Origin of the sequence: Sphingobacterium thalpophilum (genome assembly GCF_901482695.1) — a bacterium.
Lineage (GTDB): Bacteria > Bacteroidota > Bacteroidia > Sphingobacteriales > Sphingobacteriaceae > Sphingobacterium > Sphingobacterium thalpophilum.
This window is the reverse complement of sequence record NZ_LR590484.1, coordinates 1728059-1785729: the sequence shown is the minus strand read 5'-3', so window position 1 is coordinate 1785729 and position 57671 is coordinate 1728059. Positions and strand designations below refer to the sequence as shown.

Sequence of the window (57671 nt, the reverse complement as noted above, 5' to 3'; positions counted from 1 at the left end):
ACATTTTGATTAAATTTAATTAGGGTGATATAACGTGAGTATTTTAGCTACAGAACAAGTAAGCCATTCCTTTCATGACAGATGGCTTTTTAAGGATCTACATTTCGGATTGCAAAAAGGGGAACGGGTCGCCTTAGTCGGAATAAATGGAACAGGTAAGTCGACATTATTATCTATTCTGGCAGGTCAGACAATTCCAACGTCGGGAAAAGTTGTCAAAGAGAAAGGTATAAAAATAGGCTATCTAGAACAGGATCCCGATTTCACGGGCCTTCAATCAATCAATGATTTTATTTATAGTGCAGATAATGATCAGCAGCGGCTCATTAGAGATTATGAAGAACTGTTAGCTTTCGAGCACATCGATCAGTCTAAACTGGAAGATCTCACTGAAAAGATAAGTTCTTTGAATGCATGGGAATATGAACATAATATTAAAACGATTTTGAATCGTCTGAACATTATGGATTTTCAGCAAAATATTCATAGTCTCTCGGGTGGGCAGCGAAAGCGGCTGGCGCTGGCAAAACTCTTGATTGATGAACCAGATGTATATATTCTGGATGAGCCTACCAACCATCTTGACATCGAAACAATTGAATGGTTGGAAAAGTTACTTACCACAGGAAATAAAACAGTCCTACTGGTCACACATGATCGTTATTTTTTAGATAATATCTGTACAGAAATTCGTGAACTTGACCGTGGAAATTTATATACATATAAGGGAAACTACGCGTATTTTTTAGAGAAGAAATCGGAGCGAGAGTCCATCGATGCGGTCATGGTCGAAAAAAGCAGAAACTTGTTACGTCGTGAATTGGAATGGATGCGGCGCCAGCCGCAAGCACGAGGGACTAAGTCTAAATCACGAATTGATGCGTATTATGAACTAGAGGAAAAGTCCAAGGCCATAAAAGGAAATGATACAGTACAATTGAGTGTCAAAGTAAGTAGGCAAGGGTCTAAAATCCTAGAACTCGATCACATCACCAAACACTACGGAAAAAAGATCATTATAAAGAACTTTTCCTATACATTCAAAAGAGGAGACCGAATAGGTTTAGCAGGAAAGAACGGAACAGGTAAATCGACATTTTTAAATCTGATTACGCAGGAGGAATTAGCGGATGCTGGCAACATTAGCGTCGGTGAAACCACCGTATACGGATATTATAAGCAAGGTGGTCTAGCAGTAAATGAAAATGACAGGGTGCTCGACGTGGTAAAAAATATTGCCGATTATATTGAGATGGCAAACGGCGAAGTAATTACGGCTTCACAGCTATTAACGCATTTTTTATTTCCACCCGAGAAACAATTTGGTTTAGTGAACAAACTCAGTGGTGGTGAGCGGAAACGGCTTCAGCTCATGCGCGTCTTGATGAAAAATCCAAACTTTCTCATATTGGATGAGCCCTCAAATGATCTTGATATTGATACCTTAAATGTACTCGAGGATTTTCTACATAATTATAAAGGTGTATTAATTTTAGTTTCACACGACCGCTATTTACTGGACAAATTAACAGATCAATTATTCATCTTCGAGGGAGATGGAATCATCCGTATTTACAATGGTAACTACGCTGACTTTAAGCTGGAGCAGGAAGCACATCAGAAATCTGAAAAGGAAAAACAAAAAAAGAGTATACAACAAACGGACCTACCTAAGATAAAGGAGGAAAAGAAAAAATTATCATATAAAGAGCAGCTGGAATATAACAAACTTGCAAGTGAGATCGACGAACTCGAACAGGTATTAAAAGCTAAAGTCATTCAATTAAACACATTGACTAACCACACCGAGTTAGCGACAGTAGCGGAAGAAATTCAAAACCTACAAAATTTGATTGACAGTAAATCGGAGAGATGGATGACTCTTGCTGAATTTATGTAAAATTTTTCCTGCGTTTCACGTGGAACACCGGGAAAGACTAAATTTGTAAAATAAATAAAAACGCCACGTTTCACGTGGAACCAGAATAAGAAGATGTTTAAAAAATATAATGTAATAGTTGTCGGTGCAGGTCATGCAGGCTGTGAAGCAGCCGCGGCTGCCGCAAACCTTGGTTCATCAACATTGCTCATCACGATGAATATGGGAGTGATCGCACAAATGAGCTGTAATCCTGCTATAGGTGGCGTAGCGAAAGGGCAAATTGTCAGAGAAATTGATGCCATGGGAGGGTATACAGGAATTATAGCAGATAAGTCAACAATTCAATTCAGGATGCTTAACCTGTCAAAAGGTCCAGCCATGTGGAGTCCAAGAACTCAGAATGACCGTATGCGTTTCGCAGAAGAGTGGCGCTTACAACTGGAATCTCTTCCGAACTTAGACATGTGGCAAGACACTGTTAAGGAAGTGATCGTCAAAAACGGTAAAGCATGTGGCGTCATTACCTCGATGGGAATAGAAATAGAATCGGATGCAGTCGTACTCACAAATGGAACATTTCTGAACGGCGTTATCCATATCGGAGATAAAAAATTTGGAGGAGGCCGAACCGGCGAAAAAGCAGCGACAGGACTTACTGAGCAACTGGTATCTTTGGGTTTCGAATCTGGTCGTATGAAGACCGGAACACCTCCAAGAATAGACGGTCGCAGCCTTAACTATAAGCTGATGGAAGAGCAATGGGGCGATGAAAAAAGAGGAAGGTTTTCATACAGCAACGTGGAAGTACCGAAAGAACAACGTTGCTGTTGGATCACTTATACAAATGAGAAAGTCCATGAAATGCTCAGAACAGGATTTGAAAAATCACCTATGTTTACAGGCCGTATCAAGGGTCTCGGTCCGCGTTACTGTCCATCCATAGAGGATAAGATAAATCGCTTCGCCGAGCGTGATAGACATCAAATTTTTGTCGAGCCCGAAGGCTTTAAAACAGTAGAAATCTATGTAAATGGTTTTTCCACTTCTTTACCCGAAGACGTCCAGTTAAAAGCACTTCAACTTATTCCAGGATTTGAAAATGCCAAAATGTACCGCCCAGGATATGCAATCGAATATGATTATTTTCCACCCATGCAACTCGATCTGACTTTAGAGACTCAACTGGTAAAACACTTATTTTTTGCTGGGCAGATTAATGGAACGACAGGATATGAAGAGGCTGCTGCACAAGGTTTCCTAGCAGGAATTAATGCTCATCAGCGCATCAACGACGACAAGGAAGTTATCCTGAAAAGATCCGAATCGTATATCGGAGTACTTGTTGACGACTTGGTCACCAAAGGAACGGAAGAGCCATACCGTATGTTTACATCGAGAGCCGAGCACCGTTTGTTACTACGTCAAGACAACGCAGACATTCGGCTAACACCGCTAGCCCATAGCCTTGGCTTGGTATCTGAGCAAAGACTTAAAAAAGTCCAAGAAAAAATAAACAACTCAAATGCTATCATCAATTACCTCAAACAGCATTCAACAAATTTAGATAAGATGAATGCGGTACTTGCGGAAGTAGGATCATCTGCGCTCGTTCAGAAAACAAAATTAAGTAATGTACTGGCTAGGCCTCAAGTCAATATACAGGATATCATAAAAGGCGATAATGAGTTTGCACAATTCGTCGCAAGCTTTGATGAAGAAACAATAGAGCAAGCGGAGATCAATCTGAAATATGAAAGCTACTTTGAGAAAGAAGTTGAAATTGTCAATCGAATGAAAAAAATGGAGGATAGGGAGATAAATCCGAATTTTGATTATACGCAGCTAACTTCTCTTTCAATAGAAGCAAGACAGAAATTGGCAAAAGTTAAACCCCGAACACTAGGCCAAGCCTCAAGAATATCGGGGGTCTCACCATCGGACATTAGCGTACTAATGGTACACATGAGTTAATATACTGAAAATCAACAACTTAAAATAATAAACATACAAGCTTAAAATAAGCTATTTAAGACGATATTTTATTTTTCATGACAACTTATTCAAAAAATAATAAAAGTAGCTCAGAAAGGCTTAAAAGCAGCTTAAAAGCAAGAATGCTTATTTTAAGCCTGTTTCTAATGCTAATTGGCCTATCCATACAGTGTGCCAGCATACAACAGCCTACAGGAGGCCCCAAGGATTCCATTCCGCCCAAAATTCTCCAGGAAAATCCTACGAACTTTTCGAAGAACTTCCACGCAAAAAAAATTATCATAACGTTCGATGAATATATCAAACTTGCCAATCAGCAGAAAGAATTCAGCGTCACCCCAGAGATGGAAAGCGCTCCTCAGTTCAAGGTCAGAAAAAAGAATCTGGAAATTACTTTACCTGATTCCCTTGAGAAGAATACAACTTACAGTATATACTTTGGAAAAGGTCTCGTCGACTATAACGCGGGGAATGCATTGGTAAACTATGCCTATGTGTTCGCTACAGGAGATAAAATCGATTCGCTAAGCATATCGGGCAATGTGAAAAGCGCCACCACAAAGGAAGTTGTCAAGGAGGTAAAAGTACTTCTCATCCCAACAAGCCAGGATTCAATCTTTGGAAAAAAGAAAGCCAACATCTTCACCACGACTGACACAGCAGGCAATTATAAACTCAACAATCTACGCGAGGGAACATACAGGATATATGCGCTACAGGAAAAAAATAACGACCGTATATATAATGCTGCCGATGAGGAAATCGGCTTTTTAAAGGACTCTATCGTGCTCGATCGCGATTTAAGCAATATAAATCTTGAAATATTCAAGGGAATTCCAAAAAAATTCAGAACCCAAGAGAAGAAATTTGAAAAAAATGGTAGTGTTTTGCTGGTATTCAACAGAAGGGTTGACCAACCAAAACTGGAAATTCTCAACGATGAAGTCAACAACAAAGATAAAATTGTCCGATTCTCAAAAACCTCAGACTCTGCCAGTATCTTTCTTCCCAATTTGAAAATAGACTCGCTAAAGCTTATTCTCAGTGAAAACGATGCTCCCCTGGATACCATACTGGTGCGCAAAGGAAATGTAAAAATAGATCAAACAATTGAACCTATCTTTTCCCCAAATAATGGCAAAGTAGACCGAATAACACACTTACAGGTATCAGCAATTACGCCTATAAAAAGCATCGATAAAACGAAGGTAAAATTTAAGGAAGACTCTCTTTTACGTACAAACTACCAGCTAGCAGTGGATAGTGCAAACAGCAATATATACCATATTCGTTATAATTGGCGGAAAGAAAAAAAGTACCAGATTGAGTTTACCGAAGGTGCAATTAACGGATACTTTGGAGAGACAAATAAAGATAAGAAAATTGAATTAGTCTACGATGACAGTGAAAACTACGGCGATCTTACCTTTGATTTTACAGATCTGGACAGCAATACCACTTACTTGGTTGAACTAATCAACGAAAAGAAAGACAGGGTATACCGTGTAGATAGAATCGATGCCGATACTCCGAAGGTATTGTATAAACAGTATCCGGGTGGTAAATACACGATTCGGGTCATTCGAGATGATAACAACAATGGCATTTGGGACACAGGAGACGTTGAACAACGCACCTTCCCAGAGCCTGTGGTCTACCTAAACAAAGTATTTACCATACGCGCAAACTGGGAGCAAAAAGATAGCTTTTCACTAAATGGCCTCAAAAAAGAGTAATTGAGGCCATTTACAATTAATCTATGCTAATTCGTTTAAGCTAAAACCAAGAACTATATAAAACGTAATTATTCGGTAATTGCTGAAGCAATGCTCTCTGGTCTTCCGTTAACGGTTTTATTTTTTTAGCTGGTACACCAGCGTAAAGGAAGCCGGATTCACAACGGGTGTTTTCCAAAACCACAGCTCCGGCCGCCACGATCACATTGGACTCAACTATTGCATTATCCATTACTATAGCCCCCATGCCGATCAGAACATGGTCGTTAATAATACAACCATGTATCATCGCCTGGTGGCCAATATTAACATAATTTCCTATAGTGGTACCGCATTTTTTATAGGTACAGTGTATGACTGCAGCATCTTGAATATTCGTATAATTACCAATGCGAATATAGTTTACATCTCCACGTATTACAGCGTTAAACCAGACGGAACAATGATGTCCAAGCGCCACATCGCCGACAATCGTCGCGTTCGGCGCCAGGAAGCATTCTTCAGCAATCAGTGGAGTCTTGTCCAGAACAGATAAAATAAGTGCCATAAGATTAGAATATCGTATCCTGCAGCACTTCCGCATGCTTCGGATAATCTGTTGTATAATGCAAGCCCCTGCTTTCCTTTCTCAACATAGCGGATTTAGTGACAATGTAGGCGACCTGAATAACATTCCGTAACTCACATAACTTCACGGAAAGGCGCGTGTTGCGATAAAAGTCTTCTGTTTCCTCATACAATAGGTGTAAGCGTTTAAGCGCTCTCTGCAACCTAAAATCAGAGCGGACAATCCCTACATAATCGCTCATTATTTTCTGACATTCGCGCAAGTTGTGGCTTACAAGAATATCTTCGTTGGAAAGTGAGGTTTTGGAGTCGTCCCAATCCGGCACATTATCTACATGCGATATCGAAGCGATAGATTGACTAGCATCTAAAAATATACGATGCGCATATACGAGCGCCTCCAACAAGGAATTTGAAGCCAAGCGGTTTGCCCCGTGTAGTCCCGTGGAAGAACACTCGCCACAAGCATAAAGATTACTGATACTACTCCTTCCAAAGTCGTCCACATATATACCGCCACAAAGATAATGTGCGGCTGGGGTGACCGGTACATAATCTTTTGCCATATCGAGTCCTATAGATAGACATTTCTCATAAATATTTGGAAAGTGTTTAATGATATCGTTTTTGTCCCGATGCGTAATATCTAGGTAGACATAATCAATCCCTGATTTCTTCATTTCAGCATCTATCGCCCTGGCAACAATATCGCGAGGTGCCAATGATGCCCTTTCATCATATTCCTCCATAAAAGACTCCCCGTTCACACGCCTTAGAATTCCACCAAATCCGCGAACAGCCTCAGATACTAAAAATGCTGGCGACTCCTTTGGATTATAGAGAGATGTCGGATGAAACTGCATAAATTCCATATTCCGAACTCTGCCTTTAGCGCGATATACCATCGCAATACCATCACCCGTAGCGATCGTCGGGTTAGTTGTACTCGAGTAAACATGCCCAGCACCCCCGGAAGCCATAACAGTTATTTTGCTCAAAATCTTATCCACTAGATGGGATGACGTATTAAAAGCATAAATACCATAGCATGTAATGTCTTCGCGATTCTTGTCAACGTACTCGCCGAGATGGTGCTGTGTAATCAAGTCAATGGCAAAGTAGTGTGTTACGATCTCAATATTTGGATCACTATGCGCCTGTACCAACAAGGCCCGCTCGATCTCATAACCGGTAATATCTTTATAATGTAAGATGCGATGTGCCGAATGACCTCCCTCCTTTGCCAAATCATATACGCCCGATTCTTCCTTATCAAAAGACGTCCCATAGGAAATAAGTTCAGCAATCCGATCCGGCGCCTCTCTAACTACGTTTTCCACAATTTCAACATCACACAATCCATCCCCAGCTATCTGTGTATCAATAATATGCTGTTCGAAGCTATCCGATTTATCCACAACAGCAGCCACTCCACCTTGCGCATATTTCGTATTGGATTCATCTTCGTTTGACTTGGTGACTATCAACACTTTACCGAATTTGGACACCTTTAACGCAAAGCTTAAACCCGCTATGCCCGATCCAATGACCAAAAAATCTACTTTTCTATCTGCCATAAACTTTAAAATTCACAAACTTTGCCCAAAAGCGCTGGATCAAATTAACGAAAAATGTGGAAAACGTGTAAATAAAAGGTTAAATAAAAATGAAAAGTATTTGACATTCCACAAATCCCCTATTTCCTACCTTAATTTTTGAATTTTATCCGCAAAAATATTCCTAGATTTCCACATTCTGTGAACACAAACTATTCAACAAAAAATTATGGAAAATAAAAAATGTGAAATTTTATACTTTTAAAAATCAGCCTATTAATCGGTATAGTCTGTTGAAAAATTGTTGAAAACTCTATGAAAAACAAAATTCAAAATCATGAGACAGCAAATTATCCCAGTTTTCCACAGCCTAATAAACAATAAGAGATCCTCTATTTAAAAAAATTAGTATTTATTGAAAAAGAAGATTGTGGATTACATTCAAAAATCTTTGTTTAGTTTTGTCAACATCGAATAAACCCTCTGAGATTTGGATATCTGAGAATCTATTGGCTCCCCTATTCAAATAGCGAATTGTCATTGGGTTTATTTTCGAAATGTAAAATTCTAGCCGGCATATAAAGCCTTTTAGAAGTGGATATTTATTACATAATTTTTTAAATAGATTTTTATGACATTTTAGACGGGTTTAGTTTCCTTTTTGTAGATCTTGAAGTATTTTAAGGCTTGTATTGTTATCAATCGATAGAAACGAAAAATTTGTTTGGAATTTTTTCTTTCAAAGCACTTTAGAGCCGGATATTTAATTATTTAAAAACTTCAGTCAATTTCTTGCACTTCTTAGGCTATTTGAGTAGACTTTTTAGAACAATTGACCAAAATTAAAGGGATATTTCTTATAAAATAAAGCGAATATGCTTGCAATATTTTGGTGATACTTCTTTTTAGAAGCTTATATGCGCCACTAATCGCCTTAGAATAATAAACGCGATCACATTTCGATGGTTTTGAAATGTTTGGCTTCGGAAATTTTTAAGCGATTCAGAGTGCCTCAACTTACTATAGCGAGAAACAGTTACCTATTGAAAATGTCTGTGGACGGAATTGTATTTAGGGGATGTTAGTTAAAATGAATCAATTTACTATATTTGCTCGGTCACTTTACGTATACTGGGAAAACGAAATAAAGCCTCTCAGATTGTGCTATACAATATTGAATACGATTTCTATTTTTATATGGAAAGCTCAGAGGCTTTGTCTTACAAAATGAATCGCTTTTGCGCGCCGTAGATTTTTGATAACGGAAATTTATCGGAAATAGCTTATTCTGAATCCATCAGTCTGCGACATTAAATGATTTATATATATAATAAATTTCTTATATTATTAGTTTTTTTATTTTAATTTAAATTTTTCTTCCCTTTATAGTGTAGAAGTTTAATATACCTATTTTGATCTTGTAATATATTTATTTTAAGTATATTATGATCGTGTTGCTACAAATATTGCAAACGCATATGATTGGTGCTATCAATTTAGAATGCTATAATTGTAAGTGTGTTTTTAGAAACTTCAAACATTCGATCCTAATAGGTTTTCTATAGTAGACTCAACTTCACAGAACGCGTTTTGGACAGAACAACAACGGCGGTAGCAATCAAATGCGCTGAGATTTTAATAATTCCGATTTAAAAGTAGTTAGATAGGTTTATTCGATTGTTGGGAGCTTTGCTGTTCAACTGATCACATCTAACTACATACTTAACTTTCCACATATACTATGCTGAAGGCCATTCAGAATTAAACAAAAAATAGATTGGCCAAACATGTACGCAAATAACTGAATCTGGGCGCGCTTAGGATGAGCCGCTAAGCGCCACAAACCCTTTTACATTCGCATATATATATATTATTTTTCCGAGAGTACAAATAAATCACTCCTAAAGCCTTTACTTAATTATCTAAGACCACAGTTTCCTGATCTATGCATATGTCGAGCAGGATTGTTATTTTCCAAATCTGTCGGCTTCGAGTTGTGACTTCTTATTGGTGTTGGTAATTAAACTTCGGTTTGTCCATTATTTTTCCTTGTTTTGTATTATCCCTAAGAATGTGCGGAGAAATGTGCTAGGTAAGAATTGAAGAAAGTGATTTTCAGTGGGCGAAAGATATCAAAACAAACCCGTTCAGGATGCTATAGAACCATTGATAATGGATATGCTGCCGAATATTACATTCTAGGAGCCTTTGCAGCGGTGTAAAAGTATGTGTATTTATTTTAAATTAATTAATTTATTTATATTTACTATTATTGTATTATATTAGTTCCAAACTGTAATCTGTTAATTTGTTTTTTTATTGACTTTTATATATATAACAATGCTTATTTTTGTTGTTCATAACTGTTGAATGTATTCACATGGAAATTGTAAATTATGAGCTTCAAGCAAAAGGTTATATTGATGCTCCCATTGACCCTTCGTTGGACTTAGTTGTTGAGATTCAGCGACTGAAGAAGGAGAAAAATGCTGTAATTCTGGCTCATTATTATCAGGAGTCTGAAATTCAGGATATTGCAGATTATATAGGTGACAGCCTCGGCTTGTCGCAAGAGGCTGCCAAAACGGATGCAGATTTAATTGTATTTGCCGGAGTACATTTTATGGCTGAAACGGCTAAAATTTTATCCCCGGAAAAAAAGGTTATCCTACCCGACGCTAAAGCGGGCTGTTCGTTGTCGGATTCCTGCCCACCACATCTTTTTGCGAAGTTTAAGGAGCAATACCCCGATCATTTGGTCATCACATACGTCAATTGTACTGCCGAGTTAAAGGCGCTTTCTGACATCGTATGCACATCAAGCAATGCGGTGCAGATTGTAGAAAGCCTACCTCCTGAACAGAAAATTATTTTTGGTCCCGACCGTAATCTCGGTGCCTATGTTAAGAAGAAAACTGGGCGTGATCTGGTTTTGTGGAATGGGGCCTGTATGGTACACGAGATATTTTCCCAAGATAAAATCGATCGCCTGAAGCGTGAACATCCTGACGCAAAATTCATCGCACATCCGGAGTGTGAAGACCACATTCTGGCCAAGGCAGATTATATTGGTTCTACGGCAGGTATGCTTAAGTTTACCCAGACAGATAGTGCAAAATCCTATATTGTTGCTACCGAATCTGGCATACTTTATCAGATGCAAAAGGCGAGCCCGGATAAAACATTTATTCCTGCACCTCCTAACAATGCTTGCGCATGTAATGACTGCCCACATATGAAGTTGAACACACTGGAGAAATTATACAATTGTCTGAAGTATGAGTCTCCGGAAATTCTCTTACCGGAAGATGTCATTCTACGAGCGCAACGTCCGATCGAACGGATGTTGGAGATATCTGCCCGGTTGGGATTGTAATTTGGGGATCTGGGGACCGATCTGCTGACTTTCCATCGCACTAGTTTCCATTGAGAACTGGCGTGTCAACTGGATCTTCACCAAGCCTGACAGCACTGACAACGCATTGCCAACGTGCTATAGGCTCTTGGACAAATATTAGGATAAAGTATTAAAATAATTAGCATGTTTGATTTTGACAATACAGAGCGGACCAATCTTGAAGAGATCGGTGAATTTGGCTTGATAGATTATATAAGTAAAGCTGTAGAGCTTAATGAAAAGTCGACGATAAAGGGTATCGGTGATGACGCAGCGGTATTGGATTTTGAAGGAAAAAGAACTTTAGTTTCTACCGACCTGCTTCTGGAGGGAATTCATTTTGACTTGAGATACGTTCCATTGAAGCATCTGGGATATAAGGCTGTACAAGTCAATTTGAGTGATATTTATGCAATGAATGGGATCGCTTCTCAAATCACATTTTCGATTGGTCTATCTTCCAGGTTTCCTTTGGAGGCTGTTGAGGAAATCTACCAGGGAGCGCTTATCGCTTGTAAAAAATACCATGTTGATTTGGTTGGTGGAGATACCTCGGCATCAGCACAGGGGCTGGTTATCTCGGTGACAAGCATAGGTTATGCAGATGCCGATACTATTGTTTACCGGAACGGAGCACAAGAGGGGGATTTGTTATGTGTTTCCGGAGATCTGGGCGCTGCTTACATGGGATTGCAGCTTCTGGAACGCGAAAAGAAGATCTATCTGGAAAATCCGAGTGTGCAGCCAGACCTGGAAGGGAAAGATTATATTGTGGAGCGCCAGTTGAAACCAGAAGCACGGAAGGATATTATTGAATTATTTGCGAAATTGGCAGTTAAGCCGACCGCCATGATGGATGTTTCCGACGGATTAGCCTCCGAGATCCTGCATATTTGTAAACAGTCTGATAAAGGTTGTCGGCTATATGAGGAGAAGATACCTTTAGACCAAATGACTTACGATACTGGCCGCGAGTTTGGTATAGATCCTACAGTAGCAGCGCTCAATGGTGGTGAAGATTACGAATTGTTATTTACCGTTGCTCAGTCTGACCACGATAAAATTAAGAATCAGCCTGATATCAGTATTATCGGTTATATAACGCCCGCATCTGAAGGCTGCGAAATGATATCAAAATCTGGCAATGTGTACCCGATTACCGCGCAGGGCTGGAATGCTTTTAAGAAAAAAAATTAATGTTATGGCTAACTGAATAATTAGCAGTACTAAGGGTAAAATTGCGATAGATTTTACCCTTTTTATATTTTCTACTGGTCAAGCTCTTCTTCAACAAGCAGCTCTTCTTGATGAGGAGCCCTTTCCTGTACGTTGAAATTGTTATATCCCAATCCCACTTCAATCTGCAGCAGACGTTGCTGGAGCATTTCAAGAATGGCCAGAAAATTGTATACAAACTGAATCTTGTTTTCAGAGTTTTTAAGTATCTGCTGAAAGTCCAGCTTCTTGTTTATTTCGATGAGTTCAGCGATCGCTTTTTTCTGCTGCTCAATGGTATAGGGATACTTGATGACGGTATGCGTCACTTCTGGTGGCCTATTCCGGTACTGATACATCATTTGCTCGTAGATCATCATCAGCCCGTAAAGATCAAAGCTGTCTAAGTTTTCGCCTGTAGCATCCAGTTGAAGCATTTGTCGTATATCATAGTGTATATTGCCGCGTCTATAGCACTTCAGACGGCTTTCTTCCATTGACCTTAGATCCTCACAGGCTTCTTTAAACTGTTTGTAGAGAATAAGCTTCTGAACAAGGTCCTCGCGCAAGTCGACTTCGTTTTCATTTTCGTCCATTTCGGGGCGGGGCAGAAGCATTTTAGCTTTAATGCGCATCAACGTAGAGGCTACAAAAATAAATTCGCTGGCCATCTCCATATTCAACGCGTGCATCTGACTTAGGTAAGACAAAAAATCGTCGGTTATTCTCGAAATAGGGATATCATGAATATTCAATTCATCCCGCTCGATAAAAAATAGTAATAAATCAAAAGGTCCCTCGAATTGAGGAAGCCTGATTTCGTAACCTTCTTCTACTTGCATATCTTATACAAATTTACATAATAAAATGGTTCGCAATTGGGCATAGCCAAACTATTCCTGTATTTATTTGTTGTAGTTCAATATGTGATTGCGATTTGTTTTAAAGATTAAATAAAATTGTCGTTACTTTGTGTGAACATTTAATGTAATTAGCAGGACTATGCAATTTGAGGCTGGAGAATTATTAAGTAAAATAAACGATCCCTCTGATCTTAAAACGCTAAAGGAAGACCAATTGGAACAACTCAGCCAGGAATTACGTCAATTTATCATTGATCAGGTTTCGGTAAATGGAGGTCACTTTGCAGCAAGTTTGGGAGTCGTAGAGTTAACAGTGGCATTACACTATGTGATGAATACGCCTTATGATCAGTTGATTTGGGATGTTGGTCACCAGGCGTATGGTCATAAAATACTGACCGGACGTCGGGAAGTATTCCATACAAATCGCATAGAAAATGGAATTTCCGGTTTTCCTAACCGTTCTGAATCCGAATATGATGCATTTGGTGTTGGTCACTCTTCCACATCAGTTTCTGCGGCTCTAGGTATGGCTGTAGCTTCGCAGATAAAAGGTGAGAAAGACCGTCAGCATATAGCGGTCATCGGTGACGGAGCATTGACAGGTGGAATGTCCTTCGAAGCACTGAACCATGCCGGTATTTCCAAATCTAACCTATTGGTGATTTTGAATGACAATTGCATGTCTATAGATCCCAATGTGGGAGCACTTAAAGAGTATTTGACTAGTATTACCACGTCAAAACGCTATAATAGATTTCGGGATGATATCGCAGCTGTGCTGACCAAAATTTCGGAAGTGGGACCTAATGCGCTCGGTATTGTTAAAAAATTGGAGAAAAGCATCAAGGGAACCTTGTTAAAGAATGCCAATCTCTTTGAGTCCTTGAATTTTAGATATTTTGGACCAGTTGATGGGCATGATGTAAAAAAGCTTGCAAAGACGCTCGAAGACCTCAAACATATTCCCGGGCCGAAATTATTGCATGTTGTTACCATCAAGGGAAAGGGGTTTGCTCTGGCTGAAAAAGATCAGACCAAATGGCATGCACCCGGCTTATTTGATAAGATTACAGGTGAGATTAAGAAGTCTTCCAGCGATAGACCGGTGGCTCCTAAATATCAGGATGTTTTTGGTCACACCTTGGTTGAACTTGCTGAAGAAAATTCCAAGATCGTTGGAATCACACCGGCAATGCCTTCGGGGTCTTCGATGAATATTATGATGAAAGCAATGCCTGATCGGGCATTTGATGTTGGTATTGCCGAGCAGCATGCGGTTACCTTCAGCGCTGGGCTGGCTACGCAGGGGTTATTACCGTTCTGCAATATATATTCATCGTTTATGCAACGTGGGTACGATCAGGTTATCCATGATGTAGCACTGCAAAACTTAAATGTGGTGTTTTGTCTGGACCGCGCAGGGGTGGTCGGAGCAGATGGTGCTACGCACCATGGAGCCTATGATATTGCTTTTATGCGCTGTATACCAAACTTGACGGTAACAGCGCCGATGAATGAGGAAGAACTCCGGAACTTAATGTATACCGCACAGTTAACTGATAAGGGACCGTTTGTTATCCGGTATCCAAGAGGAAATGGCGTAATGCCGGACTGGCGCCGTCCATTTACGGAAATTGAGATTGGAAAAGGTAGGGTGATTACGGAAGGGGAAGAGCTCGCTATTCTAAGTTTTGGAGCCATCGGTAACGAAGCTGTCAAAGCGGTACAGCAGCTCAATGAACATGGTATACATCCTGCGCATTATGATCTGCGCTTTGCCAAACCTCTGGACGAAGAGCTACTGCATCAGGTGTTTAGAAAATTCAAGAAGATTATTACCGTTGAAGATGGTTGCCTCCAAGGTGGTATAGGTTCAGCTGTATTGGAATTTATGGCTGATCATGGGTATAACAGCCATGTTGTGCGGTTGGGGATCCCGGATCGAATTGTTGAACACGCGGAGCAAAATGCCCAATGGAAAAACTGCCATTATGATGCGTCGGCTATCGTGGAGGAAGGTAAGAAACTTTGTGACAGTAAGCTCACCAATACCATGGTTGGATAGCTCTACACCGTATAATAAAATTAGCATTGTATTTTAAAAGGAAATCACGTTTAGGGATTTCCTTTTTTCGTAAACGATATATCGGCCAGCTAACACTAAGCTGTTACACAATAGTTTTTTTGTTCTTGGCTATATTATCAAAATTAATTGGCAACAGCCGTGATACTTAATGTTAATAAGGCTTTAAATTCATATAAAATTAATATTAAAAATATATGAAGCAAAGGTTGTATTTCGCTTTTATTTTGGTTAATTTAGTTGTAGACCTTTAAGGCAGAGATGTAGCCTATTTGCTACTATTTTTGTTCTTTTTTTTGAAATAAATTTGGAATGTTAATAATTATTTTTAGAGATCAATTTTAGCTTGAGTTTTCCACATTTTTACACTATAAGTTGCTTATTGTCAGGTTTTTAGTAATTATTTTATATTTTAGTTTTTTAGCTGATTTTTTTTTGTCATCTTCGTTCTCAGAGAAAGTTATCAACATATTTTTTGTCGCATATTGTAAATCAACTTATTAACAATTTTAGAATGGAAAAAACGTATTCAAGTGTTTGGAATAACTGTCTTTCGATTATCAAAGACAATATACCGGCGCAAAGTTTTAAGACCTGGTTTGAACCTGTGAAAGCAGTCCGTTTGGAGGGTGACGTTTTGACTATTCAAGTGCCTAGTTTATTTTTTTACGAGTGGCTTGAGGAGCACTATGTAGGTATTCTTCGTAAGACAGTAAAAAAGTTTCTGGGAGAACAAGGTAGATTGGAATACAATATCGTAGTGGAGAAGTCATCGGCTTCGCATCCCTACACGACTAATCTTCCTTCGAATGGCAATGGAGCGGAGGGGAAGAGGCAATCGATCCCAGTGCCAGTCTCATTAAATAGAGACATTAAAAACCCATTTGTCATTCCGGGATTAAAGAAATTGCAGGTTGATCCGCAGTTGAATCAAAACTACACATTTGAGAATTTTATTGAGGGAGAATGTAACCGGCTTGCTCGCTCCGCGGGGTATGCCGTAGCCAATAAGCCCGGCGGTACATCATTCAATCCTTTGATGATCTATGGTGATGTAGGTTTAGGAAAGACTCATCTTGCTCAAGCTATCGGGAATGAAATTAAAAGAAATCTTTCCGATAAGTTGGTCATTTATGTGTCCTGTGAAAAGTTCTGTCAGCAGTTTGTGGATTCATTGAAAAACAATACGATCAATGATTTCGTGAATTTCTATCAGGCAATGGATGTCATCATTATGGATGATGTGCATAACTTTGCTGGAAAGGAAAAAACACAGGATATTTTCTTCCATATATTCAATCATTTGCATCAATCTGGTAAGCAAATTATTTTAACTTCGGACAAGGCCCCAAAAGATTTGGCTGGTTTGGAGGAACGTTTGCTTAGTCGTTTTAAATGGGGACTGTCTGCAGATATTCAAATTCCGGACCTTGAAACGAGAATGGCGATTTTGAAGAAGAAAATGTATTCTGACGGCATCGAATTACCTGAAAATGTGGTCGAGTATGTAGCGACGCAAATTGATAATAGCGTTCGTGAGCTGGAGGGAGCTATGGTTTCTTTATTGGCTCAATCTACACTAAACAAAAAAGAAATTGATCTAGGCTTAGCAAAGTCAATGCTGAAGAATTTTGTGAAAAATACGCACAAGGAAATTTCGATGGATTTCATCCAGAAACTGGTTTGTGAATATTTTGAAGTTCCTGTGGACATGGTAAAATCGAAAGTCAGGAAGCGTGAAATCGTGCAAGCCAGGCAAATTTCGATGTATTTAGCAAAAGCTCATACCAAATCTTCGCTCAAATCAATCGGCGCGTTCTTTGGAGGAAGAGACCATTCAACGGTCATTTACGCATGTCAAACCGTTGAGGATCTCATTGAAACGGACAAGAAATTTAAGACTTATGTTAGCGATATTATGAAAAAATTGAAATCATAGTTTTCGCTGTGTCGGGCTAAATAGAAAGGCTGTTCATGAAAATGAACAGCCTTTCTATTTAGTATCGAACTTGCTGTTAAGTAACAAAGCAAAAAACCACTGAATAGGTTATTGCTCTATCCAGTGGTAAGTGCTAAAAATAGAGGGTTATTATTGCTGATTATTTTGTTCATTGTTAGATTCCTCCTGTTCGGTATTTTTTTGTGGATCTGGAATACTCACTGGAGGTCTTTCTTCGACATATTTTTGATAAGTTGCTTTCTGATCGTCTGTTAGTAACTGCGAAATTTTACTATCCGATTCACTTTGAAGTTTTGCTATATTCTCTTTTTTAGCATCCGCTGTCGTACTGCTGTCTTGGAGAACCGTAGCAACAGCTTTTTCTTGATCTAAAACGATTGTTGATATTGCCGTCTTTTGTTCATCATTTAACGAAAGTTTCGTTACCAGCTCGGTTACCACTTTAGTCGCATTTTCTTCTGGTGTAGTTTGCTGTGCGAATGTTAGGGTGATGGCTAAAAAGAAGCCAATACCTGTCAAAAATAATTTTTTCATACTGTCTAATTTTATGTGAATTATTCAATGAATTTATGGATGTCTTACCTATTTGTGGGCAACTGTGTCGGGTTTAGAAGGCTCAGGCGTGTTTGGGACAACTTTTGCAGGACGTTCGGAAATGACTTTTTGGTAGATATTCTTTTGATCTTCGGTCAGTAGTTGATTTACTTTCGTATCTACTTCTGTCTGCAGTTTGCTCAGAGCTTCACTTTTCGCCTCTGAAGTTGCACTTTTATCTTTTAAAATAGTGTCTTCTGCTTTGGCCTGATCCAATAGAATGGTTGATACCGCTGTTTTTTGTTCGTCATTTAGATTCAATTTTTGCACCAGTTCAGTCGTCGCTTTCGCAGCTGTTTCCTCAGGGGTACGCTGTTGTGCGAATGTTAGGGCCAATGTCAGGCAAAGCCCTATACCTGTTAAAATAATCTTTTTCATAGCTTTTATATTTAAAAATTATTGTCACACTCTTTTCTATAAAAACTATAGCACTATCTATTTTGTTGTATCAAATATGTTACTTTAACGTTATTTTAACATATCATGGCTGTTTACTGCGCTAAAAATGAGGTTTTTATGTGCACGGTCATGGCTAGGAATGAGGGGGGGGGGACAGAATTAAGTGGTTCGCTGACCTATTGCTGTCGAAAAAGCTGAAAGGGGTTTTGATTTGGGCGAACTTTAAAAGCAGACTGCTCCAGTAGCTTTCGATACCAGAGCAGTTGTTAAATAAGTGAATGATATTGCGGTTATCGAGCGTTATATACTTGATACGACGGGAGATCAATCATTTCCGTTCTTGTACTTAATTTTGGTTTCCTGAATGTTTTGACATTCTATCTCTCATTTTTTCCTGCTGTTCATCAAATAATTTGATCTGTTCCGGAGTCAGCCATGACTTTATCTTAATAGCCTGTGCTTCTTGCATCTGCCTAAACCTTTCCATGTTGGCTTTACGGTCTCCACCATCTTTTTTCGAGGAAGCGCGCTGTTTAGCTTGTTCTAGTGTCAGGTTATAGATGGAGTCCTTTTGTGTCTGATTGAGTGTTAATAGTTTATCCAAACGTTCCACACGATGTTTAGCTTGTTCTTCAGGACTCCGCTGTTCGCGCTGCTGGGCATAAGTGGCTGTAGTCATTAAGAGTAATGAACCCAATACCGTCAAAATTGTCTTTTTCATCACGTTATATTTTAATATTCTATTTTATACTGAATATAAATTTCCCGAAAAAGTTTAATGGAACGGTAAGGCTTAACAAAATTTAAGGTTGATTAACAGTATTTAATGTTGATTAACACTGGAAGTGAGAATTTGGTTCAATGCACTGCTAAACAGTTGTCTCTGTACGGCATCATTAAACTGTAGGCCGATTGGTAAGTATGCCAGTTCCACTCCGGTAAAATGTTGTATAAATGGCTTCAGACGCTGATAATCTTTTTCGGTAGTTAATATTAATTTTTGAGGATAGGAGATCGACTGGTAGCTTGTTAGAATATGATCAATATCGGACATATTGAATTGGTGGTGATCAGTAAAGGAAACATGTGTAACGATATTTGCTCTTCTGCTGACATAATCTATCAATGGCTGTGGTTTGGCTATTCCAGTGACCAAAACGATATGCTTATCCTGCAAGCTTACATGTCTTCCTTTTCGATCTATAGGATCAAAGTAATTTATATGGGTGAACACTAGCAACGCTTTTTTATTATATTGACGGATCTTTCTTTCGATGCGCATTTTAGCCTCAATAGGAAGAAAGAGAGGACATTTGGTAATAGCGATGATCTGGGCACGCTTGGCTTCGAGCAATAAATCTCTAAAATTGCCAGCTGGGAATACGAACATGGGCTGTTCGAACGACTGGAAATCAAAGAGGAGGATATGGAACAAGGCCGATAATCTTCGGTGTTGGTAGGCATCATCTAATATAATTACCTCATGATCTTTCTCTAGCTTTTTAATGCCCTTGCAGCGGTCCTCGCAAACAGCCACAGTTATATCTGGAAACTTGTTTTTGAATTGTAGCGGTTCGTCGCCCACTTCGCGCGCAGAAGAGCTTACCGTCACTTCGAAAAATCCGCGGGTCGAACGTCCATATCCGCGGCTAAGTATCGCAATTTTATATTGCTTTCTTAGGAGAGAGGCAACGAATTCGGTCATGGGGCTTTTCCCTGTTCCCCCGACAGCTAAGTTACCGATCACGATGGTAGGTGTAGAAAAGGATTGAGAGCTCAGGATCCCAGCGTCATAGAGACGGTTTCTGACCCACACGATCAGGCCATATAAAACGGAAAAAGGCAAAAGAAGGTATCGCAATGAATTCCGCATTATTTTGGTATTATAGTTAAACCGATATCAGTAATTTCTTTTAAAGGATTTTCACGCATGTTTTGTTCGACGGAGATATTATAGCGTCCAGTATCCGGGAAAAGGTAATTTTGGTGAATCAGTGATTGCTGGCTATAGAGGCTGCCAGACGATGTACCTATCCATTTTCCATCGGATTGTGCCAATTTTATTTCTTTGCGAAAAGTAAGCTGTTTTTTATCCGGACCTTGTTGGTGAATGAGGACAAAAAGATTCGAAAAAGCGTACTCTGGAGTATGGCGTACATGTATGAATACATCATATTTCTTTGTCTTATCAGTAATATGGAACTGAAAATTGGGATGTGATGTATTCAGCCAAGTTTTATTGTCAATAGGTTTATCTTCATTTAAGATTGCCGTCTGCTCACAAGATGTGAAAAGACCCATACATAAAATTCCAACGAGAAAAGCCTTTTGTCTCATGATGATATCTATAAAATAGAATATGCCTAAGATTTTAAATTAGGCATATCCGTTTTTTATTCTGCTTTTGGAGCAGCACTGTTGTTATTGCCTCTATTTTTGTTTCTGTGACGGTTGAAGCGTTTTTTTGGCTTATTTGTTTGTCCTTCTTTAGACTCTTTAACCGTAGTTGCAGATGTATTTACGCCATCTCCTGTGCCTTGCTGTCTGCCCGAAGCCTGTTTTGGAGAAGTTTGTTCCGTTCTGTCGTTTTTCTGATTGTTTTTACCTTCCGACTTTGCGTTAGTGTTTTTTGATTTACGCTTTTTCTTCTTTTTATTACGATCATCCAGTCGTGTCAAACTATCTTGGCCGACTACGTTCTCATAATCAAAATTGGCAATCTTTTCCTCCCTTACATCCTCGGTTGCCAAAGCACTGGATATAGCTTCGGGCTTAATGCCCTGTTTGTTCATTTCTACAAGCTCTTTCACCTGCTGCACTGTCATTGCGATCCAGTTTTCGGCACCGGGGAAAGAAAACCACATCATCTTTTTAAAGATATCGGTTTTCTGTAGGTAAGCAACGCCCTTCTGGGTTTCAATCCGGTCAATATTATTTGGAATATCTTTAAGTGCATCCATGTAGCTATCCAATTCATAATTAAGACAACATTTCAATTTCCCGCATTGTCCTGCAAGCTTTAGCGTATTCAGCGATAAGTTTTGATATCGAGCAGCAGATGTAGATACCGTTTTGAAGTCTGTCAGCCAAGTCGAACAGCAGAGCTCGCGGCCACAGGATCCAATTCCGCCAAGCCGGCTGGCTTCCTGACGCATACCAATTTGACGCATTTCAATCCGAATGCGGAAAGCTTCTGCCATTTTCTTGATCAGCTCCCGAAAATCCACACGGCCTTCGGCTGTGTAATAAAACGTCGCTTTCGTTTTATCACCCTGATAGTCTACGTCCGAAATTTTCATGGATAAGCCGAGGTCTAAAGCGAGCTTACGGGCTCTATGCATGGTTTCCCATTCTAGATCCTTCGCAGCATTGTATTTCTCAACGTCCACTTCGTTCGGTTTTCGATAGATCTTTTTTGTCACCGATTCCGGCGTCACATTATTCTTTTTCAATTGTAGACGTACTAGTTCACCTGTCAACGACACATGCCCCACATCATAACCACCAGTTGATGGTTCGACGACGACCATTTCTCCCATTTCCAGGTATAGGTTGTCTGTATTGATAAAGAAATCTTTCCGAGATCCTTTAAATCGTACTTCGACGATATTAAATGGTTTATAGTTTGATGGCATATCCATATCGGAAAGCCAGTCATATACATCTAATTTATTACATCCGCTGGTCATGCAGGAACCGTTATTTTGGCATCCTGCTGGTACACCATTTGCTGTGGTACTACCGCAACCTCCGCCGGATGAGCAACTGCCACATCCCATAGTTTTATATTTATATATATTGAGTTCCTTTCGGAATCGTTTTGTATTTGTATATTAATGTTAACTGCAAAGATAAATCTAAAAATAATATTTTGGGATTTGCATTTCTTTCCACAAAATAATGCGTTTCCTCCAATAGATTTATGGTTGCTTCAATTTGTTCAATATTATAATGTGCTGAAAATTTTTGCACAAAGTCCAATTCTTTAGTGGATAGGAATACTAGACTGGAAAGCCCTCCTTTGATCAAGATGATCTGACGCATCATGTTGATAGCATAAAAAAGGAAGCTTTTTTGATTTTCCCGCCCCATTTTAGACAGATCATCCTCCACTAATGAAATCATATTTGTGCCGGCATCCGATACGATAAAACGTAGCCAGTTTACTAAAGTCCCAAAATGGTTATTGCCTTGGGTTTGTAACTGATTAAGGGCCACCTGCATATTTCCGTCAGCGATAAAAGCAATCTCAGAAGCTTCTTGTTCGGTAAGCTGCTGTGTAGCTTTCAAATGCTGAACAACTTCCATATGTTCCAGTTTCTTTATTTTGACCAACTGGGTCCGCGAAATGATCGTATTTAGTATTTTATCCGGATTCTCCGCGACCAAAATAAACAAGGTCTTTTCAGGAGGTTCTTCAATCAATTTTAATAGCGCATTGCCTTGTGTATCTAGATATTCAGGCAACCACATGATCAAAACTTTATACTCGGCTTCGAACGCTTTAAGACTTAATTTTTTGATGATACCATGTGCTTCTGCAATATTGATATTCACCTGCTTGTTGTCTGCATCCAGCTGGTTCCGCCAATATTCAAGTCCCATATAGGGATTGTTCATAAAAGCTTTCCGCCAGTTCTCTGCATAATCTGTCGCGGTATCTTCTTTGTGTTTCGCGATAAAAGGGTATGACATGTGCAAGTCTGGATGGATCAGTTTACTATACTTGCGACAGGCTGGACAGGTACCACAGCTGTCTGTGGGTTGCTTGTTTTCGCAATTCAGAAATTGGGCATATGCATAAGCCAAAGCAAGGCTCCCAGAGCCTTCGGGCCCCAGAAATAACTGCGCATGACTCACACGGTTTTCCAGAACCGTACGAACGAGATGTTCCTTGATGTCTTTATGCCCAATGATATCCTTAAACTGCATACACTTTCGCTATTATACAAATGTACTAAATATTGTGATTTATCTGGGTGAATTTGATTTCTATACTTTTGAAAGCGTGCTTATTAGTTGAAATACAATCGCTTATTTAAGTACATTAAATGTCTGAGTGTGGAAAGAAAGGCGCTTACAAAACTGAAAAATATTGATTAATTTGTGTATTATTGCACATAATAATTAGTATTTAGGAAATGAGATTCATTGTATCAACATCAATTTTATTAAAGCAGTTACAAGCTATCAATGGAGCATCTAGTACAAGTACTGTTTTGCCAATCTTGGAAAACTTTCTTTTTGAAATAAAAGATAATAACTTGACTATTTCTGCTACGGATCTACAGACAAGTATGGTTACTTCCTTACCGATCGAGGCAAAAGAAGAGGGAAGGGTAGCGATGCCTTCAAAGATTTTGATAGAGACACTAAAGACTCTTCCGGATCAGCCGGTAGCATTTTCAGTAGATATGAATACCTTAGCTATTGAAATCAGCGCAGGTGACGGTAAATATAAATTGAGTGGCGAAAACGCAGATGACTTTCCTAAAATTCCTTCTATTGACAGCGGATCGATTATCCAGATGCCAGCCCCGATTCTCTCAGAGGCTATTAGCAAAACCATCTTTGCTGTTAGCAATGACGAGCTGAGACCAGCAATGTCAGGCGTTCTGGTCCAATTGGAAGAAAAAAATGTGACTTTTGTTTCGACAGATGCACATAAATTGGTACGCTATACCCGGACAGATATCGGTGCTGAAAAACCAGCATCGCTTATCTTACCCAAAAAAGCACTTTCCCTATTAAAATCTTCACTGCCATCTGATGATACTACAGTTTCCATTGAGTACAATCAGACAAATGCATTTTTTAGTTTTGGTAACATCAATCTGATCTGTCGTTTGATAGATGAGCGCTATCCAGATTATGCTGCAGTAATTCCTCAAGTTAATCCAAATAAACTGACTGTTGACAGATTACTTTTCTTAAACACGTTGAGAAGGGTTGTTATTTTTGCTAATAAAACTACACATCAGGTACGTTTAAAAATATCAGGTAGCGAACTTCATATTTCTGCAGAGGATCTGGATTTCTCTAATGAGGCACACGAGCGCTTATCCTGTCAGTTTGAAGGCGATGATATGGAGATCGGCTTTAATGCGAAGTTTTTAGTTGAAATGTTAAACAATCTGGAAAGTGAAGAGGTTGTGATCGAAATGAGCACACCAAATCGTGCTGGTCTATTGGTCCCTGCAACTTCTGAGGACCATGCCGATATTTTGATGTTGGTGATGCCAGTAATGTTGAATAACGCTTAATTTTCATATCGGTTTTGGAAATAATCACACACCTTATTGACTTTATCCTCCACATCGATAAGCATCTGGTTGAAATAGTCAATGACTATCAGCTTTGGACATATCTCATTTTGTTTCTGATTATTTTTGTAGAAACAGGGGTAGTTGTAATGCCTTTTTTACCGGGCGATTCACTGTTATTCGCCGCAGGGATGCTAGCTGCACAACCCAATGATCTGAACGTCTGGCTTATGATTTTTGTCTTATTGATCGCTGCAATTACAGGTGATTCACTTAATTATTCCATTGGTAAGCACTTTGGCATGCGGTTAACTCAGTTTAAGTTGTTTGGTAAACGGGTTGTCAAGGATGAACAGATCGCCAAGACACATGCATTTTACGAAAAATATGGAAGTAAAACCATCGTCATAGCACGTTTTGTACCAATCGTACGTACGTTAGCACCATTTGTGGGTGGCATAGGGAAAATGAGATATGGGACTTTCATTACCTATAACGTAATCGGCGCGGTATTATGGGTGGGTGGCATTACGTTGGCCGGTTACTTTCTCGGTAATATTCCAATAGTTAGGGAGAATTTCTCTAAAGTGGTATTGCTTATTATAGTTGTGTCCGTACTACCTATTGTATTTGAATTAGTGAGGGAAAAAATAAAAGCACAAAAGGGAACTTCATAAGGTTCCCTTTTTACTTGAATAATATACAGCTGTTTTTCTCCAGTTTAAACCAGGTTACCTGCAAAAGCCTCACAGGGTAACAGAAGCATCCTTCATGCATGCTTCATGCGATAGACCATACCTTTTACACCATGCGGAGTGGCATAGGTAAAGCCATCATATTTATCAGCCTAATTTCCATGATGATACAGTTTTTGCTCTTGAAAACTGCAAAATAGCATTAAACTACAGATACTAAAAACAGTCTTTTTTATGTTAAAGGATTGACATTAATCCATTTTTGGTCGCTACGTAGCGATAATATGGATATCCTCAACTACTATTGAAAGACAGTTTGATTACATATGAAATATTTTATTTTCGCATTTACCCTATTTATCGTGCAAGCCGCAACTGCACAGCGGATCCGGGTAGATCAAAGGCAAGCAAAGGAAGCTTATGAATTATTGAATCGTATCCGTTTAAATCCTGAAAAATACAAAAGGGAACTTAAGTTATTTAATCTTCATAAAATCAAACGTACTGAACTTCGTTGGAATAAACAATTGGCTGAAGTAGCTGTATATCGTGCCAAAGATATGGCTAAACGTGCGTATTTTGATCATGTTTCACCAGAAGGCTATGGCCCCAATTATTTTATAGCCCAAGCTGGATATGATTTAAATCCAGATTGGCTAAAAAAACGAAGTGCTAATAATTTTGAGTCTATTGCGGCCAATCGTGCTAGTGCTACAGATGCTATAAAAGCGCTTATTATTGGACGGGAGGCACCGGGTTACCACCATAGAACACATTTATTGGGTATGGATCAATGGAATGGTTCACTGTATGATGTTGGTATTGGTTATGTTACCTGTAAAGGTGCCAGACCTTATGAAAGTTATCTCGTGGTGATCATTGCAAAACATGGCGGATGAAGGGGCAGCACAACAGCTGATTGAAAGGACTTTAACAATTAATGCTCAAGCCTGCTTCAACTTTTATTTGAAAAGTTATACCTTTGCATATGATAAAATCCATGACAGGATATGGCACAGCTTCCAAAGAGAATGGTAAAGTTAAATATAGTGTCGAAATAAAGTCCTTAAATTCAAAATTCCTTGAATTAAATCTCCGTTTGCCCAAAGTAGTTTCGGACAAGGAATTAGCCTTGCGGACAGAATGCAGTAAACTAATTGAGCGCGGAAAGGTTAATCTAAATGTATCCGTAGAATATACGGACCAAACAGCCAAGGCATCGTCCATCAACACCGATTTACTAAAGCAATATTATAGTCAATTGCTGGCTGTCGCTAACGAGCTGCAGGACAACAAAGCTAATTTATTTGAACTGGCGCTAAGTATGCCGGAAGTTATTAGCAACAATGAAGATACCGTAGATGAAGAAGAAGCGAAGGTACTGATGGATGCTTTCTATGAAGCTGTAAAGCAGTTTAACACCTTTCGTGAAGATGAAGGAAATGTTTTGGCGGAGGATCTAAAAAAACGTGCGGAGCTTATTTTATCTTATTTGGGCGAGGTGGAGAGTTTAGAAGTTGAACGCATTCCTTTGATCAGACAACGTATAGAACAGTTTTTAAATGATACGGTAGGAAAAGATAATGTGGATCAGAATCGTTTCGAACAGGAACTCGTTTATTATATTGATAAACTGGATGTGACTGAGGAGAAAGTAAGGTTGCGTTCTCACTGCAACTATTTTATGCAAGCTTTTGATTCTGCAGACTCCAATGGCAAGAAGTTAGGGTTTATTTCACAGGAAATGGGGCGGGAAATCAATACCCTTGGATCTAAAGCGAATCATGCCGGTATACAGCAGATCGTAGTCAGAATGAAAGAAGAATTGGAAAAAATAAAGGAGCAGTTGCTCAACGTACTATAAGGATGAGCGGTAAATTAATTATTTTCTCAGCACCATCTGGTGCTGGAAAGACAACTATAGTCAGAGATCTATTAAGTAAACATGGCGATAAGATAGAATTTTCAATTTCGGCGAGTACCCGGGATCCGAGGGGGCAGGAGGTCAATGGAAAAGACTATTATTTTATGTCCAAGGAAGAGTTTTTACATCGTGTTGCAAAGCAGGAGTTTATTGAATTTGAAGAGGTGTACTCAGGTACCTTCTATGGAACACTGCGGTCGGAGATCGAACGTATCTGGAAAGAAGGTAAACATGTGATCTTTGATATAGATGTTGTCGGCGGCTTGCGGCTAAAATCAAAATTTCCTGACCGAGCGCTATCTATTTTTGTACAACCTCCATCGCTGGAAGTACTGAAAGAGCGATTGACGGGCCGTGGTACAGATTCAGAGGAGAAGTTGCAGGAGCGCTTTGCAAAAGCAGAACTAGAACTTACTTATGCCAATAAATTTGACGTGATACTGAAAAATTTTGATTTGGAAACTGCTTGTGCAGAAGCCGAAGAAATTGTGATGGATTTCATCAGTACATAATCATGAAAAAAATCGGTTTGTTTTTTGGTTCTTTTAATCCCGTACATGTGGGACATTTGATAATAGCCAATTACATGGCCAGTTTTACAGGGCTCGATCAAGTCTGGTTTGTCGTTTCACCACAGAATCCGTTCAAAAAGAAGTCTACGTTAGCGGATCCCTACGACCGGCTGGAAATGCTTAATTTAGCACTTGAGGGGTGTGATCATTTGCGTGTCAGCGATATCGAATTTCATTTGCCACTGCCCTCTTACACAATAGATACCCTAACCCATCTCAGCGAAAAGTATCCGAATCGCGAGTTTGTGTTGCTGATGGGAGAAGATATTCTTGAATCTTTGGAAAAATGGAAGAACGCTGAAGTGATTTTGCGAGATTATCATATTTATGTTTATCCACGTCCGGGATACAATGGTGGAAAGCTGAAGGAACATCCTTCTGTCACGATGACAGATACGCCCTTAATGGAATTATCATCCACCTTCCTTCGGAAGGCAATTAAAGAAAAGAAGAATATTCAGTTTTTTACACCACAAAAAGTGATCGACTTTATTGACAAAAAAGGACTCTATTCCTAGACTCTTTGATAGTAGTAGAGACTCACATCTCAAAAAAAAGCCTTTATCCCGAAGGATAAAGACTTTTAAAAACAAACTAATCTTTATTGTTGATCTCTTATCTTCCCATCCAGCCACCGTCGACAGTGAGAATAGTGCCATGCACGTAATCTGACGCTTTTGATGCCAAGAATACTGCGGGGCCTTTAAAATCTTCGGGTGTCCCCCAGCGGCCAGCAGGGATGCGGTCCAATATCGATTTCGACCGCTCAGGATCGTCTCTTAAAGCTTCGGTATTGTCTGTGGCAATGTACCCTGGAGCAAAGCCGTTCACATTTATACCCTTGGAGGCCCATTCATTGGCAAAGGCTTTGACTAATGAGCCTATTGCTCCTTTGGATGCTGCGTATCCCGGAACATTGATGCCGCCTTGAAAAGTCAGCAAAGATGCTGTAAACACGATCTTTCCAGTTCCACGTGAAATCATATCTTTGCCTATTTCTCTAGTCAGGATAAATTGGGCATTTTGATTGATTTCGATAATTTGATCCCAGTATTCATCTGGATGTTCTGCAGCTGGTTTACGCAGTATATTTCCGGCATTGTTAAACAGAATATCGATGGTTGGGTGATCTGATTTTACTTGGTCAATGAACTTATAAAGTTCATTCCTTTTTGAAAAGTCACATTGATAGGCGTAAAAGTTTCTGCCAAGTGCCTTGATTGATTGCTCTACTGTGGAGCCCGCGATTTCCAGCGAGGCCGAAACGCCGATGATATCTGCTCCTGCTTCCGCCAATGCTTCAGCAATCGCTTTTCCTATTCCTCTTTTGCAGCCGGTTACTAAAGCTACCTTTCCTGATAAATCAAAAGATTGCAGTATTGACATTATTTCGAATATTTTATGATTAGTGGTTGATTTAAATGATCCCTGAATTGTCTGAGGTACGATTGCCATTGTTCAAAGTTATTTATCTTTCCCGCCTTATTAAATGCCGCACCAGCAAAATAGACCAATGGGTTGTTGTTTTCTACGGTCGTTGTCAATAAAAATTGTGTAGGACTGTCTTTGAAAACATAAGATGCCTTCGGAACAATAACGGCGGTTCCGGTAATCTTGTCGCCCTCTGCTGGTTCCCAATACGCAAGGGTACCACTTTTGGCATCGTTCAGAAATTGAGGTTTTTCCTCTTTTCTTTTCGCAAGGCCAATAGCAACGGAAGTACTACTAGCAGTACTATTTTTAATTGCATAGCTGATTCTGTTCAGCTGGCTTCCAGCATCTAAAGAAACCGTTTTTTCTACCTGAAGATTTTGGTCTTTTACGTTCTCAGGCTCATAGATAAGCTTGAAAGTAGAACGCAACGGTCCGTTATCCAGTACCTTATACTGACGATAGTGTTTGTGGTAGACTACCTGCCCATCTATAAAAGGGGTAGCATCACCTACACCCAGCGTTTGACCTACAGAGTAGTAGTCCAAGCCTTTACCATGATCGGCATGGTAATCACCTGTTTTATACCATTCGTCAATAATCAGATCATTAGTACGCTTGGCCCAGAAATCAAATCCTTGGGCATCTTCTGAGCTGCCTTCCAAGGCTTTTCCGTAGGCTCTAAACGCAGCAATATCATTTTCCCAGGCAAAGTCATCTTTACGTTCGGGTACATACCGTGCATAGGTTTTAGAAGAAACTGCTGTTGGGGCATTGCCGGTCACAGCAAAGGTCAGAGAACTTTTAGGAGCGAGGCTGACTTGCACCAGTACATTTTGCGCTGTCTGCTTTCCTAATTTCTCGAGCTGGTACGCCAGCTCCTTTTTATTTTCGCTGTCGACAATGCTAAAGCTATTTTCTTTCAGGGCGAAGTGCATCTCAAATGTGGCATAAGGAATACTGATCAGTTCAGTCCGCGTGAAGGAAGAAGGATTGCTTACAGTGATGGTCTTGTTGTTCTGTGCTGAGGCAATACCCCAAAGACCAAGCGCTAAACTCAATACGAATGTTTTTTTCATGTTGATCATATGATATAGTGACGCTATTATCTAGTTATGTTATCGGATGATTTTGATAAGGCGGAGGGTAGCAGACTATTTTGTCGGCTACTTCAACGCTGTAATGGCACATTTATCCATATCATCATAGTCTAAGTTTTCACCGGCCATTCCCCAAATGAATGTGTAGTTGGAGGTGCCAGCACCCGAATGAATTGACCAGGGAGGTGAAATTACTGCCTGATCGTTCTGTATCCAGATATGACGTGTCTCATCGATTGGCCCCATAAAATGCGATACCGCCTGTCCTTCTGGTAATTCAAAGTAAAAGTATACTTCCATACGTCGGTCATGTGTATGAGCAGGCATGGTATTCCATACAGATCCGGGTTTGAGCTCAGTCATCCCCATCTGCAACTGGCAGGTCTGCACAACTTTATTCAATAACATTTGGTTGATCACCCGATGATTGGATGTTTCAAGTGAACCGAGCTCGATTTTATTGGCATCCTCCTTTGTTACCTTTTTAGTTGGGTAACTGCAGTGTGCTGGAGTAGAATTTAAGTAAAATTTAGCTGGGTTTGCACCGTCCTGACTTGAAAAATAAACCTCTTTAGCGCCTTGGCCCACATAAAGTGCCTCTTTCGTGTTTAAATCGTATCGAGTACCATCCACTTCAACTTGGCCGTTGCCGCCGACATTAATGATTCCCAGTTCTCTTCTGGACAGAAAATAAGGTTCTTTCAACAGCTCAGGGACAGTTTCCAATTTGAGCTTAGCATTTACGGGCATTGCGCCGCCGGCCATATAGCGGTCGTAGTGTGTATAAACTAAGTTAATTTTATCGGTTTCGAAAACTTTTTCAATGAGGAAATTCTCTCGTAATCCATGCGTATCTAACGTCTTGTATTCCCTTGGCCCGATAGCATAGCGGGATTCAAAATTAATGCTCATAACAGAATAATTTGCTTTGTTTAAATGCTAAATTTAGGACTAATATTTATTAAAAGCCATACAATGTTACGCAAACGATGTCGTAGCTATGTAAATGATTTATCGGCACAAGGATTTCCTACAGTTTTATTTTTCAGATTTACTAACTTCGTGTATGGTAAAAAAGAAACCCAATATTTTAGTGGTCAACGACGATGGAATTACTGCACCGGGTATTAAGGTGCTGATGGAAGAAATGCAAAAGATTGGCAATGTTGTGGTTGTCGCCCCTGACTCTGCGCAATCGGGCATGGGGCACGCGATTACACTTGGACGGCCGTTGCGTCTGGATAAGATCAATTTATATGAAGGCGTAGAGATGTATCAATGTTCCGGAACACCGGTAGACTGTGTTAAGCTTGCTGTAAACAAAGTGTTTAAGGGACAGAGGCCGGATATCTGTGTTTCGGGTATCAATCATGGACTCAACAATTCGATCAACGTGCTATATTCAGGTACCATGTCTGCTGCGGTAGAAGGGGCAATAGAGGGGATCCCTTCCGTTGGGTTTTCGCTGGATAATTTTTCGCATGATGCGGATTTCAGTTACTGTAGACCTTATGTTATTTCTATAACCGAACAAGTTCTTGCCAATGGCTTGCCAAAAAACACCTTGCTGAACGTTAATTTTCCGCAAACAAACGGTTTTAAAGGCATTAAGATCTGTCGGCAAGCAGGTGGACATTGGGTAGAGGAGTTTGACGAACGTATAGACCCACATAACCGTGATTACTATTGGACTACAGGAAAATTTGTTTTACAGGACCGTGGTGAGGATACCGATTGTTATGCACTGGCCAATGGTTATGTTTCCGTTGTCCCAACACAGTTTGATATGACTGCGCACCATGCAATTCCCGAACTGAATTCCTGGAGCTTTGATCATTTGGACGAAAATAGCAGGCGTGGAAAAATTGAAAAATAATCTTTGGATAGGCTTTGCAGCCGGCGTTGTTTTTCCTGCATTAGCTTATTTGCTGGTGCGGTTTACAGCAATTGGACTTTATTTTCTACCCGAAAAACCCATGGCTATATACACTATTGCTGTGCTGGTCAACCTGGTATTGTTGCGTTTTGCCTATCGCGGCGGAAAAGACCAGATCGGAAAAGGGATCGTCATGATGACTTTTTTTGCTATGATACTCTATTTAGTCACTCATAAAGTGACCGTATAAAGTAACACTGATGTTCAACATCGCTATATTGGCTGGATCAAGGCTATTAACGGGGGGACAGCTATAGCTGAACACTATTAGATTAATACTATTAAATACAAGCATATGAAATTAACATTGGGATTCTCTCCCTGTCCAAACGATACGTTTATCTTTGATGCGCTTATTCACCATAAAATCGATACCAAAGGTCTTGATTTTGAAGTAGAATATCAGGATGTGGAGACCTTAAATCTGAAAGCTTTTCAAGGTGATCTGGATGTTACCAAACTGAGCTATCATGCCTTTGCCTATGCCGTTGAAGACTATGAGCTGCTGGATGCTGGCAGCGCTTTAGGCTTTGGTGTGGGGCCAATGCTGATCACGAAAGACCCTTCTTTGGCTCTTGCCCTTCAGGAGAAACTCAATAAGGGAGAAGGGCTGGGCGAACACAACAAATTAAGGGTCGGTTATCCCGGCAAGTATACCACGGCAAATTTTCTATTAGGGCTTGCGTTTCCTGAATTAACCAATAAGATCGAACTGGTCTTCTCAGAAATCGAGAGTGCTCTTTTGGATGGCTCAATTGATCTTGGGCTTATCATCCATGAAAACCGCTTTACTTATGCGCAGAGAGGACTATTCAAAGTGGTTGACTTGGGGGAGTACTGGGAAACAACGACAAAATTTCCGATTCCTCTCGGCGGCATTGTGGTAAAAAGATCACTGTCGAAAGAGGTTAAGGACACCTTGAATAAAGTGTTGAAAGAAAGTGTTGAGTTCGCTTTCGCCAATCCAAAATCCGGACTCGATTTTATCCGCAGCCATGCCCAGGAAATGAGTGAAGAGGTGATGTACAAACATATTGATCTTTATGTCAACAAATACTCGGTCGAACTGGGTGCTGAAGGCCGTAACGCTATTACAAAAATGTTTGAAAAGGCTCAGGATCTTGGTTTTATACCCCGTTCTGACCGGAAGCTATTTTTGTCGTAGGAAGTGTATTGCACGGAGTTGATTGACTATAGTTATCTACTGCACAATCCGTATAATTATGATAACTTGATAACCAGTTCGCGAGAGAATGTCATCACTTTGCCAAGCACATAACGGATAACAAAAAAATAAAGCAAAAAAAATAGGTGTAAGCTGTTAGATATCATATCTAATAACTAAATTTGCCCGATTAGTGTCAAATTGTCTGCAATTTTATTTTGGAGTCATTATTGCACAAAATCTTTAGTTGAGATAGAAAAAAAATTATGTTAAAGTTTTTAAGTAAATTATTTGGAAGTAAATCCGAGAGAGATATCAAGGGAATTCAGCCGGTGGTAGAACAGATCAAGGCTGAATACGATAAGCTTTCAAATCTAACCAATGACGAGTTACGTGCCAAAACCGTTGATTTCAAAGAAAGAATTAAAAATTACCTAGCAGATATTGACCAAGAAATTGCGACGCTGAAAACCGAAGCGGATCAGGATGAGGATGATATGGCAAAGAAAACTTCTATTTACGAGCAGGTGGACAAACTGTCTAAAGATCGTGATAAGAAGTTAGAGGAGGTACTGAAGGAAATTCTACCTGAAGCGTTTGCAGTGGTGAAAGAGACAGCAAGACGTTTGACCGAAAATGAAGAACTAGAGGTTACTGCCAATGACTTTGATAGAGAATTGGCCGTTTATAAGCCAAATGTAATTATCAATGGCGATAAAGCCATCTGGAAAAACAAATGGATGGCGGCTGGTACTGAGGTTACCTGGAATATGGTACATTATGATGTACAGCTGATTGGTGGTATCGTATTACACAGTGGTAAGATTGCTGAAATGGCCACCGGTGAAGGTAAAACTTTAGTAGGAACGCTACCTACTTATCTCAATGCTCTTTCCGGACAGGGGGTACATATCGTAACGGTCAATGATTATCTGGCCCGACGTGACTCCGAATGGAATGCACCATTATTTGAATTCCATGGTTTATCCGTAGACTGTATTGATAAACATCAGCCGAATTCGCCACAGCGCCGCAAGGCCTATCAGGCAGATATCGTATATGGTACGAATAACGAATTTGGCTTCGACTATTTACGGGATAACATGGTGCAGACTCCGGATGCATTGGTGCAGGGAAAATTGCATTTTGCTATGGTCGATGAGGTAGACTCCGTTTTGATCGATGACGCACGTACACCATTGATTATCTCAGGTCCTATACCTCGTGGTGATCAACATGAATTCTATCAACTAAAACCACGTATTGAGCGGTTGGTACATGTACAAAAGGCTTATATCAACACGGTACTGAACGACGCTAAGAAAGCGCTGGCAGCAGGAGATTCCGATGTAGAGGGAGGTGGTTTGGCTTTATTGAGAGCTTACAGGGGACTTCCTAAAAATAAAGCCCTTATCAAGTTTCTGAGTGAAGGTGCCAATCGTTCCATCTTGCAGAAAGTGGAAAATTACTACATGCAGGAGCAAAATAAAAATATGCCGAAAGTAGACGCAGAACTTTATTTTGTAATCGATGAAAAAAATAATCAAGTAGAACTTACTGAAAAAGGTATCGAATTGATTACCGCAACCGGCGAAGATCCTTCTTTCTTTATTTTGCCTGATGTGGGTACAGCAATCGCCGAAATTGAAAAATCGGCTATGAGTTTAGAAGAAAAAGCAGCTCAAAAAGAAGATTTGTTACGTGATTACTCCATCAAGGCTGAACGTATACATTCCATCAATCAGTTGTTGAAAGCATATACATTGTTTGAAAAGGATGTCGAATATATCGTTGACGAAGGAAAAGTAAAAATCGTCGATGAGCAAACGGGACGTATCATGGATGGCCGTCGTTACTCTGATGGTTTGCACCAGGCGATCGAAGCAAAAGAGAATGTGAAGGTGGAAGATGCGACACAAACCTATGCGACGATTACATTACAGAACTACTTCCGCATGTATCACAAGCTATCAGGTATGACGGGTACAGCTTCAACCGAGGCTGGTGAACTTTGGGAAATCTATAAATTGGATGTTGTTGAAATCCCTACCAACCGTGGTATTCAACGGGAGGACCGCCAAGATTTGATTTACCGTACAGCGCGTGAAAAATATAATGCTGTCGCTGAGGAGATCCAGCGATTGACAGAACAGGGCCGTCCTGTATTGGTGGGTACTACATCTGTGGAAATTTCGGAGTTATTAAGCCGTATGCTTCAATTGCGGAAGATCAAACATAATGTGCTGAACGCGAAATTACACCAAAAGGAGGCTGATATCGTCGCAGAGGCGGGCCGCCCGGGACAGGTGACCATTGCGACAAATATGGCCGGCCGTGGTACGGATATTAAGTTGACAGAAGAAGTGAAAAAGGCGGGTGGTCTGGCGATCATCGGTACAGAAAGGCACGAATCCCGCCGCGTTGACCGTCAGTTACGTGGTCGGGCCGGACGTCAGGGAGACCCGGGGTCTTCACAGTTTTTTGTTTCTCTGGAAGACAATTTGATGCGTCTGTTTGCATCCGAAAGGATTTCAAACATTATGGTAAAAATGGGTGTGGAAGAAGGAGAAGTCATGCAGCATAGTATGTTGACCAAATCCATCGAACGTGCTCAGCGTAAAGTCGAAGAAAACAACTTCGGTATCCGTAAGCGCCTATTGGAATATGATGATGTGATGAATTCACAGCGTACTGTAATTTATGCAAAACGTAAAAATGCACTGTTTGGCGAGCGTTTAGACGTCGATCTGAACAATATGATCTTTGACGTTGCCGAAGAGATCGTCGCGGAAGCGAAAGAGCAAGGTAATTATGACGATTTTCAAATTGAAGTCATCCGTATTTTCGCTATTACACCAGAAATTACTGCTGAAGAGTTTGCGCAGGGTAAGATTGAAGGGCTCACCGACCGTCTTTTTGATCAGGCAATCCGCGCGTATCACCATAAAATTGATGCTATCGGTGCATTGACTGTCCCTGTGTTAAATAATGTTTATGCAGAGCGTGGCCAAATCGTTGAAAATGTCGTTATCCCGTTTACCGACGGTATTCGAGGTATTCAGGTTTCGGCAAATCTGAAAAAAGCGATCGACAGCAATGGCAAGGAAGTGTTCAAAGCATTTGAAAAAGGCATTGTACTCGCATTGATTGATGAGGCATGGAAAGAGCACCTACGCGAAATGGATGATTTAAAACAATCTGTTCAAAATGCTGTTTATGAACAGAAGGATCCGATCATCATTTATAAAATGGAAGCCTTTAACCTGTTCAAATCTATGCTCGCATCCATGAATAAAGACGTTGTGAGCTTTATTTTCAAAGGCGAGATCCCTGGTCAGGAAACTACGTCAATGCAGCCTAGACAAGTTGCACAGGCACCTGTAAAGACTGTAGAAACGAAAGCCGAGTTAGGCTCGCCAACTGGAGTGAGTGACGAGGACATAAATGAAGGCCCAAAGGAGCCGATTCGTAACGAAAACACTATCGGGCGCAATGACGAATGTCCTTGTGGTTCTGGTAAAAAATATAAAAATTGCCACGGCGCAAATAACTAATCGATAAGAAAGGTTAAACTATGCTGAAGAGAGGATTGATTTTCATACATGCACTTGTGTTGTTAACGTTTGTTCAGGTAAAAGCACAGGAAAAGGGTGGAGTTACAGTAACCAAAGATTCCTTGATTACACAGCTTCAGAATTTTAGGGCAGCAATGGGAATCAATCCTGTCGAAAGCAAAACTACATCGGTGCCGTCCAAACCTGTAGTCCGCTCTGCGGCAACCCGCATTAAGGTTAGAGGTTTTCGGGTTCAGATATTTGCTGGTGCTAGTCGCAATCAGGCATTTTCAGAGCAGACACGTTTTCGCAATATGTATAAGGATATTGATACCTATATTACCTATGATGAACCTAATTATCGGGTAAAAGTGGGCGACTTCAGAAGCCGCTCGGAAGCGAATGCATTTATGCGGGAGCTCCGTCAATATTTTAGTAACGTTTTCGTTTTTTCGGAAAACGTTTTTGTCTATCAATAAATCAATCAACCTTATGGCAAGTACGAAAGAAAAAGTCCTGGCCTTAGCCCATCAATATTTTGAAGATACCGTTTCCAATCGTAGACATCTTCATCAAAATCCCGAGCTTTCTTTCGAAGAATATCATACATCTGCTTTCGTAAAAAGACAGCTGGATCTATTAGGTATTCCCTATGAGTCTAAAGCTGATACAGGGATCGTCGCCTTGATTAAGGGCGAATTGCCGTCTGATCACGTCATCGCTTTGCGTGCAGACATGGACGCTTTGCCCATTCAGGAAGTCGAGGGACGTTCTTATGGTTCCAAAAATCCCGGTGTGATGCATGCTTGTGGTCACGATGTACATACTTCGTCTCTATTGGGGACAGCCAAGATTCTGCACAGCTTAAAAGCCGAATTTGGTGGAGTAGTGAAATTAATCTTTCAACCTGGCGAAGAGCGGCTGCCCGGCGGTGCATCCATTATGATCCGGGAAGGAGCTTTGCAGGACCCTGCCCCCTCTGCCATCATTGGCCAACATGTCATGCCTTTCATTGAAGTAGGCAAGGTAGGATTCCGGGAAGGGAAATATATGGCCTCCTGTGATGAATTGTTTATGACGGTAAAAGGAAGAGGTGGACATGGAGCACATCCACATCAGAATATCGATCCCATAGTGATCACCGCGCATATTATCACAGCTTTGCAGCAGATTGCAAGCCGATTTGCGGATCCGCGCACGCCGACTGTGCTGTCATTTGGTAAAATCATCGCTAATGGTGCCACGAATATAGTTCCGGACCAGGTTTACCTGGAGGGGACATTCCGCACATTCGATGAGAAATGGCGTGCCGAGGCACACGAAAAAATGGTCAAAATGGCGACAGGCATCGCCGAAAGTATGGGCGCAATCTGTGAATTTGAGGTGCGCAAAGGATATCCATTTTTGATTAACGAACCCGAACTGACAAAAAGTGCACGTACTTTCGCTGAAGAATACCTAGGCAAGGAAAATGTAGTGGATTTGGACCTTTGGCCCGCTGCAGAAGATTTTTCCTATTATTCGCAGGAAATTAACGCATGCTTCTATCGGTTGGGTACGGGCAATAAGGCTAAAGGGATCGCTTCAGCAGTCCATACACCCACCTTCGACGTAGACGAAGCTTCCTTGGAAATCAGCACGGGACTTATGGCTTACATTACCTTACGTAGGCTAGGTTATTAATTCATACCGGTATGTCGTCGCATCATATTGTTCGGGAGAATCAAGAACCGGCTCTGCTTATTGATGATCTGTTCTTAATTAACGAGGAGAATCTTGGGCAGTTGCTCGAGTGGAGCCCTACTGTTATTATAGAAAATAATACAGTGGATGCACTGGACGCCCGTGGATATAAATTTGACATTGTATTTGCGCAGACGAACTCCGACCGGCTACAGGAAAATGTAAAAATAGTACCTTATAGCGCTACAAATTTCCTGGAGGCTTCACTTAGCTATTTGATTGAGCAGCATTATCAAGCAGTGAATATTGTTACAGATCAGATCGAACTGCGGCGTTATGAACCCTATTTGGATCACATCAATGTGGTATTATTTATGCACGACATGCGCTATTCTTTTGTCTCAAACGGCTTCACCAAATGGAAACCTGGAGGTGAACGTATTTACATCGATGCGGTGGATGCGGACATAAGCGCTGAAGGTCTCAAAAAGATCAGATCAGGGATATATGAGACGACCAAGGATGGCTTATTTAAGCTGGAATTTTCAAAATCCAACTATATTTTGATAGGAGAGACAATTTTATGATAACGATCGAATTAGCTGAACAAACTGATATCCGCAGTATTTCCAATATGGCACATGTTATCTGGCCAGACACCTATGGTGATATACTGTCAAAGGATCAGATCGATTTTATGCTTGATAAAGGCTATACAGCGGAAGCACTGGCCGAGAGTATGGTCAATGGCCAATTCTTCTATATTCTGAAAGAGGGAGGTATAGGCCAAGGCTTTATTGCGCTCAAAACTCTTGAGGACAAACTTCGGATCGAAAAGCTTTATATCATGCCGGGGGTACAAGGTAAGGGCTTTGGCAAAACTTTGATTGATTTTGCGGTCGAAAAGGCACGAAGCAAAGGCAGGAGCATCGTCGAACTGAATGTCAACCGAAGTAACCCTGCTTATCATTTTTATCTTAAACAGGGCTTTCATGTGACGGAGCGCGTCGATATTCCGTATTATGACTATATCCTTGATGATTATGTCATGCAACGCGTTGTCATGCCGCTACCAATTGCTTAATCTTTTAATTTCTCGACACGGGACGGTGTTTGTCTACCCTCGACTATGCCAGAAGCTCCGATGGCAATAGCTTCGATGCTGGATATAATATTTTGAATATTCAACGTGGACACTTCATCTTTCACAGTATGATAATACGGGTCTTTATCCATTTGGGAGGTCGAAAATGAGTGTGCCGGTACACCGTTTGCTGCTAATACTGCATTGTCACTCCGATAAAATAAGTTCTGCTTCTTGTAAGGGTCGGGATAGAATTTAAAACTGGTATTTTTCAGGTTTTCCTGCATCAGACGTCCGAGGTCAGAATGATGATATCCCGTGATATAAACGGTATTCGGACCGAATTTTGAATCTTTTCCGATCATCTCCATATTGATCATGGCCACGACTTGTTCAGCGTCGATATGATTAGAAAAATATTTAGAACCATACATGCCCAGTTCCTCAGCTGTGAAGGCAATGAAAATCAGTGTCCTTTCGTTGTTATTTTTCTTTTTATAATATTCGGCAAGGGCCAGCATGGCTGTTACTCCTGAAGCATCATCATCCGCGCCGTTTGCAATGGAGTCTTGTCCAACTGCTGGTAATATACCAATATGATCATAGTGGCCTGAAAAAATTACAAATTCGTTTGGTTTAGTTTTTCCCGGAATGATCCCTGCTACATTGAAAAGCTCGTTCTTCTGCATATTCCATTCGCTGTCCACGGTAAAAGTCTGAGGTGTTTGAGCCGTCAATATATACACTATCGAGCGTTTTTCAGCATGCTGTTCGTCAACAAATTTTGCTCCACCGAGCATTTGCTTAAACCGGGTAAAATAAGTTTCAAAAGAAGGATCAACACATACGAGTACGTTTTCCTTGGATTGGGAATACGCTCTAAAAGCGAGAGAAAAATCCTCGCCTGAACCAATTTTTGCTATTTTTATGCGCTCTTTATCCGTCCAGTGCAAGGGCGTGTGATCGCCTAATGCCAAGATATGTTCGGGTGCAATTGTTTGTCCGTTGATAACTGCGGATTGTGTTTTAGGTGTGATTTTGTCCAGATAGAAGGTCTGTCTGAAATTCGGCTCTGCATAAGGAACAAGGCCGATCCTTTTCATTTCTCCCGCGATAAAATCTGCGGCGTGTTCAATATCTTTTGTCAGCGCTGATCGCCCACCCATGCTATCGGAAGCCAATGTATTCAATATACGGCTTACTTGCTGCCGTTGCTGACCAGAGATGACCTGCTGCCCCAACAGGGGTAAAGTGGTAGTCAGGAATACTATAAAAAATGATATTTTAGAAAGTATATGCATGTGTAGTTAGTTAATATTACGGGTTGAATATAGTGATTTTATGGACAGAATCATGGATTGTCAGACTATTTAACACAGCTTTATTAAGCATGTCGGTGGCGGGATGCAGCAATAGTAAGCACTCTGCACCCTCAACCACCATCCACAAAAGTTAGCACGTATATTGCTAATGCAATTATAATTGGATATAAATGCAAATTTATCTAAGTTTGAATATAAATTATTTGACAATGAAAGAAGTATCTGTACAGGAGTTAAAAAATAAGATCGATAACAACGAGGATTTTCAGCTGATTGATGTGCGTGAACCGTTTGAATACGAAGTTTCGAATTTGAATGGCCTCAATATTCCGCTTTCGGGAATCTTGATTGAAGCCGATAAAATCGCCAAAGATAAACCTGTGATTGTGCAATGCCGTTCGGGTAAGCGCTCAGCTCAGGCTATTTTATTGTTGGAACAGCAGGGGTTTGATAACCTGGCAAATTTAAAGGGCGGCATTTTGGCCTGGAAAGAGGAAATCGATCCGGAGTTAGACGTGTATTAATATGAAGAACTTGGAGCATCAGACTAAACAAGCCTTCTTGTTTAGTCTTGCTTTTTATATCGTGGCCTTATTGGCCCGATTATTTAACCTTGGTATCTTCCCCATATTAGGTAGCCTCTCCATTTTGCTTTCTCTTCTATGGGTCGTATTGGTCTTGCTGGAGATCATGCGTTCACAAGCTATTTCCAATATCGAACGGTTGGGAATGGCCCTAAGCATTGTCTTGTTTAATGTTGTCGGCGGTATTCTCTATTTCTTTGTCTGGAGACCGCGTGTGTTGGGACTAACAAAAAAATAATATGACAAAATATTTTATACTAAATGTAGTACTGAATCTGGCCATTGTATTTTTGGCCTACTGTGCCTTCGAGGGGTATAAAGCTGGAAATATGCTGGTGACGGGATTGTCTATTGCATTTTTGGTAGTTTTGATCTATCTAAAAGTTGTACTTAGCAAGCGTATAAGAGCCGTGATCCAGCAGAAAGATGTTGAAAAAAAACAACAGTACGCAGCAAAGCAGCAGAAGCAAAAAACTAAATAGTAGAGCTTCAAACAGAAAGAGCAGGAAACCGGAGTTCCCTGCTCTTTCTGTTTGCATATGAAAAGCTCTTATTTCACAAAAGGAGGTTTAGTTACCTTAGCTTTAACTTTTTGATTTCGGATAAGGATAAAGATATCGGTGCCGTCTTTGGCAAAAGCTGTATCAACATAACCTAAGCCAATCGACTTTTTCAATGTAGGCGACTGTGTACCTGAAGTCACCCGACCGATGTTGTTGCCTTCAGCGTCCACGATTTCGTAGTCATGACGTGGGATTCCCCGGTCTATCATTTCGAACCCAACCAGCTTTTTCTTCAGTCCGGCTTCTTTTTCGGCTTTCAGTGCAGCGGCATTAACAAAGTCTTTAGTAAACTTGGTGACCCAGCCTAATCCCGCTTCTAAAGGGGAAGTGTTATCGTCGATGTCATTTCCATATAAGCAGAAACCCATTTCCAGACGCAATGTGTCCCGGGCGCCCAGACCAATAGGTTTGATGCCATAGGGCTTTCCTGCTTCAAAAATGGCGTCCCAGACTTTTTGCGCATGTTCGTTGGCAACGTAGATTTCAAAACCACCAGCACCGGTATATCCCGTTGCAGATATCAAAACATTCTCTACTCCTGCAAAAGTGCCTTTCGCAAAGGTATAATACTCCATTGGAGCGAGTTCAATATCCGTTAAGGATTGTAGTGCATCGGCAGCTTTAGGACCTTGAACGGCAAAAAGAGAGGTTTGGTCAGAAATGTTTTTCATTTCCACGCCTTCCGAGTTGTACTTTGAAATCCAGTTCCAGTCTTTTTCAATATTCGACGCGTTGACAACCAAAAAATAGGTTTGCTCATCAATACGGTAGGTTAAGAAATCGTCCACCACACCGCCCGTTTCATTGGGGATATAAGCATACTGGACTTTACCATCATATAATTTGGATACATCGTTTGAAGAGATTTTTTGAAGCAGATTCAAAGCTTTTTCACCTTTTAGAATGAACTCGCCCATGTGGCTTACATCAAAAACTCCTACACCTGTACGAACTGTTTCGTGCTCATCGTTGATACCAGTATATTGTACCGGCATGTTGAAGCCTGCGAAGGGTACCATCTTTGCTCCTAAAGCAATGTGCGTCTCCGAAAGGGCGGTATTTTTTAACATAAAAATTAAGTTTTAATCAGTTACAAATTTAACAAAATATACGTGATTCCTATTGGCGAATCCATTTTAGAACAAACGATTTAATTCGTTACTTTCAGGGAATAAACGATAAGTTGCTCGTCCTCACTGTCACTGTCCGCGCAAAGCAGAAAGACTAAGCCATCTTCGTGCGCTTCCTTGAGCGTTATCCCCTCAAATTTATGGTTCTCTGGAATGGGCCAGACTTCTGGGGCAGAACGGAGGTCAGCGGAAAGCTTACCGAGCATTGATCCTGCAATTTCACCGTCATCGTAAGTCGATTTCGCATCTTCGGCTGTGGCGATAAAATAGATGTCGTTGCCCACGAGCGTCGCGTCAGAGAAGCCTGTGGCAACACCATTCAGGGTAGGTAAGGCCATAGGGATATAACGAGATCTATTTTCAGATGCTGGATAATACTCCAAAATCCCGTTTATCCCATTGGGCCCATTTCCCCTGTTGAAAAAAAGGATTCGGTCATCGATGTGCAGGACACCTTCAATATTGAAATCTTCTTCACTTATCCTAAATTTCTTCATCAGAAGGGTATATACCCTGCTATAATCTTCGTGGACAAGTTGCTTTCCGTCCCAGATAAAGCGGTCGTTCCTTCTTCCTGTGGATCCCGACCCGTAAAGGTAATAGCTTTTTCCGTCAAAAGCGATGGACTCAAGATCCATTTTAGAAGCTTTGGGTACATTTTCCATGGGGCTTGCTTCCAGAAGAACGGTTTTATATAATCGTTGCTCACCCAAGTGATAGTGGTAGAGATAATTGCTGTTGTCAGATACGATATGCAATTCCTCTCCATGGTAAACGAGACCCGACGCTGCGGCGATGCCCGATATTCTGATAAAGGTTTCGAGAATTAGTTTTAACATCATGCCTTTATATCTAGTATGTCAATGACTCTTTGGAAATCGGCTTGTAAAGGAGCCTTTATATGAATCATATGGTTGGACAATGGATGTTTGAACGTCAGTTGGGAAGCATGCAATAGCATGGTATCCATCTGGTACGTTTCCTTCCAGAACTTATTTTGCTTATTGCATCCATGCGGCCGGTCACCGATAATAGGATAAAAAATATGCGCAAAGTGCCTCCGCAACTGATGCATGCGGCCCGTAAGCGGGTTTGCTTCAACAAGACTGTAGCGCGATGTCGGGAACTTGCCGAATGGGACGGGAAGTTCACTGTTGGCGAGTAGCCTGAATGTTGTCTTTGCATCCTGCAATGTACCATTTTCTTTTTTTAACGGATAATCAATCACACCATCGGTCGGTGCAAAGCCACGTAGGATAGCCAGATATTTTTTGTCGATCTGATGCTCCTGAAAGCTTTTTTGCAGGTATTGATCTGTTTCTTTATTGAGAGAGAATAAGAGCACTCCACCTGTTTTCCGGTCCAGGCGGTGGGCAGGGTATACGGTTTGACCTAATTGATCTCGCAGTAACTGGAGTGCAAACTCCGAAGTGTCCCGAGCAATGGAGGAACGGTGTACTAATAAACCATGTGGTTTATTGATCGCTACAATGACGTCATCCTGGTAAAGAATTTCTAAGGGCATATTAGATTTTTTTCAGTGCAGCAATAATCTCATCTGCTTTTTCGTCAATCTTGGGACTTAGCCAGATATACCTAAATGCACCCCCGCCGATCACCTGCTCGGTACCCTGCCATTTAATTTTCGTCAGAGAGAAAAGATAATAATTATCAACAATGACCGAACTCTGGATAAAATTATCCACCAATTTGTTTCCAAAAAGTTGCATACCCAGCCCAAAAAAATCCTGATCCTTGGCATGTATCTGATTTTTTAGCAGCTGCTCTGCTTTAGCACGCACCACCTTTTCATGTTCCTCTTTGCTTGGATTGGTCAGTATGGCTGCAAGCATAATGACGATCAACAGCAGTGCAAATATTCTTTTTTTGCTCATTTAGTGTTGTATTAATGTAGATGGAACGCTATCAGCGTCCGTCTAAGATGTTGTCAAAATTATCAAATTGAAATTAGAAAATTGAGAATTGTTTTATGTTGTACCAAAAGGGGAGTGAGGCGGCAGTTTGCGGCAAAGGCTGAGATCTTAAATGGAAATGCCATTGAGGAGCGAAAATGCCCAGGAGAAGAAAAGCCAGATCAGGTAAAAGGTGAGGCCTGTAAAAATCAATAAAACAAGTAGTATACTCAGAATAATACCCACACCCGATCCGCTGTGTCGACCTTCGTAATAATGTTCGTGGAGCAGTTTGATATTTCTTTCATTGGCTTTGCTGAAAAAATCGAAAATATTGCCGAAAAAAGGAATACTGCCCAGGAGAGCGTCCAAGCAGATATTAAGCAGCATACGAATGACTAACCTAGGGCTAGCGCCGTTTCTCCACATTGCAATGACTAGTACTAGCGATGTGCCGAATCCGGCAATAGCGCCGCCCAGCGGAATAAAGTTCAAGATAGGATCCAGCCCAAATCGAAAACCACCGATGTTGAACTGATTATCCATTAACCAAGATATTCGGTTGATCCAACCGAAATCTTGGTCAATTTGTTTTTTTTTATCTTCGGGAGATAGTACTCTACGCATCATTACAACAATTCGAAAGAAGCGCTGATTTCGCTTGTCACTTTCATTGGCCGGATATCCAGGTCAAGTCCGTTGCCCGCTGCCTGGTCAGCAGATTCCGCCATAGCACTTTTGTACATAGCATTACGCATAGTAGGCTGAACACCAAAGATAATTTGCTGCGGTGTCTCAGACAGTACGATAGCTTTACCGATTTTTTGGCCGGCGGCTTCGGCCAGTATCTGCGCATTGGCTTTAGCATCTAATACAGCTTTTGTTTTCAATGTTTTTTCAAGTTCTTTTTTCTTTGAATAGTCATATTCACTGATATACGTACTTTGGATACCCGCTTTATCGACACCATCTAGTAGTTGACTCAAGTTGTTTAGATTTGTTACTTTGATGCGGTATTGTCTTGACAGTAATATATCGGTATCCTTTTTCTTTTTGTCTGGCGTATTGTAGCTCCAGATATTTTGGATGGTGAAATCTTCTTTTTTAACACCGGCTTTTGTTGCTGAATCAAATAGATCTTTTTCCAGCTTATCTATCGCGACTTTTTTCTTCGTATTTCCATTTTCATAGAATTCCTTTAGCGTGACATCAATATAGATGATATCCGGTGTTACTTCTTCTTCTGCGCGGCCCACAGTCGATACAAACTCTTTATTTACCATTTGTTGAGCATTTGTTTGTGAAATCAAACCTAAAAAAGCTAGTCCTAATAATAATTTTTTCATCGTTCTAAATTTGTTGATCGTTTTCTTATTTTTTGATGGCGCAACTGTCGCCGTTGTGGTTGCCGTGGATATATCTTTTGTGCATATCCCGCCGGCGGAATATTTTTTAAAGTTTTGTAATAATACGATTGCTATTATCGCATTGCTACAAGATTGGAGCCAAAGTTTTCAAAAAAGTTTAAAGCATAAAAAAATAAAAAGGTGAAGATTTTTGATTTTATTTCTATACCTTTAGGGAAATTAATAATATAGTGCCATGCAAGAAGGTAAAGTAAAATTCTTTAATGAGACCAAAGGTTTCGGTTTCATCATCCCTAATTCAGGCGAGAGCGAAATTTTTGTTCACGTTTCGGGATTAGTAGACAAAGTTCGTGAGAATGACAATGTATCTTACGAAATTGAACAAGGCCGTAAAGGTCTTAATGCGGTAAATGTAAGAGTTATCTAATTAGATTGAAAATATATTTATTGTGGAAAAGCCCATGTTCAGCGCATGGGCTTTTTTTATTTAACTTTGGACTGATAATTGTATGACTGAACTAAAAAATACTCAAGTGAAGATGAAACGTGCATTATTATTGATTTTTTCGGCGATGGTTGCGATCTCTATGACCGCATGTTATTCGACCCACCACAGACATGGGCATCGGCATGGGCCGAAAGGTATGCCTCCCGGACACGCAAAAAAATATTATGGAGAAAAATCGGCAAAAGAGTTTGCTCCGGGACAGCAAAAAAAGAGAAAGCATAGACATTAATAACGGCCGGGACATCTCGGTACCTGTTACAGCTCAGGGAAGATGTCTCAGCTTGAATAAAAAGAGCTTTTACGCAGGTAAAAGCTCTTTTTAATTAATGGAATTATGCAAATGGATCCTTATCTGTAGCTGGAGGATTGGTGGACTGCGAACTTCCGAATGGGTCTTGCCTTGGTGAAGAGCCAAAGGGATCCTGGCTTTGATTGAATGGGTGATTCGCGCCATTTTCCAGTGCTTTTGGGTCAGGGCCATATTGATTAGGCCCTTTGTCTCCTTCCAAGATTTCGAGGTAAAGAAGATAGAGCCCACCCACAAAAGGGATCAAAGAAACGAGTATAAACCAACCTGACTTATTGGTGTCATGCAACCTTCTAACTGTGACTGCCAAGCTAGGGATAAATAGTGCCAGTCCGAGAAGGCTTATGACGCCGTATACAAGCATGGCCAATGTATCACTTATAATCGAAAGAATTCCGCCCACAATACCTAAGCCTATATACAAAACAAATACAGATAATACATACATCCAGTATTCTTTACGACGCGCGCGGCCTTCAAAATTTGCGTAGTTGTCGCGTACAACTTTTAAAAAAGCTTCTTTTAGTTCCATATGAATATGATTTTAGGTGAAAACTTGTGTTAGTTAATTTTTTATTCAACAGTGTTTTTGTTACAATAAATGTACCAATTACGTGTTTTAACGAAAAATCTCCTCTAGGATATAGAGTGATTTCACTTCCCTAAAGTCGGTACGATGAAGTCTGTAAAAGTCCAATAACTTTTCCAGCAGAAATTGACGGTCCGCAGCTGACATTTTAATGCGGTCACAATTGGAATATTCACTTTCGATAAGTTTGCGGAAAATAGAGGTATGCGGTTCCTGTAAGACCTGCGGATGTTCAGGAAGATTATTTGAAAACGTCGCTTCGTGAAGATTGAAGTAGGGAAGAGCCTGCTTAGAAGTGATCGGGTAGAAACCAAGGAAACGGGTTAACTTGATCAGAAATACCAAGTGAAAATTGGCTAGATTTAAATGAGTTTCATCCAGCCAGCGAATGGATTGGTGGATAAACTCAAATAAATACGGATCACTTTCCTGCTCCTTCAGAATCTTATAAAGAATTTCATTGAGGAATAGCGCTAGCGAACTTTTTATGATATCATAAGGAATTTCTCGTAGTGAGGGCGTCTGTTGCGCTTCAGCAATTCGCTGCAGCGAGCCATTATCTTTGTGCGTTGCAACTATTTCCAGCAGATGCAAGGGTTGTAGAATATTGGCTTTGATTTTCGCCTTCGGTTTACGCGCCCCGGTGATGAGATAAGATTGCGTACCGAAAGCTTCAGTGTAGATTTGTGCAACCAGACTACTTTCCGAATAGTTGGTTGTCTTTAAAACAATCCCCCGCGTTTTACTCAGCATCTCCCTCTTTGTGTTTTTTGTGAGCTTCTTCGCGCATTTCGATGATAGCATTCCGGTCCACTTTGCGGATCATGCGATAGATCAAGGTCAAAAAGCCAGCACTGAACGCGATAACCCCGACAAGCATCGCGATCTTATACCAGTCCGATCGCCTTTCCATTAGGTAATAACCCAGCCCAACCAACAGCACGCCGATGATTATTTCCCGTAAGCCCTTGCGAAGATATTTGTTCATAAATGTGAATTGTTGAAAACTATTTTGATTATACAGCAAATATAATACAATAAAATGCTTTATTTTTGCCCTTACCGTTCCTGTGAACAACTATTTTTAAAAATAATTCCCACAATGTTGTTGCTTATCTAAAAAAAAATATAGATATTTGCAAACTCTTTGCAGAGAGTGCAAAGGATTAATATATTGTAATAAAGACAACAAAAAAGATAATATCATGTCAAGAATTTGTGATTTAACAGGCAAAGCGGCGTTAACAGGAAATAACGTTTCTCACTCAAACGTTAAAACTAAGCGTAAATTCTATCCAAATTTACAAACTAAACGTTTTTACATTCCAGAAGAAGATCGTTGGATTACGTTGAAAGTATCTACTTCTGCTATCAAGACTATCAACAAAAACGGCATTACAGCGGCAATCAATAAATTTATCGCTAAAGGATCAATCTAATTGATATCTCGCCTGTTACATTAAGATTATTCATGAATTTCAATCCTATGAATAGGATTCAAAATAAAGTAAAACAATGGCTAAAAAAGGAAATAGAGTACAAGTTATCTTAGAATGTACTGAACACAAAGAAAGTGGTCTTCCGGGAATGTCTCGTTACATCACAACTAAAAACAAAAAGAACACAACTGAACGTTTAGAGTTGAAAAAATTCAATCCTGTGTTGAGAAAAGTTACTGTTCACAAAGAAATTAAGTAATTCACCCATCTTAGCACTTGCAATGAGGGCTGAGTAAAATATTTATATACCATGGCAAAGAAAGCAGTTGCATCGTTACAAAAAGGTGGCGGTAAAGAATTTACAAAGGTTATTGTTACTACTAAATCTGCAAAAACTGGCGCTTATACTTTCAAAGAAGGTATGGTTCACAACGATAAAGTGAAAGAAGTAGTTGCAGAAGCTCAAAAAAATAACTAGTAGCATTTTCCTTTTTTAAAGTTTTTCTTTAAAAAGAATTCGATAAAAATAGCCGTTTTGGTATCCTACCGAAAGGGCTTTTTTTGTTGAGGACATTTGTTTATATTTGGACATCAATTTTCACGACTACACCCCATGGGATTATTTGATTTTTTTAAGAAAAAGCCGCAAACACAGGAAGAAGAACAGGCTCTTGACAAGAGCTTGGAAAAAACTAAAGAAGGATTTCTCTCGAAGATTACAAAAGCTGTAGTTGGTAAATCTACTATAGATGATGATGTATTGGATAATCTCGAAGAAGTATTGGTTACTTCTGATGTGGGTGTTACCACGACTTTAAAAATCATCGATCGTATACAGGCGCGAGTTGCCCGGGACAAATATGTCTCAACAGGCGAACTAAATAGTCTTTTGAAGGAAGAGATTCAAGCGCTTCTGGCCGAAAATAACAGTTCCGATTTTGAAAACTTTAATTACGGCGAACATAAACCCTATGTGATTATGGTTGTTGGCGTGAATGGTGTAGGGAAAACCACAACAATAGGTAAGCTTGCTCATCAGCTCAAACAAGCCGGAAGCAAAGTTGTTTTGGGAGCGGCGGATACGTTCCGTGCTGCAGCTGTGGATCAGCTTAAGTTGTGGGGAGAGCGGGTCGGTGTACGCGTGGTTGCGCAAGCTATGGGATCTGATCCCGCGTCAGTAGCCTACGATACCGTAAAGTCAGCTGTAGCCAACGGCGAAGATGTGTGTATTATCGATACAGCAGGGCGCTTACATAACAAAGTGGGCTTGATGAACGAATTGACCAAAATCAAAAATGTGATGCAAAAGGTCGTTCCGGGAGCGCCTCATGAAATATTGTTAGTATTGGACGCTTCTACAGGTCAGAATGCCATAGAACAGTGCACACAGTTTACGCAGGCGACGGATGTTAACGCCTTGGCCCTGACCAAACTGGATGGTACAGCCAAAGGTGGTGTGGTCATCGGTATCTCCGACCAGTTTAAAATCCCTGTCAAATATATTGGTGTCGGTGAGAAAATAGGCGATCTCCAGTTATTCAATAAAAAGGAATTTGTAGATTCCCTTTTCAAATAAAAAATTAAATCATTGTCAGAATACGACAGCCATCATCTCTTTGGCCTGCGTTCTTATTTCTTGACAAACCCTTCTCATAATATGAAGACAAAATACGCGAAGCCAGCACCATTAACCAATAAACCCCGCGTGAATGTGGTTACTTTGGGCTGTTCGAAAAATATTCACGACAGTGAAGTACTGATGGGCCAGCTGAAAGGCAACCAGATGGAAGTCGTGCATGAAGCATCTAATATTCAGGAGAATGATATCGTAGTCATCAACACCTGCGGCTTCATTGATAATGCTAAACAAGAGTCGATCGACGCTATTTTACAATATTCAGAATTAAAAGATCAAGGAAAGATCAATAAAGTCATCGTGACCGGTTGTCTTTCCGAACGTTATAAACCCGAATTAGAGGCTGAAATACCGAGTGTTGATGCCTATTTTGGGACAAATGACCTACCGGATCTGCTTTCCACCATCGGCGCAGACTATAGACATGAACTGCTGGGCGAACGCTTGCTGACCACGCCTTCCCATTTTTCGTATTTTAAAATAGCAGAAGGCTGTAACCGTCCCTGCTCATTCTGTGCCATACCGTTGATGCGTGGCAAACACGTATCAAAATCTATTGAAGATCTGGTTAAAGAGGCTAAATTTCTGGCATCGAATGGAACGAAAGAACTCATTCTGATTGCTCAGGATCTGACTTATTATGGTTTGGATATCTATGGTAAACGTAACCTATCAGACCTGATGCGTCATTTGTCCGATGTGGATGGCATCGAATGGATCCGGCTCCAGTACGCTTATCCCTCCGGTTTTCCTATGGACATACTGGACGCCATGAATGAACGTTCCAATATCTGTAACTATTTGGATATGCCATTGCAACATATTTCCGATCCTATGCTGAAATCGATGCGCAGAGGAACAACCAAGCAGAAGCAGATCGATCTTGTCCATGCAATTCGGGATAAAGTGCCGGATATAGCTTTGCGCACCACCCTAATCTGCGGGTATCCCGGTGAGACCGAACAGGACTTTCAGGAGATGCTGGAATGGGTCGAGGAAACACGTTTTGACCGCCTCGGCTGTTTTACCTATTCGCATGAAGAAAAAACGCATGCTTATACCCTCGAAGATGATGTACCGCAAGAAGTTAAGGAAGAACGTGTAGAAGCCATCATGGAGGTACAGCAGGGTATTTCATACGATATTAATCAGACCAAGGTAGGCAACAGCTATAAAGTACTGGTAGACCGTATAGATGGTGACTACTTCATTGGCCGTACGGAATACGATTCTCCGGAAGTTGATAATGAGGTATTGATCGCAGCAGCAGCGTCCTACGCCCGGATAGGGGATTTTGTTCAGGTAAAAATTGACCGCGCCGAGGATTTCGATCTATATGGTGAAATTATCAAAAAATAACAACGGCCGTTTGCCGACCAACCGGTTGGCAGAATAATATAGAGCAGAGCTTCCCAATTCAGGGAGGCTCTGTTGCTATATAGAATTGTCAGTAGAATGATATAATTTCAAAGTGAAACAAGCTTTTTATTAAAATTCAGTATTTTGTCAGCCCAAACTAAATACATTTGTATCCAGTACAGTAGCATATATGAAAGCAACTTATATTGAATATAGTGAGACAAATAGTTTTTCTAAGACCTTGTTGGCTTATCTAGCGCATGATGAGGAACTGAAACCCTTTGTAGGTAACTGGCCTACATTGGAGGGATTCGATAGGCAGCTGGCAGAGAAGAAACCTTTTAGTCACCGTGCGATTTTGGTCGATCGGCTCCGCGCGCAATACGGTGAGCTGCTGAAAGACGCGCCTACAGTTGCCGATAACATAGCGCTATTGTTACAGGAAAATACATATACCATTACCACCGGTCATCAATTGAACATCTTTACCGGTCCGCTATATTTTATATTTAAAATTATGACGGCCATACGTCTTGCCGACGACCTCCGTGCGAGACATTCCGATAAAAACTTTATCCCCGTATACTGGATGGCGACAGAGGATCATGATTTTGAGGAAATCAATCATACCAAAGTTTATGGTAAGAAGATTAGCTGGGATACACCCGGCGTATCTGCTACCGGCCGGATGGATACTGCTTCTATCGCGGCTGCGGTAAAGCAGTATACTAATATTCTGGGACTTTCGGATAATTCTGCGAAGCTAACCCATATTGTCGAAGAGGCTTACCTCAAACATGCACGACTGGCCGATGCTACGAGGTATATGGTCAACGAGCTTTTTAAGTCTTACGGTCTTTTAATCATCGATGCGGATGACCGGCACCTGAAGGAGCTTTTCAAACCGGTTATTAAAGAAGATATTCTGTCGGAAAATAGCTTTAAAGCAATTACTGCAAGGTCCGCCGAACTGGAAGCGAAGGGGTTTTCCACCCAGGTCCACGCCCGGGAAATCAATTTCTTTTACCTCACGGACGAATTTAGGGAGCGTTTGGTGCTTAATTCTGACGGGCGATATGAGGTTCTGCACCAGAACATCTATTTTAGCCGGGAACAACTGATCGCAGAGATCGAAAATCACCCGGAGCGTTTTAGCCCCAATGTTGTCATGCGTCCCATGTATCAGGAGGTTATCCTCCCCAACCTGGCCTATATCGGTGGCGGAGCAGAAATGGTGTACTGGATGCAGCTGAAATCTAATTTTGATCATTATCAGATCGATTTTCCGATTTTAATACCACGGAACTCGGCCATGATTACGGACGATAATGTTGCTGCAAAATTGTTCCGTGTCGACCTGACGTTCAAGAGCATTTTCCGTCCGACGGAGGTTCTGAAAAAAGAATATGTACGCCGGCACACAAAAGAAAGGCTGAACCTCAATGATGAATGGATGGAACTCAATGCCATATTCGGGAAAATAAAGCTACGTACACATAAGATAGATCCAAGTCTAGGGCCAAGTACAGAAGCTGTAAAAGCCCGATTAAAAAAAGCCATCAACAATCTGGAAAAAAAATTGATGAAAGCAGAGAAAAGAAACCATCAGCATGCCCTCACGGATATTGATAATGTAAAGGAGAAATTATTCCCGGGTGGAGGCCTGCAAGAGCGGTCCGAAAATTTTGCGCTGCTTTACGTTAAGTATGGACATAATTTGTTTAGAGACCTGTATAAATACTTCAATCCTCTTGATTTTAAATTTACCATTTTATATTAAGTCAGCAATATTGCTGATTTTTTTGATTCCATCTATTTTATTATCATGCCCTGACCGATTGTTTTATTGATCCCGTCCTATCTTAGAGCGGCTTCATGTAAAAGTTTGGTTTGTAATTTAAGGCGTCATGAGTTTTTAGAATACTTTGTTTATGATTTCATAATATTTCATTTAGTTTGTCTTAATAGTTTCGAATTAGTTTTGTGCCGTATTACAACCAACAGCTAAATGAAAGAAATTCTACTGACGACCTGTGCGATAGCGATCGGAACTGGTCTGTATGCCCAAACCACCCAAGCTGGCTTCTCAGGGAAAATTACCGATGAGAACAACAAGGGAATACAGGGGGCTTCCATTGAAGTTCGTAATGAATCTACCGGTTTTACGACCAAAACCTCAACCAATGCCAATGGGGATTACAATTTTAAGGAATTACCTCTCGGCGGTCCCTATACCGTTAAGGTTACTTATATTGGTTATGGCGAACAGGTACGTTCGGGATTTAACCTCAATCAAGGGGATGTCATTCGGTTGAATATCCCGATTCAAAATGCCGCTAATGTATTGGAGACGGTAGAATTGACCGGAGTAAGTACATTGAAGAACAAGATTGAAAATTTGGGTGCCGCGACGGCAGTGACAGCACGTGACATCGCAAAGCTGCCTGTCAATGGCCGCAATTTTACATCTTTAATGGATTTATCGCCGTTGAGTAACAAAGACAATATCAGTGGTCAGTTGGGCTCTTCGACCAATTTTACGATTGACGGAATGAATGCGAAAAATCCTACTTCGGCGGGTTCGACAACAAGCCGTAGTGGTGCCCCCTTTTCGATTTCCATTGAAGCAGTACGTGAATTTAAAGTGGTTACCAATCAGTATGATGTGACCTATGGCAGAGCCGGAGGCGGTACCGTCAGCGCTGTGACAAAGCAGGGAACTAATAAGACACAGGGAAGTGCTTGGGTATATTCGCGGGCAGACTGGTTGTCCAGCCCTTATGATATCAATGGCAAGAAGCGTATGAATGATTTCTCCACGTATCAATACGGATTTACTTTGGGCGGTCCCATCATTAAAGACAAACTCCATTATTTTGTAGCCTGGGATCATCAACGGGATGCACGTCCACTGATTATTGCCGATATCAGTTCCACTGCCGACGAGGAGCGCTTTGGTATCACACGAGATAACCTCGATCAGTTTGTTGATATCGGACGCCGAAAATATGGACTGGGGCAGGAAGCACAGACAGGCTCATTTGATAAAATACGTCCGTCCAACGCAATATTCGGCCGTGTTGACTGGCAGCTGAATGATAACAATTTATTGACTGTCCGAAATAACTTTACCAGTGACATGAACAGACTGGGACTGCAGGATAATAAAGATATCGTGATGTATGAGTCTTATGGCAATGATAAGAACATTGACAACAGCCTCTTGGCGACCTTGCGGACGACCGTCTCACCACGGATCACAAACGAGTTAAAAGTGCAGCACCTGTATACCTATCAGAAAAGTAGTCCCGGGGACTTGTTGCCCAGCAAGAATATTCCCCGCGCGATTGTGGAAGATATCAAATCCTCTACCGGAACCAAGACTCTCCAGCTTGGGGGACATCGTTTTGCACAGGAATCGTTCAAGAACAACGTCTTCCAACTTGTAGATAACATGTATTACAGTACGGATTATATCAACTATACATTTGGTGTTGATCTAATGTATACCCATGCCAGCTCCATCTATGGCAGTGAGGTTAACGGGCGTTTTCATTTTAGGCCAAGTGATGACGGAAAGACTGCTTTGCAGAACTTTGAAACAATGACGCCGTATAACTATTACCGTGAAGTCCCATTGGTGGACGATCCAACCGTCATCGGTAACATATTCAATGCAGGTATTTACGGACAGCTGCAGACCAAATTGGCCAAAGGTCTGGATCTTGTTGCCGGACTACGTTTGGATTATGGTCATTACCCGACTTCGCCATTGAATGAGGATCTACTAAAGGAAGTTGGGGTACGTACTGATCACAAGCTGAAATCTTTTGTCGTACAGCCTCGATTTCAGATGACCTGGGATGTCAATGAGGAGCGAAAAGACTTCTTCCGTATAGGTGGCGGGATCTTTGCGTCAGATATCAACAATTACATGACAATTAATAATCTGACTTTTGATGGAAAGCATTTTGCAACTGTCGACGTACGGGGCAAGGATGTGCCGGCACCAGATTTTATTGCCTACAGAAAAGATCCTTCAACGACGCCTACCCTGGCACAATTTCAGACACCGACGATCAATACCTATGGACCAGATGCCAAGATTCCCGTGGTGTACAAAGCAAATATATCTTACACCCACTTCTTTACAGAAAAATTGAAAGCCAGTCTTTCAGGCTACATGAACCTGGGGCGTAATAACTATATGTATGTAGATCGTAATATGGTGAAAGATCCTTTCTTCAGATTGGCTAATGAGGACAGCAGAGGCGTGTTTGTTCCAGCCGCCTCCATACAGGGAGGAGCTCCCGACTGGAAGCAAGGACGCATATCCAATAAATATGGCCGTGTACTGGAACTGAATTCAGAAGGAAAAGTCAATCAATTTGCCGTCGTCTTTGATGCCAGTTACCAATATTATAAAGATGGGGCTATTTCCGTAAGTTATACCTGGAATGATGCCAAAGACAACACTTCATTCAATGGGAATGTGGCGAATACTGCAACATTGTCATTGGCTGTGAAAGATGACCCGAGAGATTTGAGTGTGATGAGCTATTCCAATACACAGTTTCGCAATAAAATTGTTATCTATGGTACTCTACCAACATTTTATGGTGTCAGTGTGGGTATACGGTACTCGGGAATTGGCGGTACACGCTATAGCTTATTGGCTGGAGGAAACATCAACGGAGACTTCGTTGCGGGCGATAATGATTTGGCTTTTATTTTTGACCGAAATAATTCAAATACACCTAAACGCATCGTGGAAGGTCTGAACAATTTGTTGGATAATGCAGCAAGCCAGAGCCTGAAAGATTATCTCAAAAAATATGAAGGCAAAATGGCCGAGCGAAATGGAGGCGTTAACGGTTTCTATGGATTAATCGATCTACGTATAGCCAAGAAGTTTAACTTGTATAAAAATCATGCCCTTGAAATATCCGGAGACCTGTTCAATGTGGCCAATTTGTTTAAGAAAACATGGGGAGTCAATGAGTCGCTTGGCAACCAGCGTCTTTATGCTTTAGGTGGAAAAGATGCGGATGGCAATGCCCTTCCTCAATTTGACACAGCATTACAGCAATTCAACTATAGTGTTGCCAATACAGGGGTGATCTCGCGGTCGGGCAATCCTTATCAGTTCCAGCTGGGTTTGCGTTATTCTTTTTAGCAAAACATACGAGCTGCATACGGATTTAGCATTTGAGTCCAACAATACTGTTTGGCTCAGTAAGTATACTAAAATAAGGACCAAAATCACATTTGGTCCTTATTTTAAGATTTGGGAGTCTCTC

The 57671-nt window shown here is 40.7% G+C and carries 56 protein-coding genes; 33 read left to right on the top strand and 23 right to left on the bottom strand.

What is annotated here, in order from left to right; genetic code table 11:
* Nucleotides 1-34 precede the first annotated feature (34 nt).
* The 3 genes from FGL37_RS07605 (at nucleotide 35) to FGL37_RS07595 (ending at nucleotide 5610) form a co-directional block, all read left to right on the top strand.
* Entirely contained in the window at nucleotides 35-1900 is a 1866-nt protein-coding gene (locus tag FGL37_RS07605) for an ABC-F family ATP-binding cassette domain-containing protein (RefSeq protein ID WP_028071123.1), read from the top strand.
* 93 nt (nucleotides 1901-1993) lie between these two features.
* Nucleotides 1994-3853 carry a tRNA uridine-5-carboxymethylaminomethyl(34) synthesis enzyme MnmG gene (gene mnmG / locus FGL37_RS07600; RefSeq protein ID WP_028071122.1) on the top strand — a complete coding sequence of 620 codons (1860 nt, stop codon included), beginning with the start codon at nucleotides 1994-1996 and terminating at the stop codon, nucleotides 3851-3853.
* 167 nt (nucleotides 3854-4020) lie between these two features.
* Nucleotides 4021-5610 carry an Ig-like domain-containing protein gene (locus FGL37_RS07595; RefSeq protein WP_232048652.1) on the top strand — a complete coding sequence of 530 codons (1590 nt, stop codon included), beginning with the start codon at nucleotides 4021-4023 and terminating at the stop codon, nucleotides 5608-5610.
* Nucleotides 5611-5650: 40 nt separating this feature from the next.
* Here the strand turns inward: FGL37_RS07595 and FGL37_RS07590 are convergent, their stop codons facing one another.
* Nucleotides 5651-6157 (bottom strand): gamma carbonic anhydrase family protein, encoded by a 507-nt coding sequence (locus FGL37_RS07590; RefSeq protein WP_028071120.1) that lies wholly within the window; start codon nucleotides 6155-6157, stop codon nucleotides 5651-5653.
* Between the two features lie 4 nt (nucleotides 6158-6161).
* Entirely contained in the window at nucleotides 6162-7754 is a 1593-nt protein-coding gene (gene nadB, locus FGL37_RS07585) for an L-aspartate oxidase (RefSeq protein ID WP_028071119.1), read from the bottom strand.
* Nucleotides 7755-10113: 2359 nt separating this feature from the next.
* Between nadB and nadA the strand changes: the two genes are divergently transcribed.
* Both nadA and thiL read left to right on the top strand, forming a co-directional pair.
* The gene (gene nadA, locus FGL37_RS07580; RefSeq protein ID WP_028071118.1) at nucleotides 10114-11109 is read left to right on the top strand and encodes a quinolinate synthase NadA; all 996 of its coding nucleotides are present in this window, start codon (nucleotides 10114-10116) and stop codon (nucleotides 11107-11109) included.
* Between the two features lie 165 nt (nucleotides 11110-11274).
* Entirely contained in the window at nucleotides 11275-12327 is a 1053-nt protein-coding gene (gene thiL / locus FGL37_RS07575; protein WP_028071117.1) for a thiamine-phosphate kinase, read from the top strand.
* Nucleotides 12328-12398: 71 nt separating this feature from the next.
* On the opposite strand, the gene FGL37_RS07570 is transcribed toward thiL, so the two are convergent.
* Nucleotides 12399-13187, bottom strand: coding sequence for a segregation and condensation protein A (locus FGL37_RS07570; RefSeq protein WP_028071116.1), 789 nt, complete (start codon nucleotides 13185-13187; stop codon nucleotides 12399-12401).
* A 160-nt stretch (nucleotides 13188-13347) separates the two neighbouring features.
* Here FGL37_RS07570 and dxs point away from each other — a divergent pair, with 160 nt between their 5' ends.
* Nucleotides 13348-15276 carry a 1-deoxy-D-xylulose-5-phosphate synthase gene (dxs, locus tag FGL37_RS07565; protein ID WP_028071115.1) on the top strand — a complete coding sequence of 643 codons (1929 nt, stop codon included), beginning with the start codon at nucleotides 13348-13350 and terminating at the stop codon, nucleotides 15274-15276.
* 532 nt (nucleotides 15277-15808) lie between these two features.
* The gene (gene dnaA / locus FGL37_RS07560; protein ID WP_028071114.1) at nucleotides 15809-17233 is read left to right on the top strand and encodes a chromosomal replication initiator protein DnaA; all 1425 of its coding nucleotides are present in this window, start codon (nucleotides 15809-15811) and stop codon (nucleotides 17231-17233) included.
* Nucleotides 17234-17383: 150 nt separating this feature from the next.
* Here dnaA and FGL37_RS07555 read toward each other — a convergent pair whose 3' ends face one another.
* The 7 genes from FGL37_RS07555 to FGL37_RS07525 form a co-directional block, all read right to left on the bottom strand.
* Nucleotides 17384-17788, bottom strand: a complete 405-nt coding sequence (locus FGL37_RS07555; RefSeq protein ID WP_028071113.1) for a hypothetical protein — start codon at nucleotides 17786-17788, stop codon at nucleotides 17384-17386.
* 48 nt (nucleotides 17789-17836) lie between these two features.
* Nucleotides 17837-18226, bottom strand: a complete 390-nt coding sequence (locus tag FGL37_RS07550) for a hypothetical protein (RefSeq protein ID WP_028071112.1) — start codon at nucleotides 18224-18226, stop codon at nucleotides 17837-17839.
* A gap of 367 nt (nucleotides 18227-18593) precedes the next feature.
* On the bottom strand, nucleotides 18594-18968 hold the full coding sequence (locus tag FGL37_RS07545; RefSeq protein WP_138096735.1) for a hypothetical protein: 375 nt from the start codon (nucleotides 18966-18968) through the stop codon (nucleotides 18594-18596).
* Between the two features lie 102 nt (nucleotides 18969-19070).
* The gene (gene lpxK / locus FGL37_RS07540) at nucleotides 19071-20120 is read right to left on the bottom strand and encodes a tetraacyldisaccharide 4'-kinase (RefSeq protein ID WP_037533969.1); all 1050 of its coding nucleotides are present in this window, start codon (nucleotides 20118-20120) and stop codon (nucleotides 19071-19073) included.
* Nucleotides 20120-20584, bottom strand: a complete 465-nt coding sequence (locus FGL37_RS07535) for a gliding motility lipoprotein GldH (RefSeq protein ID WP_037533967.1) — start codon at nucleotides 20582-20584, stop codon at nucleotides 20120-20122. The genes lpxK and FGL37_RS07535 overlap by 1 nt, the downstream gene beginning before the upstream one ends.
* A 56-nt stretch (nucleotides 20585-20640) precedes the next feature.
* Nucleotides 20641-22026, bottom strand: coding sequence for a PSP1 domain-containing protein (locus FGL37_RS07530; protein WP_028071109.1), 1386 nt, complete (start codon nucleotides 22024-22026; stop codon nucleotides 20641-20643).
* Between the two features lie 10 nt (nucleotides 22027-22036).
* Nucleotides 22037-23179 (bottom strand): DNA polymerase III subunit, encoded by a 1143-nt coding sequence (locus tag FGL37_RS07525; protein ID WP_028071108.1) that lies wholly within the window; start codon nucleotides 23177-23179, stop codon nucleotides 22037-22039.
* A 209-nt stretch (nucleotides 23180-23388) separates the two neighbouring features.
* Here FGL37_RS07525 and dnaN point away from each other — a divergent pair, with 209 nt between their 5' ends.
* The 6 genes from dnaN to nadD all read left to right on the top strand — a co-directional run bounded on the left by dnaN (nucleotide 23389) and on the right by nadD (nucleotide 28219).
* Nucleotides 23389-24510: a DNA polymerase III subunit beta gene (gene dnaN / locus FGL37_RS07520; RefSeq protein WP_028071107.1), complete on the top strand. Its 1122-nt coding sequence runs from the start codon at nucleotides 23389-23391 to the stop codon at nucleotides 24508-24510.
* Nucleotides 24511-24524: 14 nt separating this feature from the next.
* A complete protein-coding gene (locus FGL37_RS07515) occupies nucleotides 24525-25187 on the top strand; it encodes a DedA family protein (RefSeq protein WP_028071106.1) in 663 nt (220 codons plus the stop codon).
* A 344-nt stretch (nucleotides 25188-25531) separates the two neighbouring features.
* Complete coding sequence (locus tag FGL37_RS07510) at nucleotides 25532-26104, top strand: CAP domain-containing protein (protein WP_028071105.1); 573 nt, start codon at nucleotides 25532-25534, stop codon at nucleotides 26102-26104.
* An 89-nt stretch (nucleotides 26105-26193) separates the two neighbouring features.
* Nucleotides 26194-27069: a YicC/YloC family endoribonuclease gene (locus tag FGL37_RS07505; protein ID WP_081817939.1), complete on the top strand. Its 876-nt coding sequence runs from the start codon at nucleotides 26194-26196 to the stop codon at nucleotides 27067-27069.
* A gap of 2 nt (nucleotides 27070-27071) precedes the next feature.
* Nucleotides 27072-27641: a guanylate kinase gene (gene gmk / locus FGL37_RS07500; protein ID WP_028071103.1), complete on the top strand. Its 570-nt coding sequence runs from the start codon at nucleotides 27072-27074 to the stop codon at nucleotides 27639-27641.
* A gap of 2 nt (nucleotides 27642-27643) precedes the next feature.
* Nucleotides 27644-28219 (top strand): nicotinate (nicotinamide) nucleotide adenylyltransferase, encoded by a 576-nt coding sequence (nadD, locus tag FGL37_RS07495; RefSeq protein ID WP_028071102.1) that lies wholly within the window; start codon nucleotides 27644-27646, stop codon nucleotides 28217-28219.
* Between the two features lie 97 nt (nucleotides 28220-28316).
* On the opposite strand, the gene FGL37_RS07490 is transcribed toward nadD, so the two are convergent.
* The 3 genes from FGL37_RS07490 to kduI form a co-directional block, all read right to left on the bottom strand.
* Nucleotides 28317-29081 (bottom strand): SDR family oxidoreductase, encoded by a 765-nt coding sequence (locus FGL37_RS07490; protein ID WP_171019321.1) that lies wholly within the window; start codon nucleotides 29079-29081, stop codon nucleotides 28317-28319.
* Nucleotides 29082-29086: 5 nt separating this feature from the next.
* A complete protein-coding gene (locus tag FGL37_RS07485) occupies nucleotides 29087-30211 on the bottom strand; it encodes a BT3233 family polysaccharide utilization protein (protein ID WP_028071100.1) in 1125 nt (374 codons plus the stop codon).
* An 87-nt stretch (nucleotides 30212-30298) separates the two neighbouring features.
* Entirely contained in the window at nucleotides 30299-31144 is an 846-nt protein-coding gene (gene kduI / locus FGL37_RS07480) for a 5-dehydro-4-deoxy-D-glucuronate isomerase (RefSeq protein ID WP_028071099.1), read from the bottom strand.
* A gap of 154 nt (nucleotides 31145-31298) precedes the next feature.
* On the opposite strand from kduI, the gene surE reads away from it, so the two are divergent.
* From surE to FGL37_RS07440, 8 genes are all read left to right on the top strand, one after another.
* Nucleotides 31299-32108 (top strand): 5'/3'-nucleotidase SurE, encoded by an 810-nt coding sequence (surE, locus tag FGL37_RS07475; RefSeq protein WP_028071098.1) that lies wholly within the window; start codon nucleotides 31299-31301, stop codon nucleotides 32106-32108.
* A complete protein-coding gene (locus tag FGL37_RS07470) occupies nucleotides 32089-32358 on the top strand; it encodes a hypothetical protein (protein ID WP_051607160.1) in 270 nt (89 codons plus the stop codon). Before surE ends, FGL37_RS07470 begins: the two co-directional genes overlap by 20 nt.
* Nucleotides 32359-32463: 105 nt before the next feature.
* Nucleotides 32464-33333 (top strand): 1,4-dihydroxy-6-naphtoate synthase, encoded by an 870-nt coding sequence (locus FGL37_RS07465; RefSeq protein ID WP_028071096.1) that lies wholly within the window; start codon nucleotides 32464-32466, stop codon nucleotides 33331-33333.
* 266 nt (nucleotides 33334-33599) lie between these two features.
* Nucleotides 33600-36887, top strand: coding sequence for a preprotein translocase subunit SecA (gene secA / locus FGL37_RS07460; RefSeq protein WP_028071095.1), 3288 nt, complete (start codon nucleotides 33600-33602; stop codon nucleotides 36885-36887).
* A gap of 20 nt (nucleotides 36888-36907) precedes the next feature.
* The gene (locus FGL37_RS07455; protein WP_028071094.1) at nucleotides 36908-37366 is read left to right on the top strand and encodes an SPOR domain-containing protein; all 459 of its coding nucleotides are present in this window, start codon (nucleotides 36908-36910) and stop codon (nucleotides 37364-37366) included.
* 13 nt (nucleotides 37367-37379) lie between these two features.
* A complete protein-coding gene (locus FGL37_RS07450; protein WP_037533962.1) occupies nucleotides 37380-38570 on the top strand; it encodes a M20 metallopeptidase family protein in 1191 nt (396 codons plus the stop codon).
* Nucleotides 38571-38581: 11 nt separating this feature from the next.
* The gene (locus FGL37_RS07445; RefSeq protein WP_028071092.1) at nucleotides 38582-39157 is read left to right on the top strand and encodes a hypothetical protein; all 576 of its coding nucleotides are present in this window, start codon (nucleotides 38582-38584) and stop codon (nucleotides 39155-39157) included.
* Nucleotides 39154-39654, top strand: a complete 501-nt coding sequence (locus FGL37_RS07440; protein ID WP_028071091.1) for a GNAT family N-acetyltransferase — start codon at nucleotides 39154-39156, stop codon at nucleotides 39652-39654. Before FGL37_RS07445 ends, FGL37_RS07440 begins: the two co-directional genes overlap by 4 nt.
* Here FGL37_RS07440 and FGL37_RS07435 read toward each other — a convergent pair.
* Nucleotides 39651-40955 carry a M28 family metallopeptidase gene (locus tag FGL37_RS07435; protein WP_028071090.1) on the bottom strand — a complete coding sequence of 435 codons (1305 nt, stop codon included), beginning with the start codon at nucleotides 40953-40955 and terminating at the stop codon, nucleotides 39651-39653. The genes FGL37_RS07440 and FGL37_RS07435 overlap by 4 nt on opposite strands.
* Before the next feature lie 230 nt (nucleotides 40956-41185).
* Between FGL37_RS07435 and FGL37_RS07430 the strand changes: the two genes are divergently transcribed.
* The 3 genes from FGL37_RS07430 to FGL37_RS07420 are packed head-to-tail and all read left to right on the top strand — an operon-like array spanning nucleotide 41186 to nucleotide 42042.
* Entirely contained in the window at nucleotides 41186-41500 is a 315-nt protein-coding gene (locus FGL37_RS07430; RefSeq protein WP_028071089.1) for a rhodanese-like domain-containing protein, read from the top strand.
* 1 nt (nucleotide 41501) lies between these two features.
* The gene (locus tag FGL37_RS07425; RefSeq protein ID WP_028071088.1) at nucleotides 41502-41798 is read left to right on the top strand and encodes a hypothetical protein; all 297 of its coding nucleotides are present in this window, start codon (nucleotides 41502-41504) and stop codon (nucleotides 41796-41798) included.
* Nucleotide 41799: 1 nt separating this feature from the next.
* Nucleotides 41800-42042 (top strand): DUF6358 family protein, encoded by a 243-nt coding sequence (locus FGL37_RS07420; RefSeq protein WP_028071087.1) that lies wholly within the window; start codon nucleotides 41800-41802, stop codon nucleotides 42040-42042.
* 68 nt (nucleotides 42043-42110) lie between these two features.
* Here FGL37_RS07420 and gcvT read toward each other — a convergent pair whose 3' ends face one another.
* The 6 genes from gcvT to FGL37_RS07390 form a co-directional block, all read right to left on the bottom strand.
* Nucleotides 42111-43193, bottom strand: coding sequence for a glycine cleavage system aminomethyltransferase GcvT (gene gcvT, locus FGL37_RS07415; RefSeq protein WP_028071086.1), 1083 nt, complete (start codon nucleotides 43191-43193; stop codon nucleotides 42111-42113).
* Nucleotides 43194-43273: 80 nt separating this feature from the next.
* Entirely contained in the window at nucleotides 43274-44095 is an 822-nt protein-coding gene (locus tag FGL37_RS07410) for a DUF6929 family protein (protein WP_138096734.1), read from the bottom strand.
* Nucleotides 44092-44778 carry a pseudouridine synthase gene (locus tag FGL37_RS07405; RefSeq protein ID WP_028071084.1) on the bottom strand — a complete coding sequence of 229 codons (687 nt, stop codon included), beginning with the start codon at nucleotides 44776-44778 and terminating at the stop codon, nucleotides 44092-44094. Before FGL37_RS07405 ends, FGL37_RS07410 begins: the two co-directional genes overlap by 4 nt.
* A gap of 1 nt (nucleotide 44779) precedes the next feature.
* Nucleotides 44780-45148: a DUF4359 domain-containing protein gene (locus FGL37_RS07400; protein WP_028071083.1), complete on the bottom strand. Its 369-nt coding sequence runs from the start codon at nucleotides 45146-45148 to the stop codon at nucleotides 44780-44782.
* A gap of 147 nt (nucleotides 45149-45295) precedes the next feature.
* Nucleotides 45296-45796 carry a DUF4112 domain-containing protein gene (locus FGL37_RS07395; RefSeq protein WP_232048651.1) on the bottom strand — a complete coding sequence of 167 codons (501 nt, stop codon included), beginning with the start codon at nucleotides 45794-45796 and terminating at the stop codon, nucleotides 45296-45298.
* Nucleotides 45796-46512: an SIMPL domain-containing protein gene (locus FGL37_RS07390; RefSeq protein ID WP_028071081.1), complete on the bottom strand. Its 717-nt coding sequence runs from the start codon at nucleotides 46510-46512 to the stop codon at nucleotides 45796-45798. The genes FGL37_RS07395 and FGL37_RS07390 overlap by 1 nt, the downstream gene beginning before the upstream one ends.
* Nucleotides 46513-46768: 256 nt before the next feature.
* Between FGL37_RS07390 and FGL37_RS07385 the strand changes: the two genes are divergently transcribed.
* Both FGL37_RS07385 and FGL37_RS07380 read left to right on the top strand, forming a co-directional pair.
* A complete protein-coding gene (locus tag FGL37_RS07385; protein ID WP_028071079.1) occupies nucleotides 46769-46960 on the top strand; it encodes a cold-shock protein in 192 nt (63 codons plus the stop codon).
* Nucleotides 46961-47072: 112 nt separating this feature from the next.
* Nucleotides 47073-47270 carry a hypothetical protein gene (locus FGL37_RS07380; protein WP_028071078.1) on the top strand — a complete coding sequence of 66 codons (198 nt, stop codon included), beginning with the start codon at nucleotides 47073-47075 and terminating at the stop codon, nucleotides 47268-47270.
* Between the two features lie 103 nt (nucleotides 47271-47373).
* On the opposite strand, the gene FGL37_RS07375 is transcribed toward FGL37_RS07380, so the two are convergent.
* The 3 genes from FGL37_RS07375 to FGL37_RS07365 form a co-directional block, all read right to left on the bottom strand.
* Nucleotides 47374-47880: a DUF805 domain-containing protein gene (locus tag FGL37_RS07375; RefSeq protein WP_081817938.1), complete on the bottom strand. Its 507-nt coding sequence runs from the start codon at nucleotides 47878-47880 to the stop codon at nucleotides 47374-47376.
* 87 nt (nucleotides 47881-47967) lie between these two features.
* Nucleotides 47968-48690, bottom strand: coding sequence for a DNA repair protein RecO (recO, locus tag FGL37_RS07370; RefSeq protein ID WP_028071077.1), 723 nt, complete (start codon nucleotides 48688-48690; stop codon nucleotides 47968-47970).
* Nucleotides 48680-48925, bottom strand: coding sequence for a hypothetical protein (locus FGL37_RS07365; RefSeq protein WP_028071076.1), 246 nt, complete (start codon nucleotides 48923-48925; stop codon nucleotides 48680-48682). The genes recO and FGL37_RS07365 overlap by 11 nt, the downstream gene beginning before the upstream one ends.
* A 217-nt stretch (nucleotides 48926-49142) precedes the next feature.
* On the opposite strand from FGL37_RS07365, the gene rpmB reads away from it, so the two are divergent.
* The 7 genes from rpmB to FGL37_RS07330 all read left to right on the top strand — a co-directional run bounded on the left by rpmB (nucleotide 49143) and on the right by FGL37_RS07330 (nucleotide 57547).
* Nucleotides 49143-49376, top strand: a complete 234-nt coding sequence (gene rpmB, locus FGL37_RS07360) for a 50S ribosomal protein L28 (RefSeq protein WP_028071075.1) — start codon at nucleotides 49143-49145, stop codon at nucleotides 49374-49376.
* A gap of 76 nt (nucleotides 49377-49452) precedes the next feature.
* The gene (gene rpmG, locus FGL37_RS07355; RefSeq protein WP_002998409.1) at nucleotides 49453-49635 is read left to right on the top strand and encodes a 50S ribosomal protein L33; all 183 of its coding nucleotides are present in this window, start codon (nucleotides 49453-49455) and stop codon (nucleotides 49633-49635) included.
* A 51-nt stretch (nucleotides 49636-49686) separates the two neighbouring features.
* A complete protein-coding gene (locus tag FGL37_RS07350; RefSeq protein ID WP_081817937.1) occupies nucleotides 49687-49854 on the top strand; it encodes a DUF4295 domain-containing protein in 168 nt (55 codons plus the stop codon).
* 135 nt (nucleotides 49855-49989) lie between these two features.
* Nucleotides 49990-50952: a signal recognition particle-docking protein FtsY gene (gene ftsY, locus FGL37_RS07345; protein WP_028071074.1), complete on the top strand. Its 963-nt coding sequence runs from the start codon at nucleotides 49990-49992 to the stop codon at nucleotides 50950-50952.
* An 81-nt stretch (nucleotides 50953-51033) separates the two neighbouring features.
* Nucleotides 51034-52371 (top strand): 30S ribosomal protein S12 methylthiotransferase RimO, encoded by a 1338-nt coding sequence (rimO, locus tag FGL37_RS07340; protein ID WP_028071073.1) that lies wholly within the window; start codon nucleotides 51034-51036, stop codon nucleotides 52369-52371.
* 190 nt (nucleotides 52372-52561) lie between these two features.
* A complete protein-coding gene (gene bshC / locus FGL37_RS07335) occupies nucleotides 52562-54151 on the top strand; it encodes a bacillithiol biosynthesis cysteine-adding enzyme BshC (protein WP_028071072.1) in 1590 nt (529 codons plus the stop codon).
* Nucleotides 54152-54379: 228 nt separating this feature from the next.
* Complete coding sequence (locus FGL37_RS07330) at nucleotides 54380-57547, top strand: TonB-dependent receptor (protein ID WP_028071071.1); 3168 nt, start codon at nucleotides 54380-54382, stop codon at nucleotides 57545-57547.
* Nucleotides 57548-57671 lie beyond the last annotated feature (124 nt).

What these genes read in the sequence shown, in the direction of transcription:
- mnmG (WP_028071122.1), top strand. Translation starts at nt 1,994, where the DNA reads ATGTTTAAAAAATATAATGTAATAGTTGTCGGTGCAGGTCATGCAGGC.
- FGL37_RS07595 (WP_232048652.1), top strand. Translation starts at nt 4,021, where the DNA reads ATGCTAATTGGCCTATCCATACAGTGTGCCAGCATACAACAGCCTACA.
- FGL37_RS07590 (WP_028071120.1), bottom strand. Translation starts at nt 6,157, where the DNA reads ATGGCACTTATTTTATCTGTTCTGGACAAGACTCCACTGATTGCTGAA.
- nadB (WP_028071119.1), bottom strand. Translation starts at nt 7,754, where the DNA reads ATGGCAGATAGAAAAGTAGATTTTTTGGTCATTGGATCGGGCATAGCG.
- nadA (WP_028071118.1), top strand. Translation starts at nt 10,114, where the DNA reads ATGGAAATTGTAAATTATGAGCTTCAAGCAAAAGGTTATATTGATGCT.
- thiL (WP_028071117.1), top strand. Translation starts at nt 11,275, where the DNA reads ATGTTTGATTTTGACAATACAGAGCGGACCAATCTTGAAGAGATCGGT.
- FGL37_RS07570 (WP_028071116.1), bottom strand. Translation starts at nt 13,187, where the DNA reads ATGCAAGTAGAAGAAGGTTACGAAATCAGGCTTCCTCAATTCGAGGGA.
- dxs (WP_028071115.1), top strand. Translation starts at nt 13,348, where the DNA reads ATGCAATTTGAGGCTGGAGAATTATTAAGTAAAATAAACGATCCCTCT.
- dnaA (WP_028071114.1), top strand. Translation starts at nt 15,809, where the DNA reads ATGGAAAAAACGTATTCAAGTGTTTGGAATAACTGTCTTTCGATTATC.
- FGL37_RS07555 (WP_028071113.1), bottom strand. Translation starts at nt 17,788, where the DNA reads ATGAAAAAATTATTTTTGACAGGTATTGGCTTCTTTTTAGCCATCACC.
- FGL37_RS07550 (WP_028071112.1), bottom strand. Translation starts at nt 18,226, where the DNA reads ATGAAAAAGATTATTTTAACAGGTATAGGGCTTTGCCTGACATTGGCC.
- FGL37_RS07545 (WP_138096735.1), bottom strand. Translation starts at nt 18,968, where the DNA reads ATGAAAAAGACAATTTTGACGGTATTGGGTTCATTACTCTTAATGACT.
- lpxK (WP_037533969.1), bottom strand. Translation starts at nt 20,120, where the DNA reads ATGCGGAATTCATTGCGATACCTTCTTTTGCCTTTTTCCGTTTTATAT.
- FGL37_RS07535 (WP_037533967.1), bottom strand. Translation starts at nt 20,584, where the DNA reads ATGAGACAAAAGGCTTTTCTCGTTGGAATTTTATGTATGGGTCTTTTC.
- FGL37_RS07530 (WP_028071109.1), bottom strand. Translation starts at nt 22,026, where the DNA reads ATGGGATGTGGCAGTTGCTCATCCGGCGGAGGTTGCGGTAGTACCACA.
- FGL37_RS07525 (WP_028071108.1), bottom strand. Translation starts at nt 23,179, where the DNA reads ATGCAGTTTAAGGATATCATTGGGCATAAAGACATCAAGGAACATCTC.
- dnaN (WP_028071107.1), top strand. Translation starts at nt 23,389, where the DNA reads ATGAGATTCATTGTATCAACATCAATTTTATTAAAGCAGTTACAAGCT.
- FGL37_RS07510 (WP_028071105.1), top strand. Translation starts at nt 25,532, where the DNA reads ATGAAATATTTTATTTTCGCATTTACCCTATTTATCGTGCAAGCCGCA.
- FGL37_RS07505 (WP_081817939.1), top strand. Translation starts at nt 26,194, where the DNA reads ATGATAAAATCCATGACAGGATATGGCACAGCTTCCAAAGAGAATGGT.
- gmk (WP_028071103.1), top strand. Translation starts at nt 27,072, where the DNA reads ATGAGCGGTAAATTAATTATTTTCTCAGCACCATCTGGTGCTGGAAAG.
- nadD (WP_028071102.1), top strand. Translation starts at nt 27,644, where the DNA reads ATGAAAAAAATCGGTTTGTTTTTTGGTTCTTTTAATCCCGTACATGTG.
- FGL37_RS07485 (WP_028071100.1), bottom strand. Translation starts at nt 30,211, where the DNA reads ATGAAAAAAACATTCGTATTGAGTTTAGCGCTTGGTCTTTGGGGTATT.
- kduI (WP_028071099.1), bottom strand. Translation starts at nt 31,144, where the DNA reads ATGAGCATTAATTTTGAATCCCGCTATGCTATCGGGCCAAGGGAATAC.
- surE (WP_028071098.1), top strand. Translation starts at nt 31,299, where the DNA reads ATGGTAAAAAAGAAACCCAATATTTTAGTGGTCAACGACGATGGAATT.
- FGL37_RS07465 (WP_028071096.1), top strand. Translation starts at nt 32,464, where the DNA reads ATGAAATTAACATTGGGATTCTCTCCCTGTCCAAACGATACGTTTATC.
- secA (WP_028071095.1), top strand. Translation starts at nt 33,600, where the DNA reads ATGTTAAAGTTTTTAAGTAAATTATTTGGAAGTAAATCCGAGAGAGAT.
- FGL37_RS07455 (WP_028071094.1), top strand. Translation starts at nt 36,908, where the DNA reads ATGCTGAAGAGAGGATTGATTTTCATACATGCACTTGTGTTGTTAACG.
- FGL37_RS07450 (WP_037533962.1), top strand. Translation starts at nt 37,380, where the DNA reads ATGGCAAGTACGAAAGAAAAAGTCCTGGCCTTAGCCCATCAATATTTT.
- FGL37_RS07445 (WP_028071092.1), top strand. Translation starts at nt 38,582, where the DNA reads ATGTCGTCGCATCATATTGTTCGGGAGAATCAAGAACCGGCTCTGCTT.
- FGL37_RS07440 (WP_028071091.1), top strand. Translation starts at nt 39,154, where the DNA reads ATGATAACGATCGAATTAGCTGAACAAACTGATATCCGCAGTATTTCC.
- FGL37_RS07435 (WP_028071090.1), bottom strand. Translation starts at nt 40,955, where the DNA reads ATGCATATACTTTCTAAAATATCATTTTTTATAGTATTCCTGACTACC.
- FGL37_RS07430 (WP_028071089.1), top strand. Translation starts at nt 41,186, where the DNA reads ATGAAAGAAGTATCTGTACAGGAGTTAAAAAATAAGATCGATAACAAC.
- FGL37_RS07425 (WP_028071088.1), top strand. Translation starts at nt 41,502, where the DNA reads ATGAAGAACTTGGAGCATCAGACTAAACAAGCCTTCTTGTTTAGTCTT.
- FGL37_RS07420 (WP_028071087.1), top strand. Translation starts at nt 41,800, where the DNA reads ATGACAAAATATTTTATACTAAATGTAGTACTGAATCTGGCCATTGTA.
- gcvT (WP_028071086.1), bottom strand. Translation starts at nt 43,193, where the DNA reads ATGTTAAAAAATACCGCCCTTTCGGAGACGCACATTGCTTTAGGAGCA.
- FGL37_RS07410 (WP_138096734.1), bottom strand. Translation starts at nt 44,095, where the DNA reads ATGATGTTAAAACTAATTCTCGAAACCTTTATCAGAATATCGGGCATC.
- FGL37_RS07405 (WP_028071084.1), bottom strand. Translation starts at nt 44,778, where the DNA reads ATGCCCTTAGAAATTCTTTACCAGGATGACGTCATTGTAGCGATCAAT.
- FGL37_RS07400 (WP_028071083.1), bottom strand. Translation starts at nt 45,148, where the DNA reads ATGAGCAAAAAAAGAATATTTGCACTGCTGTTGATCGTCATTATGCTT.
- FGL37_RS07395 (WP_232048651.1), bottom strand. Translation starts at nt 45,796, where the DNA reads ATGATGCGTAGAGTACTATCTCCCGAAGATAAAAAAAAACAAATTGAC.
- FGL37_RS07390 (WP_028071081.1), bottom strand. Translation starts at nt 46,512, where the DNA reads ATGAAAAAATTATTATTAGGACTAGCTTTTTTAGGTTTGATTTCACAA.
- FGL37_RS07385 (WP_028071079.1), top strand. Translation starts at nt 46,769, where the DNA reads ATGCAAGAAGGTAAAGTAAAATTCTTTAATGAGACCAAAGGTTTCGGT.
- FGL37_RS07380 (WP_028071078.1), top strand. Translation starts at nt 47,073, where the DNA reads ATGAAACGTGCATTATTATTGATTTTTTCGGCGATGGTTGCGATCTCT.
- FGL37_RS07375 (WP_081817938.1), bottom strand. Translation starts at nt 47,880, where the DNA reads ATGGAACTAAAAGAAGCTTTTTTAAAAGTTGTACGCGACAACTACGCA.
- recO (WP_028071077.1), bottom strand. Translation starts at nt 48,690, where the DNA reads ATGCTGAGTAAAACGCGGGGGATTGTTTTAAAGACAACCAACTATTCG.
- FGL37_RS07365 (WP_028071076.1), bottom strand. Translation starts at nt 48,925, where the DNA reads ATGAACAAATATCTTCGCAAGGGCTTACGGGAAATAATCATCGGCGTG.
- rpmB (WP_028071075.1), top strand. Translation starts at nt 49,143, where the DNA reads ATGTCAAGAATTTGTGATTTAACAGGCAAAGCGGCGTTAACAGGAAAT.
- rpmG (WP_002998409.1), top strand. Translation starts at nt 49,453, where the DNA reads ATGGCTAAAAAAGGAAATAGAGTACAAGTTATCTTAGAATGTACTGAA.
- FGL37_RS07350 (WP_081817937.1), top strand. Translation starts at nt 49,687, where the DNA reads ATGGCAAAGAAAGCAGTTGCATCGTTACAAAAAGGTGGCGGTAAAGAA.
- ftsY (WP_028071074.1), top strand. Translation starts at nt 49,990, where the DNA reads ATGGGATTATTTGATTTTTTTAAGAAAAAGCCGCAAACACAGGAAGAA.
- rimO (WP_028071073.1), top strand. Translation starts at nt 51,034, where the DNA reads ATGAAGACAAAATACGCGAAGCCAGCACCATTAACCAATAAACCCCGC.
- bshC (WP_028071072.1), top strand. Translation starts at nt 52,562, where the DNA reads ATGAAAGCAACTTATATTGAATATAGTGAGACAAATAGTTTTTCTAAG.
- FGL37_RS07330 (WP_028071071.1), top strand. Translation starts at nt 54,380, where the DNA reads ATGAAAGAAATTCTACTGACGACCTGTGCGATAGCGATCGGAACTGGT.